This is a genomic window from Vibrio sp. 378 (assembly GCF_033339435.1).
In genome coordinates this window covers 1-57,671 of the sequence record NZ_JAWOUO010000017.1, presented here as the reverse complement: position 1 = coordinate 57,671, position 57,671 = coordinate 1, and the positions used below count along the sequence as shown (strand labels likewise).

The 57,671-nt window shown below is 46.2% G+C and carries 51 protein-coding genes (1 of these 51 running past the window's edge); 33 read left to right on the top strand and 18 right to left on the bottom strand.

Features of this window, described 5'->3' with window-relative positions; all coding sequences use genetic code 11:
• From secB to R7Q48_RS21345, 4 genes are all read left to right on the top strand, one after another.
• Positions 1 to 2: a 2-nt sliver of a protein-export chaperone SecB gene (gene secB / locus R7Q48_RS21360; RefSeq protein ID WP_005386410.1), read on the top strand. The gene continues 463 nt to the left of window position 1, outside the view; only 2 of the gene's 465 nt are visible here; its start codon lies beyond the left edge, outside the window; the stop codon is cut by the window's left edge — 2 of its three bases fall inside, at positions 1 to 2.
• Positions 3 to 197: 195 nt separating this feature from the next.
• The gene (gene gpsA, locus R7Q48_RS21355) at positions 198 to 1,235 is read left to right on the top strand and encodes an NAD(P)H-dependent glycerol-3-phosphate dehydrogenase (RefSeq protein WP_005381474.1); all 1,038 of its coding nucleotides are present in this window, start codon (positions 198 to 200) and stop codon (positions 1,233 to 1,235) included.
• Between the two features lie 78 nt (positions 1,236 to 1,313).
• Complete coding sequence (gene cysE / locus R7Q48_RS21350) at positions 1,314 to 2,135, top strand: serine O-acetyltransferase (protein WP_005381475.1); 822 nt, start codon at positions 1,314 to 1,316, stop codon at positions 2,133 to 2,135.
• A 27-nt stretch (positions 2,136 to 2,162) separates the two neighbouring features.
• Entirely contained in the window at positions 2,163 to 3,308 is a 1,146-nt protein-coding gene (locus tag R7Q48_RS21345; protein ID WP_005381476.1) for a murein hydrolase activator EnvC family protein, read from the top strand.
• Positions 3,309 to 3,379: 71 nt separating this feature from the next.
• Here the strand turns inward: R7Q48_RS21345 and R7Q48_RS21340 are convergent, their stop codons facing one another.
• The 4 genes from R7Q48_RS21340 to epmA all read right to left on the bottom strand — a co-directional run bounded on the left by R7Q48_RS21340 (position 3,380) and on the right by epmA (position 6,493).
• The gene (locus R7Q48_RS21340; protein ID WP_256903333.1) at positions 3,380 to 4,336 is read right to left on the bottom strand and encodes a DHH family phosphoesterase; all 957 of its coding nucleotides are present in this window, start codon (positions 4,334 to 4,336) and stop codon (positions 3,380 to 3,382) included.
• A 144-nt stretch (positions 4,337 to 4,480) separates the two neighbouring features.
• Positions 4,481 to 5,116: a TetR/AcrR family transcriptional regulator gene (locus tag R7Q48_RS21335; protein WP_005381480.1), complete on the bottom strand. Its 636-nt coding sequence runs from the start codon at positions 5,114 to 5,116 to the stop codon at positions 4,481 to 4,483.
• Positions 5,117 to 5,137: 21 nt separating this feature from the next.
• A complete protein-coding gene (locus tag R7Q48_RS21330; RefSeq protein WP_017635567.1) occupies positions 5,138 to 5,512 on the bottom strand; it encodes a VanZ family protein in 375 nt (124 codons plus the stop codon).
• Positions 5,513 to 5,521: 9 nt separating this feature from the next.
• Positions 5,522 to 6,493: an elongation factor P--(R)-beta-lysine ligase gene (gene epmA, locus R7Q48_RS21325; protein ID WP_256903334.1), complete on the bottom strand. Its 972-nt coding sequence runs from the start codon at positions 6,491 to 6,493 to the stop codon at positions 5,522 to 5,524.
• A gap of 435 nt (positions 6,494 to 6,928) precedes the next feature.
• On the opposite strand from epmA, the gene frdA reads away from it, so the two are divergent.
• The 4 genes from frdA to frdD are packed head-to-tail and all read left to right on the top strand — an operon-like array spanning position 6,929 to position 10,261.
• Positions 6,929 to 8,728, top strand: a complete 1,800-nt coding sequence (frdA, locus tag R7Q48_RS21320; RefSeq protein WP_054575300.1) for a fumarate reductase (quinol) flavoprotein subunit — start codon at positions 6,929 to 6,931, stop codon at positions 8,726 to 8,728.
• Complete coding sequence (locus R7Q48_RS21315) at positions 8,728 to 9,486, top strand: succinate dehydrogenase/fumarate reductase iron-sulfur subunit (RefSeq protein WP_005381489.1); 759 nt, start codon at positions 8,728 to 8,730, stop codon at positions 9,484 to 9,486. Before frdA ends, R7Q48_RS21315 begins: the two co-directional genes overlap by 1 nt.
• Positions 9,487 to 9,488: 2 nt before the next feature.
• Complete coding sequence (gene frdC / locus R7Q48_RS21310; protein WP_005381491.1) at positions 9,489 to 9,872, top strand: fumarate reductase subunit FrdC; 384 nt, start codon at positions 9,489 to 9,491, stop codon at positions 9,870 to 9,872.
• A gap of 11 nt (positions 9,873 to 9,883) precedes the next feature.
• Positions 9,884 to 10,261: a fumarate reductase subunit FrdD gene (frdD, locus tag R7Q48_RS21305; RefSeq protein ID WP_005381493.1), complete on the top strand. Its 378-nt coding sequence runs from the start codon at positions 9,884 to 9,886 to the stop codon at positions 10,259 to 10,261.
• 102 nt (positions 10,262 to 10,363) lie between these two features.
• Here frdD and R7Q48_RS21300 read toward each other — a convergent pair whose 3' ends face one another.
• The gene (locus R7Q48_RS21300) at positions 10,364 to 11,767 is read right to left on the bottom strand and encodes an SPFH domain-containing protein (RefSeq protein ID WP_005381498.1); all 1,404 of its coding nucleotides are present in this window, start codon (positions 11,765 to 11,767) and stop codon (positions 10,364 to 10,366) included.
• A gap of 266 nt (positions 11,768 to 12,033) precedes the next feature.
• Entirely contained in the window at positions 12,034 to 12,600 is a 567-nt protein-coding gene (gene efp / locus R7Q48_RS21295; RefSeq protein ID WP_005381500.1) for an elongation factor P, read from the bottom strand.
• Between the two features lie 32 nt (positions 12,601 to 12,632).
• Between efp and epmB the strand changes: the two genes are divergently transcribed.
• Both epmB and R7Q48_RS21285 read left to right on the top strand, forming a co-directional pair.
• A complete protein-coding gene (gene epmB / locus R7Q48_RS21290) occupies positions 12,633 to 13,655 on the top strand; it encodes an EF-P beta-lysylation protein EpmB (protein ID WP_064368830.1) in 1,023 nt (340 codons plus the stop codon).
• A 95-nt stretch (positions 13,656 to 13,750) separates the two neighbouring features.
• Entirely contained in the window at positions 13,751 to 14,248 is a 498-nt protein-coding gene (locus R7Q48_RS21285) for an MgtC/SapB family protein (RefSeq protein WP_005381504.1), read from the top strand.
• A 100-nt stretch (positions 14,249 to 14,348) separates the two neighbouring features.
• On the opposite strand, the gene R7Q48_RS21280 is transcribed toward R7Q48_RS21285, so the two are convergent.
• The 3 genes from R7Q48_RS21280 to R7Q48_RS21270 all read right to left on the bottom strand — a co-directional run bounded on the left by R7Q48_RS21280 (position 14,349) and on the right by R7Q48_RS21270 (position 17,240).
• A complete protein-coding gene (locus tag R7Q48_RS21280) occupies positions 14,349 to 14,912 on the bottom strand; it encodes a VC2662 family protein (RefSeq protein ID WP_005381507.1) in 564 nt (187 codons plus the stop codon).
• Between the two features lie 313 nt (positions 14,913 to 15,225).
• On the bottom strand, positions 15,226 to 16,872 hold the full coding sequence (groL, locus tag R7Q48_RS21275; protein WP_005381509.1) for a chaperonin GroEL: 1,647 nt from the start codon (positions 16,870 to 16,872) through the stop codon (positions 15,226 to 15,228).
• Positions 16,873 to 16,949: 77 nt separating this feature from the next.
• The gene (locus R7Q48_RS21270; protein ID WP_005381516.1) at positions 16,950 to 17,240 is read right to left on the bottom strand and encodes a co-chaperone GroES; all 291 of its coding nucleotides are present in this window, start codon (positions 17,238 to 17,240) and stop codon (positions 16,950 to 16,952) included.
• A 240-nt stretch (positions 17,241 to 17,480) separates the two neighbouring features.
• Here R7Q48_RS21270 and R7Q48_RS21265 point away from each other — a divergent pair, with 240 nt between their 5' ends.
• On the top strand, positions 17,481 to 18,863 hold the full coding sequence (locus R7Q48_RS21265) for an MATE family efflux transporter (RefSeq protein ID WP_017635565.1): 1,383 nt from the start codon (positions 17,481 to 17,483) through the stop codon (positions 18,861 to 18,863).
• 89 nt (positions 18,864 to 18,952) lie between these two features.
• Here R7Q48_RS21265 and pfkA read toward each other — a convergent pair whose 3' ends face one another.
• The 3 genes from pfkA to R7Q48_RS21250 form a co-directional block, all read right to left on the bottom strand.
• Positions 18,953 to 19,915 (bottom strand): 6-phosphofructokinase, encoded by a 963-nt coding sequence (pfkA, locus tag R7Q48_RS21260; protein ID WP_005381521.1) that lies wholly within the window; start codon positions 19,913 to 19,915, stop codon positions 18,953 to 18,955.
• Between the two features lie 283 nt (positions 19,916 to 20,198).
• A complete protein-coding gene (gene fieF, locus R7Q48_RS21255) occupies positions 20,199 to 21,107 on the bottom strand; it encodes a CDF family cation-efflux transporter FieF (protein WP_025768809.1) in 909 nt (302 codons plus the stop codon).
• Positions 21,108 to 21,218: 111 nt separating this feature from the next.
• Positions 21,219 to 21,731, bottom strand: coding sequence for a CpxP family protein (locus R7Q48_RS21250; protein ID WP_213970968.1), 513 nt, complete (start codon positions 21,729 to 21,731; stop codon positions 21,219 to 21,221).
• 190 nt (positions 21,732 to 21,921) lie between these two features.
• Here R7Q48_RS21250 and R7Q48_RS21245 point away from each other — a divergent pair, with 190 nt between their 5' ends.
• The 4 genes from R7Q48_RS21245 (at position 21,922) to trmL (ending at position 25,405) form a co-directional block, all read left to right on the top strand.
• Positions 21,922 to 22,611: a response regulator gene (locus tag R7Q48_RS21245; protein ID WP_005382384.1), complete on the top strand. Its 690-nt coding sequence runs from the start codon at positions 21,922 to 21,924 to the stop codon at positions 22,609 to 22,611.
• Positions 22,611 to 24,005 carry an envelope stress sensor histidine kinase CpxA gene (cpxA, locus tag R7Q48_RS21240; RefSeq protein WP_167415500.1) on the top strand — a complete coding sequence of 465 codons (1,395 nt, stop codon included), beginning with the start codon at positions 22,611 to 22,613 and terminating at the stop codon, positions 24,003 to 24,005. The genes R7Q48_RS21245 and cpxA overlap by 1 nt, the downstream gene beginning before the upstream one ends.
• A 175-nt stretch (positions 24,006 to 24,180) precedes the next feature.
• Positions 24,181 to 24,789 carry a superoxide dismutase gene (locus R7Q48_RS21235; protein ID WP_005382382.1) on the top strand — a complete coding sequence of 203 codons (609 nt, stop codon included), beginning with the start codon at positions 24,181 to 24,183 and terminating at the stop codon, positions 24,787 to 24,789.
• A gap of 136 nt (positions 24,790 to 24,925) precedes the next feature.
• A complete protein-coding gene (gene trmL / locus R7Q48_RS21230) occupies positions 24,926 to 25,405 on the top strand; it encodes a tRNA (uridine(34)/cytosine(34)/5-carboxymethylaminomethyluridine(34)-2'-O)-methyltransferase TrmL (RefSeq protein WP_005386384.1) in 480 nt (159 codons plus the stop codon).
• Positions 25,406 to 25,475: 70 nt separating this feature from the next.
• Here the strand turns inward: trmL and R7Q48_RS21225 are convergent, their stop codons facing one another.
• Positions 25,476 to 25,994: an FxsA family protein gene (locus R7Q48_RS21225; protein WP_005386383.1), complete on the bottom strand. Its 519-nt coding sequence runs from the start codon at positions 25,992 to 25,994 to the stop codon at positions 25,476 to 25,478.
• 431 nt (positions 25,995 to 26,425) lie between these two features.
• Here R7Q48_RS21225 and aspA point away from each other — a divergent pair, with 431 nt between their 5' ends.
• The 4 genes from aspA to R7Q48_RS21205 all read left to right on the top strand — a co-directional run bounded on the left by aspA (position 26,426) and on the right by R7Q48_RS21205 (position 32,179).
• Positions 26,426 to 27,877 (top strand): aspartate ammonia-lyase, encoded by a 1,452-nt coding sequence (gene aspA, locus R7Q48_RS21220; protein WP_005382379.1) that lies wholly within the window; start codon positions 26,426 to 26,428, stop codon positions 27,875 to 27,877.
• Positions 27,878 to 28,053: 176 nt separating this feature from the next.
• Entirely contained in the window at positions 28,054 to 29,361 is a 1,308-nt protein-coding gene (locus tag R7Q48_RS21215) for an anaerobic C4-dicarboxylate transporter (protein WP_005382378.1), read from the top strand.
• Between the two features lie 161 nt (positions 29,362 to 29,522).
• Positions 29,523 to 31,355 (top strand): protein-disulfide reductase DsbD, encoded by a 1,833-nt coding sequence (locus tag R7Q48_RS21210; protein WP_262640703.1) that lies wholly within the window; start codon positions 29,523 to 29,525, stop codon positions 31,353 to 31,355.
• Between the two features lie 194 nt (positions 31,356 to 31,549).
• Positions 31,550 to 32,179 (top strand): response regulator, encoded by a 630-nt coding sequence (locus R7Q48_RS21205; RefSeq protein ID WP_005382375.1) that lies wholly within the window; start codon positions 31,550 to 31,552, stop codon positions 32,177 to 32,179.
• Here the strand turns inward: R7Q48_RS21205 and R7Q48_RS21200 are convergent.
• Complete coding sequence (locus R7Q48_RS21200; RefSeq protein ID WP_005382374.1) at positions 32,176 to 33,927, bottom strand: potassium/proton antiporter; 1,752 nt, start codon at positions 33,925 to 33,927, stop codon at positions 32,176 to 32,178. The two genes, R7Q48_RS21205 and R7Q48_RS21200, sit on opposite strands and share 4 nt — an antisense overlap.
• Positions 33,928 to 34,447: 520 nt before the next feature.
• Here R7Q48_RS21200 and R7Q48_RS21195 point away from each other — a divergent pair.
• The 5 genes from R7Q48_RS21195 (at position 34,448) to R7Q48_RS21175 (ending at position 39,022) form a co-directional block, all read left to right on the top strand.
• Positions 34,448 to 34,711 (top strand): DUF4212 domain-containing protein, encoded by a 264-nt coding sequence (locus R7Q48_RS21195; RefSeq protein WP_005382373.1) that lies wholly within the window; start codon positions 34,448 to 34,450, stop codon positions 34,709 to 34,711.
• Positions 34,712 to 34,723: 12 nt separating this feature from the next.
• The gene (locus R7Q48_RS21190; RefSeq protein WP_005382372.1) at positions 34,724 to 36,451 is read left to right on the top strand and encodes a sodium:solute symporter family protein; all 1,728 of its coding nucleotides are present in this window, start codon (positions 34,724 to 34,726) and stop codon (positions 36,449 to 36,451) included.
• Between the two features lie 108 nt (positions 36,452 to 36,559).
• A complete protein-coding gene (locus tag R7Q48_RS21185; protein ID WP_005382371.1) occupies positions 36,560 to 37,042 on the top strand; it encodes a hypothetical protein in 483 nt (160 codons plus the stop codon).
• Between the two features lie 199 nt (positions 37,043 to 37,241).
• The gene (locus R7Q48_RS21180) at positions 37,242 to 37,619 is read left to right on the top strand and encodes a hypothetical protein (RefSeq protein ID WP_005382370.1); all 378 of its coding nucleotides are present in this window, start codon (positions 37,242 to 37,244) and stop codon (positions 37,617 to 37,619) included.
• Between the two features lie 17 nt (positions 37,620 to 37,636).
• Complete coding sequence (locus tag R7Q48_RS21175) at positions 37,637 to 39,022, top strand: class II fumarate hydratase (RefSeq protein ID WP_176311193.1); 1,386 nt, start codon at positions 37,637 to 37,639, stop codon at positions 39,020 to 39,022.
• A 91-nt stretch (positions 39,023 to 39,113) separates the two neighbouring features.
• Here the strand turns inward: R7Q48_RS21175 and R7Q48_RS21170 are convergent, their stop codons facing one another.
• Positions 39,114 to 42,545: a PAS-domain containing protein gene (locus tag R7Q48_RS21170; protein ID WP_318132434.1), complete on the bottom strand. Its 3,432-nt coding sequence runs from the start codon at positions 42,543 to 42,545 to the stop codon at positions 39,114 to 39,116.
• A gap of 153 nt (positions 42,546 to 42,698) precedes the next feature.
• On the bottom strand, positions 42,699 to 43,886 hold the full coding sequence (locus tag R7Q48_RS21165; RefSeq protein ID WP_054575308.1) for a 3-phenylpropionate MFS transporter: 1,188 nt from the start codon (positions 43,884 to 43,886) through the stop codon (positions 42,699 to 42,701).
• Between the two features lie 233 nt (positions 43,887 to 44,119).
• Between R7Q48_RS21165 and R7Q48_RS21160 the strand changes: the two genes are divergently transcribed.
• The 9 genes from R7Q48_RS21160 (at position 44,120) to fis (ending at position 53,914) form a co-directional block, all read left to right on the top strand.
• Positions 44,120 to 45,946 (top strand): DUF294 nucleotidyltransferase-like domain-containing protein, encoded by a 1,827-nt coding sequence (locus tag R7Q48_RS21160; RefSeq protein WP_256903337.1) that lies wholly within the window; start codon positions 44,120 to 44,122, stop codon positions 45,944 to 45,946.
• 33 nt (positions 45,947 to 45,979) lie between these two features.
• A complete protein-coding gene (locus R7Q48_RS21155) occupies positions 45,980 to 46,609 on the top strand; it encodes a 3'-5' exonuclease (RefSeq protein WP_005382363.1) in 630 nt (209 codons plus the stop codon).
• Positions 46,610 to 46,846: 237 nt separating this feature from the next.
• Entirely contained in the window at positions 46,847 to 48,799 is a 1,953-nt protein-coding gene (gene acs / locus R7Q48_RS21150) for an acetate--CoA ligase (RefSeq protein ID WP_005386359.1), read from the top strand.
• A gap of 303 nt (positions 48,800 to 49,102) precedes the next feature.
• Positions 49,103 to 49,552, top strand: a complete 450-nt coding sequence (aroQ, locus tag R7Q48_RS21145; RefSeq protein WP_005382360.1) for a type II 3-dehydroquinate dehydratase — start codon at positions 49,103 to 49,105, stop codon at positions 49,550 to 49,552.
• Between the two features lie 61 nt (positions 49,553 to 49,613).
• A complete protein-coding gene (gene accB / locus R7Q48_RS21140; RefSeq protein ID WP_005386355.1) occupies positions 49,614 to 50,075 on the top strand; it encodes an acetyl-CoA carboxylase biotin carboxyl carrier protein in 462 nt (153 codons plus the stop codon).
• Between the two features lie 14 nt (positions 50,076 to 50,089).
• Positions 50,090 to 51,433 (top strand): acetyl-CoA carboxylase biotin carboxylase subunit, encoded by a 1,344-nt coding sequence (gene accC / locus R7Q48_RS21135; RefSeq protein ID WP_005382509.1) that lies wholly within the window; start codon positions 50,090 to 50,092, stop codon positions 51,431 to 51,433.
• 165 nt (positions 51,434 to 51,598) lie between these two features.
• A complete protein-coding gene (gene prmA, locus R7Q48_RS21130) occupies positions 51,599 to 52,486 on the top strand; it encodes a 50S ribosomal protein L11 methyltransferase (protein WP_047010245.1) in 888 nt (295 codons plus the stop codon).
• A gap of 139 nt (positions 52,487 to 52,625) precedes the next feature.
• Positions 52,626 to 53,594 carry a tRNA dihydrouridine synthase DusB gene (dusB, locus tag R7Q48_RS21125; protein WP_005382505.1) on the top strand — a complete coding sequence of 323 codons (969 nt, stop codon included), beginning with the start codon at positions 52,626 to 52,628 and terminating at the stop codon, positions 53,592 to 53,594.
• Positions 53,595 to 53,617: 23 nt separating this feature from the next.
• Entirely contained in the window at positions 53,618 to 53,914 is a 297-nt protein-coding gene (gene fis, locus R7Q48_RS21120; RefSeq protein WP_000462885.1) for a DNA-binding transcriptional regulator Fis, read from the top strand.
• A gap of 74 nt (positions 53,915 to 53,988) precedes the next feature.
• Here fis and R7Q48_RS21115 read toward each other — a convergent pair whose 3' ends face one another.
• Entirely contained in the window at positions 53,989 to 55,146 is a 1,158-nt protein-coding gene (locus R7Q48_RS21115) for an MFS transporter (RefSeq protein ID WP_206958409.1), read from the bottom strand.
• Positions 55,143 to 56,714 carry an ABC-F family ATP-binding cassette domain-containing protein gene (locus R7Q48_RS21110; protein ID WP_206958411.1) on the bottom strand — a complete coding sequence of 524 codons (1,572 nt, stop codon included), beginning with the start codon at positions 56,712 to 56,714 and terminating at the stop codon, positions 55,143 to 55,145. Before R7Q48_RS21110 ends, R7Q48_RS21115 begins: the two co-directional genes overlap by 4 nt.
• Positions 56,715 to 57,671 lie beyond the last annotated feature (957 nt).

Here is a 57,671-nt window from a genome sequence, read left to right as displayed (position 1 = left end):
AATTCACGTTTTATAAGTGACGAATAGCCACAGTGCTGACGTCACCGACTCAAATAAAATGCACAGAGCGTCTACCATTCGATGCAATGTGCATTTTTTATTTCTGACAAAAGTTTCTAGTTCCTAATCGCCAGAAGGCGTAAAATTTGACGATTAGGAACTAGATTCTACTAGTAGCAAGACAATTAGGCGGTAGCATGACACAAGCAAATACAAACAATGCTTACGGTAAAGACATCGCAATGACTGTGATTGGCGCAGGCTCATACGGCACCTCTTTGGCAATCTCACTCGCTCGTAACGGCGCGAACGTTGTCCTTTGGGGACACGAGCCAGAGCACATGGCTCGCCTAGAAGCAGACCGAGCTAACCATGCCTTTTTACCAGGTGTTGATTTCCCTGAAAGCTTGATCATTGAATCGGATTTAGAAAAAGCCGTTCAAGCAAGCCGAGATTTGTTGGTTGTGGTTCCAAGCCATGTCTTTGGCATCGTGCTAAACAGCTGTAAACCATTCTTGCGCGAAGACTCTCGCATCTGTTGGGCAACCAAAGGGCTTGAACCTGAAACGGGGCGCCTGCTGAAAGACGTCGCTTATGACATTATCGGTGAAAACTACTCACTAGCAGTATTGTCTGGCCCAACGTTTGCGAAAGAGCTCGCAATGGGTATGCCGACTGCAATTTCAGTTGCGTCTCCAGATTCTGAATTTGTTGCGGATCTACAAGAAAAAATCCACTGTAGCAAAACCTTCCGCGTATATGCCAATAGTGACTTTATTGGTATGCAATTGGGCGGCGCTGTGAAAAACGTTATTGCGATTGGTGCGGGTATGTCTGATGGTATCGGTTTTGGCGCCAACGCCCGTACTGCATTAATTACTCGTGGCTTGGCTGAAATGAGTCGCCTTGGTGCTGCGCTAGGTGCACAGCCAGAAACCTTTATGGGCATGGCGGGTTTAGGCGATCTTGTCCTGACATGTACCGATAACCAATCACGTAACCGACGCTTTGGCTTGGCATTAGGCCAAGGTAAAGACGTTGATACGGCTCAAGAAGAAATTGGCCAAGTGGTTGAGGGTTACCGCAATACAAAAGAAGTCTGGCTACTTTCTCAACGTATGGGTGTTGAGATGCCGATAGTTGATCAAATTTATCAAGTATTGTATCAAGGAAAAGATGCGCGCTTAGCAGCGCAAGATTTACTTGCTCGTGACAAAAAAGCCGAAGGAAAGTAGCAATCTACCGCCCTTTGCAGCTCATCTGAGAAAAATTGAAGTTGTCGGGTCACGGAAGAACCACTCTGGATATTGAGAATGAAACACTGCGAAAAACAAAAAGTCTGGAACAAAATTGTCTCAGAAGCCCGTGAAATGTCAGAACAAGAGCCTATGCTGGCGAGCTTCTATCATGCCACCATTATCAAGCATGAAAGTTTGTGTGCCGCTCTGAGTTATATTCTGGCTAACAAATTGAACACCGCTTCCATGCCAGCGATGGCTGTGCGTGAAGTGGTTGAAGAAGCCTTTGCGGCTGATCCAACCATCACTGACGGCGCGGCTTGTGATATTTGTGCCACGGTCAATCGCGACCCTGCTGTTTCAATGTACTCAATGCCATTGCTGTACCTAAAAGGCTATCACGCACTGCAAGGCTACCGAGTAGCAAACTGGCTGTGGAAGCAAGGTCGTCACGCTCTTGCGACTTACCTACAAAATCAGATTTCGGTAGCATGTCAGGTCGATATCCACCCTGCAGCGCGCATTGGTAGTGGCATCATGCTCGACCATGCAACAGGCATCGTGATTGGTGAAACTGCCGTGGTCGAAAACGACGTGTCTATACTGCAAGATGTCACCCTTGGTGGTACTGGTAAAGAATGCGGTGATCGTCACCCGAAAATTCGCGAGGGTGTGATGATCGGAGCTGGTGCAAAGATTCTTGGCAATATCGAAGTCGGTGAAGGCGCGAAAATCGGATCTTGCTCTGTGGTATTGCAAGCCGTGCCTCCTCACACAACGGTGGCTGGCGTGCCTGCAAAAATCGTCGGACGTCCAAAAACGGACAAACCCTCTCTCGATATGGATCAAGGCTTTAACGGCAAGTCGCAAAGCTTTATCCATGGAGATGGTATTTAATCGTCAACAAACCTTTTTGACAACAACGTGGTAGGTAACTCTCAAGTGCGAAAACAAAATCACCCTGTTCTACGCTCGGCTATTTTATTAACTTGTGCTTTATCTGCCACTTATCCCATTACCTCCTCTGCTGTGAGTCAGCAAGAGCTCAAAGGCGTATCCAGTGAGATAAGCCGTCAGCGCAAATCGCTCTCTTCCCAAGAAAAGCAGCTCAATGAGTTACAGAAATCACTAAAAGATCAAGAGCTTGGTATTTCTAAGCTTGAGCGTGAAATACGACAAACCAAGTCTAACCTCGCACAAGCAGACAAAAACATAGAAAACCTGGAAGAGAAAATTGCCTTGCAAGAAGCACAGCGTCAAGAGCAAGAAGAAGAACTCAAACAGCTGCTGCAAACGTATTACGTAACCGAGCGAGCGAAGGCCAATGGTCACTTGTTAAATCAAGGTGTGGAAGAAGACCGCATGAGCCAATACTTCCAGCATTTAGCTAAAGCACGTGCTGAAGTGATTGATGCGATCACCAAAATAACCCAAGAATTAGCGCACAACAAAAACCAGCTCGAGCTAGAAAAAGAGCAAATCGAGACTCTGCTCAAGCAGCAATCCGAAAAACGTACAGCGCTAGCGAGTACACAATCCAAGCGTAAGCAAACCCTGAATAAAATTCAGAGCAGTATCAAGAATGACAAACGCTACTTAGCCGAGCTGCAACGCAACGAAACCCGTTTAAAAGCAGAGATCGCCAAAGCAGCGAAGCGTAATGCGGTGCCAATGGACGGACTCGGCAAACAGCGCGGTAAGCTGCCTTGGCCACTAAAAGGCAGTGTGTTACACAACTTTGGTACGCGACAAACCGGGCAGGTAAACTGGAAGGGCATGGTGCTGTCTGCCAACTATGGTCAACAAGTGAAAGCCGTTTATCCTGGTACTGTCGTATTTGCGGAGTATCTGCGCGGATACGGTTTAGTGGTACTGCTCGACCACGGCAAAGGTGACATGACCCTCTATGGTTACAACCAAGCCTTAACTAAAAAAGAAGGCGACCGAGTCACCGCCGGCGAAGTGATTGCTCTCGCGGGTGATACAGGTGGTCAAGACAGGCCATCGCTGTACTTTGAAATTCGTCGTAATAGTGAAGCGCAGAATCCGAAATCTTGGTTAAAACGCTGATTATCTGACTCATAGACTTATAAAAAAGGAGCCACTCGGCTCCTTTGTTGTATTCATGGTTTTGGAAAATGCTATGCGTAGTAGGTTTCTACCGCATCAATAAAAGCATTCACATCATCTTTGCTTAACGCGTTGATTCCTGCCGCCGCCTCTCGCCCCCCACCTGTCGGGAACTGACCACACACGGCCACGGCACCTTGTTTATTGTTTAACGGGGCACGGAGTGAAACCGTATAAGTACCATCTGGATTTTCAGTAAGTACCGCATGCGCAGAGTCAGGGGCTTGGTTTGCTAGCCAGTTGCCATAAACACCACTGATTCGGCGTGATGCCGCCGTGTTTGGTAACTCAAACAACTTCAGCTTACCGCTCTCATGCATGGCAGGCACTGCGAGAGCCGCCTCCATGTCTTGTTGGTAAGCCGATTGCAATTGGTAGTATGGCGAGGCCGTATCTTCAATAGCTTCAAATGGTGACATGTACTTCAGCAAAGCTCGGTACAGCTCCGCAGGATGAAAGTGTAAATCTTCGACTTTCGAGCCGTAGCCGTTGTAGTTAATTAAAGTACCCAGCTCTTTTAGCTGCTCTTTCTGTTGCTGCGACAAGCCCGCGTTATTCGCTAACTCATCGGCTTTAGCAATCATGTTATCGCCATAAGCCGCCGTAATCGCCCAGTCATGAAAACGCCCATCAAGCAACTTATCGACAATCAACGCCGTGCACATGTTGGCATCGAGATCGATGTGCGCATCCAAATTACCATGCTGAGGAATGTCACCCGCTTTGTGATGGTCGGCGTAAAAGACGTGAGCGCCTTGAGCCAAAGCTTGCTCTAGACCTGCCATGTTCTTTTCCATCGAAATGTCTAACACAGTCAGCTCATCACCCGCTTGCACGTCTACTTTTTCCACCAGCTTGATGTCGCGCTTTACACCAGTTATTAACTGGGCATCGACAGGATCAGCCAAACGTAATTGCAGAAGAGCAATGATGCCATCAGCATCACCATTAAAAATGTCGTAATTCATGGGGCGATAGTTCCTTTATCGAGAATCTTATCCCTGCAAGGGTTTTTAGCGTATGGGACTATTGTGCGTGGCATATTTGACAAGTCAACTCGAGCCACGACTCGAAAATGAGAGTGACTCTCGAAATATTAAGCAGTTTGACGTTTAACTGTGTAGATTGCTAACCGCATCTTCTAATAACAGTAGCTGCTCTAAGCCCTGTTCAGTTGCTAATGGCTTAACGACATTAAGCATCTGCAACATCCCTTGCTTCACCATTTGCTCGGTAATGTTGGTTTTTGAAGCCATCGCGGATTGATACGCCAACCAACTACACGCAATCAAGTGCAATGTACATACCAATGACTTCAACTGTTGTTGATCGACATTCAACAGCTTCATCGTTACGAACTCTTGCATAATAGCAATGAGGTTCGCTTGCAGCTTCTCTTGCACATCGATGTACTGTTCGTGTAGCTGTTCATCTCGTGACAAGATTTCTGGTAAGTTTGCGTAGAAAAAGCGGTATTTCCACATCAAGGTAAAAATAGAGTCTAGGTAGCTCTTCAGCATTGTCAGGCTCTCTTGCGAACCTTGAATAGGGGTAAATCTTTCTAAAAGTTCTGCTGAATAAAGCGCAAAGATCTCACGAACGATTTCTTGCTTATTGCGGAAGTGGTAATACAGATTACCAGGGCTAATTTCGATGTGATCGGCAATGTGATTGGTGGTGATGTTGCGCTCACCATGTTGGTTGAACAACTCCAGTGCCGCGTAGACGATTTTGTCGCGCGTTTTCATTGTTATCGTGTTCCCTCTTCATTAACGAATCGAGTATAGCGACTTCACCAACCTAGGTCGATAGAGGCTCCAAATACGGTAACATAACAGACCAGTTAAGATGCCAGTTGAGTTGGCGACAAGGTCTAACCAAGAAGTTTGTCGCCCTACATACCCTTGCAACCACTCAATAACGGCGCTGAATAGCAAAATACTAATCGCCACCGCCCAACGTTGACGCCAACGCCACACACAAAAACAACCTAAAAACGCAAAGCCGCTGTACGCCATAGCGTGCTGCATTTTGTCGAGATACGCGATATTGCCCCAGTCTTGCAGTTCACCTGAACTCAGAGATAAAAAAGCGATCAATATGGCGTAGCTAAAGATAACGAAACGTGCAGCCGTCAGGTTCATTGGACGTCCTTATGCAATTGGAAATGGAAAGGCCATCACTTGATCAATGTGGTCACAGCCTAGCGCCAGCATGATCAAACGATCGATACCCAACGCGACCCCTGCACAATCTGGCAACCCTGCTTCCAGTGCAGAGATCAGATGATAATCGATCGGCTGTGGTTTTAAACCCATTTCGATACGCTTTGCGTTATCTTGTTCAAAGCGCGCTAATTGCTCTTTCGGGTTATCCAGTTCATGAAATCCGTTCGCCAGCTCTATCCCCTTAAAGTACACTTCAAAACGATCCGCGACGCGATGATCTTGAGGATTGATTTTCGCAAGCGCCGCCTGTGATGCAGGGAAATCGAACACAAAAGCCGGCACGTCCTGACCAATTTTGTTTTCTACTCCCACGCTAAATAGTAGTTGCAGCAGCGTATCGCGATCTTCTTCTGGCTCAGCAATGTCACTCAAACCCAGCTTGCTTGCCGCCGCTTTCAGCTCAGTCATCGAGCCTTCCAGTGGACACATACCCAACACATCAATGAAGGCTTGCTGATACGTCATGCGCTGCGCTGCGCCACACTTCAATACCAGCTGCAACAGGTCATCCATTTCATCCATCAATTTATGATGGTCAAAGCCAACGCGATACCACTCCAACATCGTGAATTCAGGGTTGTGGTAGCGACCATTCTCTTCATTACGAAATGCTTTGTTGATTTGATAAATACAACCGCTGCCCGCAGCCAAAAGGCGCTTCATATGGAACTCTGGGCTGGTCATAAAAAACAGCTTACTACCATCGGCATAGCCTGGGCCAACAAACTCGGTTTGGAAAGTATGCAAATGAATGTCAGTCACGGTTGCGTGACTCATGGCTGGCGTATCGACTTCCATCACCTGTCGGTCAGCGAAGAATTGTCGAATCGACGCGATTAACGTCGCACGTTGACGAAGTTGGTCAATGGAAGCAGTAGGTTGCCAGTTGGTTTGCATAACAAGTCTCTCAAACTTTAATTCAGCGAGGAAAGTCTCATTCTACATGCTTTTTACTCTTCAAGAAGAGAGGAATATCCCTTCTTCTTTTTACTAATGTGCTCGCAAATTTGAGGCAAGCATTACTCGTGCCGCAGAACAAAAAACACTCAGTTAAAATCCTATTATCCATGCGGTTAATGTCGCGCAACACAGGTTTAACATCCTTAATGTTAATGCTTGAGGGCCAAAACCTCGATGCCGTGATAGCAGTCACATAACCTATAAATTCTATGCCCTTAAGTGCATTACCGAAGCAAAAACCCAATTACATCAATTTTTCTGCCATGTGGCTCATCTACACTAACCCTACTACTTTTGGGGAGTTCTTTTTAAAGAGCGCCTCGTAATGACAATAACAAGCGGATTTCCGCAATCACACACTGGAGGATAACTGTGCAAATTATCACCACAGATATCGCAGTCATCGGCGCAGGCGGCGCTGGTCTTCGTACTGCTATTGCAGCGGCTGAAGCAAACCCAGACTTAGAAGTCGCTCTGATTTCTAAAGTTTATCCAATGCGCTCCCACACGGTCGCTGCAGAGGGTGGCTCAGCAGCAGTTATCAAGGATGAAGATAGCTTAGACAACCACTTCAACGACACTGTTGGCGGTGGTGACTGGCTATGTGAACAGGATGTTGTTGAATACTTTGTAGAGAACGCGACTCGCGAAATGATCCAAATGGAGCAATGGGGTTGCCCATGGAGTCGTAAAGAGAACGGTGAAGTCAACGTACGCCGCTTTGGTGGTATGAAGGTTGAACGTACTTGGTTCGCTGCAGACAAAACTGGCTTCCACATGCTTCATACGCTATTCCAGACATCAATGAAGTACAGCAACATCAAACGTTTTGATGAGTACTTTGTGGTGGATCTGCTTGTTGATGAAGGCGAAGTTCAAGGTCTGATTGCTATTCACATGTCTGAAGGCGAGCTTGTTACTATCAAAGCAAAATCTGTTGTTCTAGCAACAGGTGGCGCGGGCCGTGTTTACCACTGTAACACCAACGGCGGTATCGTAACGGGCGATGGTATGGCAATGGCTTACCGTCACGGCGTTCCTCTACGTGATATGGAATTCGTTCAATACCACCCAACCGGTCTTCCTGGTACAGGTATCCTGATGACGGAAGGTTGTCGTGGTGAAGGCGGTATCATCGTTAACAAGAATGGCTACCGTTACCTACAAGATTACGGTATGGGCCCTGAAACTCCAGTTGGCCAACCGAAGAACAAATACATGGAACTGGGTCCTCGTGACAAAGTTTCTCAAGCTTTCTGGCACGAACAACAGAAAGGCAACACCATCAAACACCCACTGGGTGACGTGGTGCACCTAGACCTTCGCCACCTTGGTGAAGAGTACCTACAAGAACGTCTACCGTTCATCTGTGAGCTAGCAAAAGCTTATGTAAACGTGGACCCTGCAAAAGAGCCAATTCCAATTCGTCCAACCGTTCACTACACCATGGGTGGTATTGAAACGGACGGCGGTTGTGAAACTCGCATTAAAGGCCTATTCGCGGTAGGTGAATGTGCATCTGTTGGTCTTCACGGTGCAAACCGTCTAGGTTCTAACTCACTGGCTGAGTTCGTGGTATTTGGCCGCGTAGCGGGTGAAAATGCAGTGAAACGCGCTGCAGAATTCAAAGGTTGGAACGACGCGGCAATTGACACGCAAGTCAAAGCCGTTGAAGAGCGCATCGCGAAACTGATGAACCAAGAAGGCGACGAAAACTGGGCAGAAATACGCACAGAAATGGGCCACACCATGGAAGCGGGCTGTGGTATCTACCGCCAAGAAGATTTGATGCAAGCGACTATCGACAAAATCACTGAGTTGAAAGAACGCTACAAACGCATCAGCATCAAAGACAAAGGTAAAGTGTTCAACACAGACCTTCTATACGCAATCGAAGTGGGTTACGGCCTAGAAGTCGCAGAAGCGATGGTTCACTCTGCGATTCTACGTAAAGAATCTCGCGGTGCGCACCAACGTCTAGACGACGGTTGTACAGAACGTGATGACGTGAACTTCCTAAAACACTCACTTGCTTTCTACAAGCCAGAGTCAGCACCAAGTATCGATTACAGCAATGTGACCATCACTAAGTCACAACCAAAAGCTCGTCTATACGGTGAAGCAGCAGAAAAAGCCGCGGCTGAAGAGAAGAACGCAGAGGAGCAAGCATAATGTCAGCAAATCGCATTCAAAAAGTAGACATCCTGCGTTACGACCCAGAAAAAGATGCAGAACCATACAAGCAAACATTCGAAGTCCCATTCGATGAAACCATGTCTGTACTTGACGCACTTGGTTACATCAAAGACCACCTAGACAAAGATCTGTCTTACCGTTGGTCTTGCCGTATGGCGATCTGTGGTTCTTGCGGCATCATGGTGAACAACGTACCGAAACTTGCTTGTAAGAGCTTCCTACGTGACTACCCAGACGGCGTGACTATCGAGCCTCTAGCGAACTTCCCAATCGAGAAAGACTTGATTGTTGATATGACGCCATTCATCGAGCGCCTAGAAGCAATCAAACCATACATCATTGGTAACGATCGTAAACCAGAAGACGGTACGAACTTGCAAACGCCAGAACAGATGGCGAAATACAAGCAGTTCGCTGGCTGTATCAACTGTGGTCTGTGCTATGCCGCATGTCCTCAGTTTGGTCTTAACCCAGAGTTCATCGGTCCTGCTGCACTAACGCTAGCCCACCGCTACAACCTAGACAGCCGTGACAACGGTAAAGATGAGCGCATGAAGCTTATCAACGGTGAAAACGGTGCTTGGGGTTGTACGTTTGTTGGTTACTGTTCTGAAGTTTGTCCGAAAAACGTTGACCCAGCAGCGGCAGTAAACCAAGGCAAAGTGGAGTCTTCTATGGACTTCGTGATTGCTATGTTGAAACCTGATGGTTCACCAAAGAAAGTGGAGGCATAAGGATGAGCAATCGTAAACCTTACGTTCGTGAAGTAAAACGCACTTGGTGGAAGAACCATCCTTTCTACCGCTTCTACATGCTACGCGAAGCTACGGTGCTTCCGTTAATCCTATTCACTCTGTTCCTAACTTTCGGTTTAGGTTGCTTGGTGAAAGGTCCTGAAGCATGGCAAGGTTGGTTGGCATTCATGGCGAACCCAATCGTAGTCGCAATCAACATCGTTGCACTACTCGGTAGCCTATTCCACGCTCAAACTTTCTTCAGCATGATGCCACAAGTAATGCCAATTCGTTTGAAAGGCAAACCAGTGGACAAGAAGATCATCGTATTGACTCAGTGGGCCGCTGTTGCGTTTATCTCACTGATCGTTCTCATCGTGGTGTAAGGAGCTGAGCAATGAAACCGAATTATAGTGTAAACACATCACCAAAACGTTCTGATGAGCCAATCTGGTGGGGTCTGTTTGGCGCAGGTGGTACTTGGTTCGCGATGATCACGCCAATCACGGTATTGGTGCTGGGCATCTTGGTCCCACTAGGCGTGATTGATGCAGAAGCGATGAGCTACGAGCGTGTCTCCGCATTCGCAACCAGCATCATCGGTGCGCTATTCATCATTGGCACGCTAGCATTGCCAATGTGGCATGCAATGCACCGTGTACACCACGGCATGCACGACCTTAAGTTCCACACTGGTGTGATTGGTAAAATTGCATGCTATGCATTTGCAGGCCTCATCACTGCACTAGCAGTTATCTTTATCTTCATGATTTAAGAGACTGACCAAAAAAGAAAAAGCTGGCTAAATGCCAGCTTTTTTATTGCTTTGGGTTACCTATGATCTTTTTGCTTTTTAAGCTTTTGACCACCCATGATCTTATTGCTGTGTGACCTTCTTTGTCTGGTCCATAAGACCCAGAGCACCAAAGCCAGTAATCACATCTAGGTTTGTTTTCAAGCCCGTTTCGTCACTTCCACCAATGTAATTTTGTGGCATCTGAACTTGGAAGTTTTGCAAATTGTTGTACAGCGAGTTCGCTACGTCTCGATTCAATTCTGCCAAGTAAACTTCACGGTTTGCTCCTAACGCCGCATACTTACCTTTAAGGACTTCAGATTCTGCGCGACCTTTCGCTAATATCGCTTTCGCTTCAAACTCAGCAGAAAGTGCGTTCGCTTTTTGAATCGCTAAGTTAGCCTCTGCGATAGCTAGCTCTTTCTCCTTCTCGACTTCAGCAAGTCGTTTGGTTTTTTCCACTTCAACGATTTCACGCTCTGCAATCTGACGTGCAACTTCCACTTCTTTTTGCTGAGCAATAATTGCGAGTTCTTTACCACGCTGAGCGTCTTGCACCTCACGTGTTCGTTGAATCTCTTTGCGTAACTGCTCGGTCTCTGCCTGTGCTTTCGACGTTTCTTGTTCCTGAATCGCGCGAATACGATCCGCCACTAAACGCTTTTTATCTGCCAATAGCTGATCTAATTGCTTTTCTGGCTGCGGGTCACCAATGGTCACCTGCGTCACTTGAATACCGTATTGTTGTAACGGATTGTCTTGACGAATCGGTTGCCCGGTTTTGTCTACGACAGGTACGGTTTTCCAAACCAGTTGATTGGTGCGCTGTAATTGGTTCGGATTAGCTTGATTCGCCCCAACAGGCGCAAGATCCAACTCTTCCACTTCAACCTGACGTCGCTCTGTTAGATAAATCCCCTCTCGTAACTGATCGCCAAGTTTCGATTTGAACTGGTTCAAACCACCTTGGAAAAACTCTTCACCCGTGTATTGGGTTGCGGTAATCACCGTTACGTTACGTGCGTTCTTTACAAGCAGCGCATCGATCAAGTTACTGTTGTTGCGGAACTCTTTATGCATCTTCTTCACCGCTTCAGGGTCATTACTGAGCTTAAAGCGGAATGTTACGGGGATCTGACCAATATAGGTGTCGGCAAATCGAACCTGAATCGCATCAAGACGTTGATAAAAATCTTCGCCCTTGCTGTTACCGAATGACACGGTGATCACTTGGTCATACTTGGTGATTTTGGACAGAAATGGCATACGAAAATGAATGCCAGGTTCAGTAAACACATCCAACTCACCAGTAATATTATTCTGATGCACGTAGCTGTAACCCGCATCGGTCATCAGCACCGAGCTATTAATCGTTAAGCCTATTGCCAACAGCGGTACGCCAAATACGGCTGCTTTTAATCCTTTATGTAGTAACTGACGTCTTTCTTCCACCTTTAAACCCCTTCCTAAACCTCTGCTTTCCATTTTGTTCTCCTTTTTGGATTGTTACTGAGTTAAATCGATAAAAATCAGATTGCTATGCAACTCAGCAACAAGTACTAATGTATCAAAATGTTACATTAAGGAATAATCGACAGATTCATGGAATAAATAAGATTTTTACGAATAATACAAAATCATCAAAAATTTGCGGAGGATATCGATGTTTTACGCAGAGGGATTAAAAGAGAAGAATCACAGGCAATAAAAAAGGCCGCCGAAGCGACCTTTCTAACAATCATATAAAGTGCTTACTTCACACGACCTACGTATTCAGCAGTACGAGTATCTACGCGAATCACTTCACCAATTGAGATGAACAGAGGAACACGAACAACAGCGCCAGTTGATAGCGTCGCTGGTTTACCGCCAGTACCTTGAGTATCACCTTTCAGGCCTGGGTCTGTGTCTACAACTTCTAGCTCAACGAAGTTTGGTGGAGTAACAGTAATTGGGTTACCGTTCCAAAGAGTGATCATACAAGTGTTGTTTTCTACCAACCACTTAGCGTTTTCACCTACCGCTTTTGCATCCGCTGCGATCTGTTCAAACGTTTCACTGTTCATAAAGTGGTAGAATTCGCCGTCTGAATATAGATAATCTAGGTCGATATCCATTACGTCTGCCACTTCACAAGTGTCACCAGACTTGAATGTTTTCTCTAGCACTTTACCAGAAAGAAGTTTACGAATTTTAACACGGTTGAACGCTTGGCCTTTACCTGGTTTAACGTATTCGTTTTCCAGAATTACACAAGGCTCGTTATCAAGCATTAACTTAAGACCGCCTTTAAATTCATTGGTGCTAACTGTAGCCATTTTTTCCTCTTACATTCTTAGAGCTAAATTCAATGCCGCACATAATAACCCGAAAAGTCGAATCTGTTGAGCAAAACTGGCTCAAACAGTTGGCGAATGGGATCTCTGATCCTGCAAGATTGCTCGAAATACTGGAAATTGATCCTTCACCGTGGCAAGACGGGTTTGCCGCGCGCAAGCTGTTTGCACAGCGTGTACCGCAAAGTTTTGTCGATAGGATGGAGAAAGGCAACCCTAAAGACCCTCTTTTACGTCAGGTTTTACCACTGAGCGACGAATTTGAGGTGCATCCGGGTTACTCCAATGATCCATTGGAAGAGCAGGACAATGAAGTCCCTGGCATGCTACACAAGTATCGCAACCGCGCCCTGATGATTGTCAAAGGTGGCTGCGCGGTAAATTGCCGTTACTGCTTTCGTCGTCACTTCCCTTATCAAGAGAACAAAAGCGGGAAACAAGCATGGACCAAGTGCTTAGAGTACCTGGCACAACAACCAGAGTTGAACGAAGTCATCTTCTCAGGTGGTGATCCATTAATGGCAAAAGACGATGAACTTCATTGGCTTTTAGAGCACATTGCTCATATTCCTCACATTAAACGTCTGCGTATTCATAGCCGTTTACCTGTGGTGATTCCAGCTCGAGTCACTGATGAACTATGCCAACTGCTGCAAGCATCAAGGTTACAAATCATCCTCGTCACTCACATCAACCATGCCAACGAAATCAATGACGAATTTTCTGAACAGATGTTCAAGCTCAAAAGAGCGGGCGTTACGCTTCTAAACCAAGGCGTTCTGCTGAAAGGCGTGAATGATTCGGTAGAAGCTCAAGTGGCGTTAAGTGAGGCCTTATTTGACGCGGGCATCTTGCCTTATTACCTCCACGTTCTTGATAAGGTGCAAGGCGCAGCGCACTACTTTATTTCGGACGAAGAAGCGAAAGCTATTATGCGCGGACTCATCACGCGTGTATCGGGTTATCTGGTACCAAAACTCACACGAGAAATTGGTGGCAGGCCAAGTAAAACGCCGTTGGATTTGCATTTAGAATAAGCTCTGACGCTCAATTAAATTTGTCGTCTAGATTGATTATTTTTGTTCGCTTTGCACGGTAAGTCTATGCATACTCCGCACTTTTGGAGGTCAAGATGCATACAGCATTCGAACAAATTTTCGATCTTGGCCCATTCAGTTGGCCTGCCCTACTATGCTGCGCCATTAATGGGCTCATGATCGGTATAGAGCGCCAAACTCGTGGTAAACCGGTTGGCATTCGCACAGCAATATTAATTATTTCAGGCACCTACCTGTTTATGTCGATGGCAGTGTCGTTATCGCCAAATACACTTGATCAAGCACGAGTGCTTGGTCAGATCATTACTGGCGTCGGCTTCTTAGGCGCTGGCGTTATGATGACACTTGATGGAAAAATCCATGGCGTAACATCCGCGGCTGTAATATGGGTGCTAGCAGGTTTAGGTTTGATGATAGGTTTGGGTTATTTAACGCAGTCGGTGGTTATTACTCTCCTGACATTAACCGTGTTGTTAGGTGTGGATAAAGCAGAAAACCACATCAAAGCATTACGCCGCGGTGTTCATCAAAGAATTCAACAACGCAAAACTTCATCACGATTAATTAAATAGTTAACGCTCCGAGAAACTCGCTTCATCTCATCAGCAATTAAAGAGCCCTCGACGAACATCGAGGGCTTTCTGTATATAAAGATTCTGACTTTCTCAGGGATTACTTAGCAAAGTTGATGAGTGGGAAACACTTGAAGAAACCGTTATCCGCACAGTTCAAAAGACCAATTTGCACACCATCGATTTGATCGGTCATGTTGAAGAAACCAAACTGGAAATTAGACTTCTTAGAGATACTCGCTAAGCCCACATCCGCCATGGTGTAGCCTTCAGAATAGTTCACCGCGCTCCAGTTCAAGCCTTTTACGTTGTTCGTAATGTTAACAGCACCCAAGTTAACACCCGTCGTCTGACCTTGGTTCCAGTTAACTAAGCCTAAAGACGCGCCTTTCATTTCTTGATTTACTTTTGCTGCGCCAAAAAACAGACCGAAGTTCACACCTGTCGTACGATCCGTTTCTGACATACCAAGCAGTGAAAAGTCGACACCTTTAACCTCATTTACCTGCCCATGCAACACAGCTAAACGAACGCCACCTACTGAAGAATTAGAGGGTGCGTTTGTGTTATCGATAGTAGAGAACATCACAGGTGTACTGTCGGCAAAAGCAACAGGTGATGCGATAGCGGCTGCAACCGCCAATGACGTCATAAGCTTTTTCATTTTCATCTCCATGATGGGAAGCAACAATTTACAACATAGTGTAATGTTCAGATTTTGCTCTGTCCCCGTTCAAAAAGTGTTAGCAATAGGTCAGATTTAACCATCTGACTCAAAAGAAAAAATATTTCTCTTCGATTTTTTGCTTCTGAAATGGCGCTTTTTACGCTCAAAAATTTCATGATAAGCCACACCAGTACGTCATGTTTCTCAGGTGACACGCATAAAAAAGTCGAGGCATCTGCCTCGACTTTTAAGGGTTTGGTCGGTTATCTTTCCGCTATAAGGTTTCCCTAGAGCGATGAGATAAGCTGGCTTACATCATGCCGCCCATACCGCCCATGCCACCCATGCCGCCCATGTCAGGCATCGCTGGCGCGTCTTTTTGCGGTAGGTCAGTAACCATCGCTTCAGTTGTGATCATCAGACCTGCAACCGATGCTGCGAATTGTAGTGCAGAACGAGTAACTTTAGTTGGATCTAGGATACCCATTTCTAGCATGTCGCCGTATTCGCCTGTTGCCGCGTTGTAACCGTAGCTACCTTCACCCGCTTTCACGTTGTTCGCAACAACTGAGTCTTCCTCACCTGCGTTCTTCGTGATTTGACGGATTGGCGCTTCCATTGCACGTAGTGCAACGCGGATACCAACGTTTTGTTCTTCGTTGTCACCCGTTAGGTGAGCAATCTTAGATGCCGCGCGGATAAGTGCAACACCACCACCAGCAACAACACCTTCTTCAACCGCTGCGCGAGTTGCGGCTAGCGCATCTTCTACACGGTCTTTCTTCTCTTTCATTTCAACTTCAGTCGCAGCACCAACTTTGATTACTGCAACACCGCCAGCCAGTTTAGCAACACGCTCTTGTAGTTTCTCTTTGTCGTAGTCTGAAGTTGCGTCTTCGATTTGTTGACGAATCTGAGCAACACGGCCAGAGATCATCTCTTCTTCACCGATACCATCGATGATAGTCGTGTTTTCTTTCGTGATAGAAACACGCTTCGCTTGACCTAGATCTTCTAGTGCAACTTTTTCTAGCTCTAGACCGATCTCTTCAGAAATCACAGTACCGCCAGTTAGGATAGCGATGTCTTGTAGCATTGCTTTACGACGGTCACCGAAGCCAGGTGCTTTCACAGCTGCAACTTTTACGATGCCACGCATGTTGTTCACAACCAATGTTGCTAGCGCTTCGCCTTCTACATCTTCTGCAATGATAAGCAGTGGACGAGATGCTTTCGCGACAGCTTCTAGCGTTGGAAGAAGCTCACGAATGTTTGAGATCTTCTTGTCTACTAGAAGAATGAATGGGTTTTCTAGATCAACACTGCCTGATTCTTGGTTGTTGATGAAGTAAGGAGACAGGTAACCGCGGTCGAACTGCATACCTTCTACTACGTCTAACTCGTCTTGTAGCGCCTGACCTTCTTCAACCGTGATAACGCCATCACGACCCACACGCTCCATTGCTTCTGCAATGATATTACCTACGCTTGCGTCTGAGTTTGCAGAGATAGTACCAACCTGCGCGATCGCTTTTGTGTCGTTACATTCAACAGAAAGCTCTTTTAGTTGCTCAACTGCCGCGGCAACAGCTTTGTCGATACCACGCTTAAGATCCATTGGGTTCATGCCCGCTGCGACTGCTTTTAGACCTTCGTTAACGATAGATTGCGCTAGTACCGTTGCTGTTGTTGTACCGTCACCCGCTGCGTCGTTTGCTTTAGACGCAACTTCTTTAACCATTTGTGCGCCCATGTTCTGGAATTTATCTTCCAGCTCGATTTCACGCGCTACTGATACACCATCTTTAGTGATAGTTGGTGCACCAAAAGATTTGTCTAGAACGACATTACGTCCTTTAGGACCCAGTGTTACTTTTACTGCGTCAGCCAGAACGTTTACACCTTCCAGCATTTTAACTCGTGCGTCATTACCAAATTTAACGTCTTTAGCAGCCATCTTTGATTTCCTTTCTAAAATTCTTTGTGTGTAATTTCGTAATTGAATCTGAGCAAAAAATTACTCAATGATTGCTATTATTCAACGATCGCCATGATGTCGTTTTCAGACATGACAAGCACTTCTTTACCGTCGATTTTTTCAGTTTTTGTACCGTAACCTTCAGCGAAGATAACGGTATCACCGACTTTAACGTCTAGTGGCAGTACGGTGCCGTTTTCTAGGATGCGGCCTTTACCCACAGCTAGAACAACACCGCGAGTCGATTTTTCTGCAGCAGAACCAGTCAGAACGATGCCACCAGCAGACTTAGATTCAACTTCTTTACGTTCAACGATAACTCGGTCATGTAATGGACGAATGTTCATCGGTCGTCTCTCCTGAAAATTTCCATGTTTATTTGATAATTGTCCTTAGGGACTGTAGCCCCAGACACGTGATCCCTATATAAGGGGTCGAAGCAGCGATCCCAAGGGGGTGGCACAAAATTTTTGTGACTTAGTTAAAATAACGAACAACTAGGCAACGGTTTGCGTTAGAAATGCTCACTCGCTCGGCATCTCGCTTTCTTGTATCCTTGCAGTTTGCTCACCAGATAGTTGTCACACATGCAGGAAAATAACAAGCTGGAACCCCAAGCGACCGATAAGCATGGTTTGTTGACCGCACCCATTCCTGAAACGCTGCGGAAAATGACCGTACCCATGACCATGGGCATGATCGCAATTTTGATGTTTAACTTGGTGGACACGTTTTTTATCTCGTTGCTTGGCACTCAAGCGCTAGCAGCTATCAGCTATACCTTCCCTGTAACCTTTGCGGTTAACTGCATTACGATGGGGATTGGGATGGGACTATCGACCAATATTGGTCGCTTGCTTGGGCAAGGTCATGCACCACAAGCTGCTCGGTTCACCACCCACGGTTTGTTGTTAGCCGTGTTACTTGTGGCTATCGCGTCTTCTATTGGCTTTACCACCATTGCGCCATTGTTTCGTTTTCTTGGTGCGTCTGATGATCTCATCCCTCTTATTGAGCAATATATGCAGGTCTGGTATCTCACCATTCCTCTGCTAGTGATCCCAATGGCGGGCAACAGTGCTATCCGAGCTACTGGCGACACAAAAACACCAGCAAAAGTCATGATGTTGGCTGGTTTGATTAATGGCATGCTCGATCCATTGTTGATTTTCGGTTATGGCCCTTTTCCGGAACTTGGCATTCAAGGCGCAGCCATAGCAAGTGCCTTTAGCTGGTTAGGTGCTTTGTGTGGCTCATTCTATGTGCTAATTAAACGGGAAAAATTGCTTGCTCAACCCCAATGGGCTTTGCTGAAACAAGACTGGCAACAGACACTAAAAATTGGTACCCCTGCAGCGCTATCAAACGCGATGAATCCGTTGTCCGGTGCCATTCTGATGATGCTGTTATCCAACCACGGTACAGCGGCGGTTGCTGCTTACGGCGCAGCGCAGCGTATTGAGTCTATATTGATTTTAGTATTGATGTCGCTGACCTCTGCCCTCACACCGTTTATGGCACAAAATTTAGGAGCCAAACAACCGCAACGAGCCTTTTCCGGTTTATTTATTAGCATGCGTTTTGCAGTGGTATTCCAAGGGTTTATCTTCTTGATGATGGTGCCACTGAGCATTCCTCTGGCTGCGCTGTTTTCTCAGGAAGATGCGGTGAAAAACCTGCTTTGGCATTATTTACTGGTGGTGCCATTTAGTTATGGCTTCCAAGGCATCGTAATGATGTTAGTCAGTGGTTTGAATGCGATGCACAAGCCATTGCGTGCATTCCAGTGGAGCTTTATGCGGCTGTTCATTTTTACCTTGCCTTCGGCGTGGGTCGGGAGCCAAATCTACAGCATTGAAGGCTTGTTTATCGGTATCGCGGTTGGGAATACGTTGGGTGGGCTACTGGGCTACTTGTTTGCGCTGCGCGAGCGCAAATTAACGCTCATAGAGCAGAGCAGCGTGTCTTAACACTCGTCTATCACTAGTTTCTTTTTGTTGATTCTCAAATACAAAAAACCGCGGAAAGCCGCGGTTTTGTTTATCTATTTCAAGCTTACTTAGAACAGTTCTTCAGCAACTTTGTATAGATCGTTGCGTACTGGACGCTTCATGTTTTCGATTGCGTCGATGATATCGTGGTGAACAAGTTGCTCTTTCACGATACCTACACAACGACCACCATGACCTTCGATCAATAGGTGAACAGCGTAGTTACCCATACGAGATGCTAGTACGCGGTCAAATGCAGTTGGACGACCACCACGTTGGATGTGACCAAGTACTGTTGCACGAGTTTCACGACCTGTCGCGGCTTCGATGTCACGTGCTAGTTCATTAGCATCCATCATTAGCTCAGTAAGCGCGATGATCGCGTGTTTCTTACCTTTAGCGATACCATCTTGGATGTTGCTGATCAGCTTGTCTTTGTCTAGACCAGTTTCCGGAGTGATGATGTATTCACAACCGCCCGCAATTGCAGACATCAGAGTCAAATCACCACAGTGACGGCCCATGATTTCTACAATTGAAATGCGTTGGTGAGATGAAGAAGTATCACGTAGACGGTCGATTGCATCGATAACGGTGTTTAGTGCACTTAGGTAGCCCACAGTGTAATCCGTACCTGCGATATCGTTGTCGATTGTGCCCGGAAGACCGATACATGGGTAACCCATTTCAGTCAGTTTCTTCGCACCCATGTACGAACCATCACCACCGATTACCACTAGTGCATCGATACCATGTTTTTTCAGGTTCTCAATCGCTTTTTCACGAACTTCCACTTGTTTAAATTCAGGGAAACGTGCAGAACCTAGGAACGTACCACCTTTGTTGATCACATCTGAAACGCTAGAACGATCTAGCTTCTCGATGCGGCCTTCGTATAGGCCTAGGTAGCCGTCGTACACACCGAATACTTCCAATCCTTCGGATAGTGCTGTACGTACTACGCCGCGTATCGCAGCGTTCATACCAGGTGCGTCACCGCCACTTGTTAAAACACCGATCTTCTTAATCATGCTCACCCTCGATCTTTGGCAATCAATTATTTAATTTTCTTTTAGGCCCCTTGTTACCAAGCAACCTGCATAATCCAGAACTGTGCGTTATGTTACATTTCCTCTACAGGATTACCAATGAAAACGCACTTTTTTATGTAACTTTTCTACTTATGTAAGAGTATTACAGTTTCTCTATGAAACTTTGTTGATTCATATCAGGATCACGAATCTTAATAAGTATTGATGGAAAGATAGTCAATAAGTACCTGTTTGTCGTCGGGCACTGATGGATTTTTCAAGCCTACCAATCTTGCGCTTTCTGCTCTTTCTCTGGTCCGAAAACGACAGACAATGGATCTTGATGGATCAATACATCCGCATCAGGAAACAGAGCCAATAAATTATCTTCCACTTTATCAGCGATGTAATGCGCCTCAATTAATCGTAAGTTATCGTCTAGCTCTAAATGCAACTGTATAAAGCGCGTCGGTCCTGACATTCGCGTGCGTAACTGATGCACACCCAATACCCCTTTTACGCTCAAACAAGCTTGGTTAATTTGCTCAAGTTCTTCATCGGGCAACTTTCTATCAAGTAAGGTTTGAATCGCTTCGCTGACCATTTTGAAAGCGCTATAAAGAATGAAGACACCAATACCAATCGCAAACACAGCATCCGCTTGAGTCACTCCAAAATAACTGAGCCCCAGAGCCACCATGATCGCAGCATTCATATACAAGTCAGTCTGATAATGCAGAGAATCCGCCGCTATTGCTTGGCTCCCCGTCACGCGAACCACATGTTTTTGGAACATCACCAAGCCAAGTGTGACCACAATCGCAAACAGCGATACATACACACCTAACTCCGGTGCGTGTAAAGCATGTGGGCGGAAAAATCGGTCAATCCCGTTAAGAATCAAAAATACTGCCGAGCCCGAAATAAACATTGCTTGGGCTAGGGCCGCTAAGGACTCAGCTTTACCATGTCCAAACGTATGTTCGCGGTCTGCCGGTTGTAAGGCGTAACGAACCACCACAAGATTCACAACCGAAGCCGCGATATCTAACATGGAGTCAATCAATGACGCCAATAAGCTCACTGAGCCGGTTACCCACCACGTGATGACTTTTACTATCAGAAGAAGCGTCGCCACAATGGTTGCAGTCCAAGCGGCGGTCGTAACTAAACGTGCGTATTGCTGTTTCATAATCAAAGAGTTAACTAAAACCATACGTTGAGTATATTGAATGACCATGAAATAACCAGATCAAAAAGAGGCAACCAATGGCTGCCTCTTTATATAACATCAATTCATGACTTAATTATTGCGCGACTTTTCCATGCGCTTGTGCATTCTGTCGCCACACTCTTGCATACGTTCATTTTGTAGCTCAACAAATTTCGCTTTCTGCTCAGATGTTAATACGCTAAGCATTTGGTGCTTTCTTTCTAGCATTTGCACGCGACGTTCCGTTTGGCGCTCAACCATCTCTTTTGCTAACTCGGTAGCTTGAGCTTCATCAAAATTATCCGCCAGCAAAAGCGATTGCACTTTTGCGTGATGCGCTTGACGCTCAGCCATACGTGCTTCTTTGCCATCAGCGAATTTTGCTTTCATTTCTGCTTTGTTTGCTTCACGCATTTCTTTTAGCTGATCTTTTTGTGCATCAGTCAGGTCTAGTTGACGCATGACACCTCGGTCCATACCCATGCCGCATTCGTCACGAGGACCTTTATGATGGTTTTTACCACCGTAAGCGAATGCGCTTGCGGCGCCAAGAGTAAGAGGTAGAACAACAGCAGCTAACACAAGTTTTTTTGCAGACTTCATAATACGATTCCTTACACAGGTGAGTGGTTCTTCTGAGCTGTTCTCACAGCGCTTGAGTATAGAATACGACCCGCTAGGTAAAGCGACGTATAGGGAGCGTAAAGAATCGTAAAGAGTGATTTTTCTCCTCTTCGTTGCGCATCATTCCAATGTAATATTAGGCTATCGGTAACTTACTATAGGTGCCCCCATGGCAAACATTCTTTTAATCGATGACGATATCGAGCTAACCAGCTTATTAAAAGAAGTACTCAGTTTCGAAGGGTTTGACGTCAGCGAAGCAAATGACGGTGAAGCCGGCTTAGCCGCGATCAATGATAAGATTGATTTGATTTTGTTGGATGTCATGATGCCAAAACTCAATGGCATGGAAACGCTGAAACGCTTACGTGAAAATTGGGAAACTCCCGTCTTGATGCTGACCGCTAAAGGGGAAGAAATTGATCGCGTGATCGGCTTGGAACTGGGCGCGGATGATTATTTACCAAAACCTTTTAGTGACCGAGAGCTGTTGGCGCGTATCCGTGCGATTTTACGCCGCACTAGCAGCACACAAAAAAATACCAAAAACAGCGATTGCATTGAGTATCAAGAAATCCGCCTCTATCCCGGTAAGCAAGAAGCGTATTGTGAGCAACAGCTACTCGACCTCACGGCAACCGAGTTTGCGCTACTCACCCACTTCGTACAAAACCCAGGACAAGTGCTGACCAAAGAGACACTGAGCTTAGATGTGCTTGGTAAACGACTCGCTGCTTTTGATCGCGCTATCGATATGCATGTCTCGAACTTACGTAAAAAATTACCAGATCAAAGCAATGGCAAGCCGCGAATTAAAACCCTGCGCGGTCGTGGCTACATGCTGCTGGAGGAGGATTAATGCGCCTATCACGCATCAAACTGCCAAACATCAATAGCCTGTATGGACGCATCTTTGCCATTTTTTGGTTCACCATGTTATTAGTATTGATAGCCGTGCTATCACTGCCACATTTGGACCCACGCAAAGCTCGCGATATTCCAGAAGAACACTACAAACGTATGGTAGAAACGCGTGACTCAATCCAACAAAAATACAGCCAGCAAACTGATTTAGGCCGCATACTTTTTCGTATCGAGGGCAACCGCCACGGCAAGCACGACCCTCGCCCGAGGGTGTTTTTTTCTGACTACAGCGGCAATGTTCTTACGACAGAAAAACGCAGCAATTTTCAATTGCGTGCCATGCAAAACTTTGTCACCAGTATCGAAGATTACAATAATCCAAAGCAGAAGCTGTATGGTCGATACATGATTGCGGGCCCAATTCCTATCACTTTGGCAGGTTCCGATATCTTGATGTACGTGGGCTTCAAATGGAATGAGCCACCACCTCTACTCCTGCGTCTGTTTGATCACCCATTCCAGCTCTTGCTTGCGGTCATGCTGGTTAGTACACCATTGCTGTTATGGCTTGCTTGGGCTTTGAGTCAACCAGCACGTCGTCTTGAAGCCGCTGCTCAACGTGTGGCGAAAGGTGAATTTGTCACAGACCCAAATTTAGAAAAAGGCACGGCGGAGTTTCGTCAAGCAGGTAGCAGCTTCAACCAGATGGTTGAAGCGGTTAATCAAATGATTTCAGGACAACAACGTTTGCTATCCGATATCTCTCACGAGCTGCGCTCACCTTTAACTCGTCTGCGCATGGCAAGCGCATTAGCGACGCGTAAACAAGGCGAAAGCCCAGAACTGACTCGTATCGATACCGAAGCGCAGCGCTTGGAACAGATGATCAGCGAACTATTAGAGCTTTCTCGCATGCAGGCGAACAGTCATATGACTCGCGAAACACAGCCACTAGAAAGTTTATGGGAAGAAATCATTAAAGATGCGCAGTTTGAAGCAGAGCAAATGGGCAAACAGCTACACTATTCAGAATTACCTAAGCGCAATATTTCCGGTAACCCTAAACTGCTGATGAGTGCGGTGGAAAATATCGTTCGTAACGCCATTTACTACGGAAAAGATGAGGTACAAATCGACATCAAAGCCGATGACGATACGCTTCGTATCACGGTTGACGATAATGGAGAAGGTGTACCAGAAGAGGAACTGGCCGCGATTTTTCGCCCGTTCTATCGCGTTTCAACGGCACGCGATCGCCACTCTGGCGGCACAGGTCTCGGCCTAACCATTACCGAAAGTGCCATTCGCCAGCACAGTGGCACGATCGCAGCCAGCCGAAGTCCTTTAGGCGGATTGCGCATGAGTATCACCTTACCGATCAATGGTTAGTCTCAATTTGATGAACTAACAATAATTCGCACCATATTTCTAGAGTGAGTGATTCACAGCCCCACCCTCACTTTAGAAATTGGTGAGGTCTTCTTAGAATACCCTTACAAAGATCAAAGTTGATAATAATTATCGTTAGCATTAAAGTGAATTTTCCAATTAAGGAGGATTTACTATGTCACATACATTTCCCGCTCTGCCTTACCCGTACGATTCGCTAGAGCCGTACATCGACGCGAAAACCATGGAAGTGCATTACAGCAAACACCACAAGACGTACTTTGATAAGTTTGTAAATGCCGTTGAAGGGAGCGAGCTCGAAACTCAGTCATTAGACGAGATCTTTGACAATATCTCTAAGCTCAGTCCAGCAGTACGTAATAATGGTGGCGGCTATTACAACCACATCATTTATTGGAATTGCATGTCACCAAACGGTGGCGGAGAGCCTCAAGGCGCGCTTGCTCAAGCAATTAACGATAAATTTGGTAGCTTTGCGCAATTTAAAGAGGCGTTTGCCCAAGCAGCCATCAATACCTTTGGGTCTGGCTTTGCATGGCTGATCGTAAAAGATGGTGAGATTCACATTACGTCCACCAGTAATCAAGACAACCCTCTGATGGACGTAGTGGATGTGCGCGGTGAACCAATCCTCGCATTAGACGTATGGGAGCACGCGTATTACATCAGTTACCAAAACCGTCGCCCAGAATATATTGATGCATGGTGGAACGTCGTCAACTGGCGAGCAGTTGAAGAAAATTATGCTCACGCTCTCTTATAAAGAGCATCGATACTTACGGTATTAACATCCGCGCTAATGCCTGCTTTCATACCCAGGTCAATTTTGCTGAATCTCGCATCTCTCGGTGACTTGGGTATATACTGCCCCTCTCTTTGACCAACTCTATTTCAATACCATGTTTGATATCGCTTTATACGAACCAGAAATCGCGCCGAACACCGGCAACATCATTCGACTATGCGCCAACTGCGGTGCAAACCTTCACTTAATTGAACCTCTGGGTTTCGATCTTGAAGAGAAAAAAGTCCGCCGCGCTGGTTTGGATTACCATGATTTAGCTCGCGTAACGCGTCATAAAAACTATCAAGCGTTCTTAGAATATTTAGAGAAAGAGAGGCAAGGTAACTACCGATTGTTTGCCTGCACCACCAAAACCACAGGTCACCACGTTGATGCACAATACCAAACGGGTGATGTTTTGATGTTTGGTCCAGAAACTCGTGGTTTGCCTGCTGAAATCATCGATAGCTTGCCAATGGAGCAGCGTATTCGCATTCCAATGATGCCGGACGCACGCAGCCTAAACCTTTCGAATGCCGTTGCGATCATTGCTTTTGAAGCATGGCGTCAAATGGGCTTTGAAGGCGCATTGTAAGCGGCACGAATTCCAAATACAGAAAAGGGCGCTTGGTGCGCCCTTTTGTTTTCTTTACTGTCTAACTCAATCAGTTGAGCTTGTTGCGATCATCATCGTCTTTACGCTCGTATTCCCCTTCGAAGGTCTTGCCATTATCTGACTGGGAATCAAATGGGTCACGACGGAACGGGTCTTGCTCAAATGGCCCCTGGTTAGAGAAACCACCTTGGAAGCCACCGCCATGCATGGTTTTCACCACCATTTTGCTCATCAAGTATTTAGCTATCGCGGCGCGTGGCGCAGGAAGCAACACCAACATACCAAGGGCATCGGTCATAAAGCCCGGGGTTAACAGTAGCACGCCAGCCACCGCTAGCATTACGCCTTCAAAAATTTGCTGGGCTGGAATTTCACCTTGTTCAAGACGCCCCTGTACTGACATCAGTGTTTGTATACCTTGGCTACGAACCAACGATGCACCAACAAATGCCGTGATTAAGACTAGTGCAATGGTCGGCCATAAACCTAAAAAGCCGCCCACCTGAATAAATAAGCCGATTTCAATGATCGGAACAAAAATAAACGCTAATAATAAGATAGGAAACACACGCCCTCCTTTGTTTAATTCAGTGTAATGGTAAAAGCAGACTAAGCTCAAACGAATCGTTGTAAAAAAGCGTGTTCATACTGGTCTCCTTCTCTTTTAGGCAAAGTAGCAGGAGCACGTTTCATTCAATTGCATACCGATTTTTTCGTGCTTTTAAAGTGCTAATTTCGAACTCTAAAAACTCATGTTTGTCGAGGAAAATCGAGTACCTATAAAGGGTTATTAATAACCCGTTCATACTTTGCAAATTATTGACTCATGAAAAACGAAAAAGGTGATCTAGTTACTATTTTTATGCGCTAGGTGCAGTATCATGTGCCACATAAGTCAGGACGGATTTTCCAGCCAAAAATTCTGATGAATGGATTCTAGATTGCAGAAATGGCTAATAAATAACTTTATTATCAGAATTATCATCTAAGGATCCTGCTATGGCTACCCTATCTGATGCTCCAAAAACAGCAAACCCAGCCACTCGTATTGAAGAAGATCTATTAGGTCAACGTCATGTCCCTGCAGATGCGTACTACGGTATTCATACGCTACGTGCGATCGAGAACTTCAACATCTCTAATATGACCATCTCTGACGTACCAGAATTTGTACGCGGCATGGTAATGACCAAAAAAGCAGCAGCGTTAGCAAACAAAGAACTTGGCGCTATTCCAAAAGACGTTGCAAACTACATCATCGAAGCGTGTGATTTGATCCTAGAAACTGGCAAGTGTATGGATCAGTTCCCATCAGACGTATTCCAAGGCGGTGCAGGCACTTCAGTTAACATGAACACGAACGAAGTGATCGCAAACGTTGCGCTTGAGTTGATGGGTAAAGAGAAAGGCCAATACGAATTTGTTAACCCAAATGACCATGTAAACAAGAGCCAATCAACCAACTGTGCGTACCCAACAGGTTTCCGTATTGCGGTATACAACAGCGTACACAAGCTAATGGAAGCAATTGAGTACCTAAAAGGCGCATTCGAACTTAAAGCCGTTGAGTTTAAAGATGTACTGAAAATGGGCCGTACTCAGCTTCAAGACGCAGTACCAATGACAGTCGGTCAAGAGTTCCATGCGTGGGCGGTAACACTAAACGAAGAGATTCGTGCTCTAGATTACACATCTAAACTCCTCCTAGAAATCAACCTAGGCGCAACCGCAATCGGTACTGGTCTAAATACACCAACTGGCTACCAAGCGCTTGCAGTAAAACACCTAGCGGAAGTAACAGGCCTTGACGTTGTTGCAGCAGAAGACCTTATCGAAGCAACGTCTGACTGTGGTGCATACGTAATGACTCACGGCGCGCTAAAACGCCTAGCAGTGAAACTATCGAAGATCTGTAACGACCTTCGTCTACTTTCTTCTGGTCCTCGTGCGGGTCTAAATGAATTGAACCTACCTGAAATGCAAGCAGGCTCTTCAATCATGCCAGCTAAAGTAAACCCAGTTATCCCAGAAGTAGTAAACCAAGTTTGCTTCAAAGTTCTCGGTAACGACAACACGGTTTCTTTCGCAGCAGAAGGCGGTCAGCTACAGCTAAATGTAATGGAACCAGTTATCGCACAAAGTGTGTTTGAGTCTATCTCTCTACTACACAACGCGTGTGTGAACTTACGTGATAAATGTATCGACGGCATCACAGTGAACAAAGAAGTTTGCGAAAACTACGTTTACAACTCTATCGGTATCGTCACTTACCTAAACCCATACATCGGCCACCACGAAGGTGACATCGTAGGTAAGATTTGTGCAGAAACTGGTAAGAGTGTTCGTGAAGTCGTGCTAGAGCGCGGTCTGCTTACAGCAGAGGAGCTTGATGAAATCTTGTCAGTAGAAAACTTCATGCATCCTACTTACAAAGCAAAACGTTACGAGTAATAACGAATCCGAAGGGGGCCACTCAGGCCCCTTTTTTAGGCTCTCATACGGTTAACCACATTTTTTATATGCTTTTATTGCCGCTAAACCACTAGGTTCTCATTCTCTGAGCATTTACTCCTGTTCCTGAGTGTTCAAAAAATCAGAATCAAATAAAAAACTAAAGAGGTATCAATATGGTCATGGTCGAACTCTTCGTGGTTCTGCTCTTCATCTATTTGGGGGCAAGAATCGGTGGTATCGGCATTGGTTTTGCCGGTGGTGCTGGGGTCATTGCGTTGTCTTTGATCTTGGGCGTACCAACAAGCCAAGCTTACATTCCCGTTGACGTAATTTTGATCATCATGTCTGTAATCACCGCTATCGCAGCAATGCAAGTCGCTGGTGGTTTAGACTGGATGGTGCAAGTTGCTGAAAACTTTTTGCGCAAGCATCCTGAGCGCATCACCTTTTATGCGCCTATCGTAACTTACCTAATGACATTAATGGCGGGTACTGGCCACACGGCATTCTCTACTTTGCCAGTGATTGCAGAAGTAGCGAAAGGCCAAGGCGTGCGCCCTTCTCGTCCACTGTCTATCGCGGTCGTAGCATCGCAAATCGCTATCACCGCATCACCAATCTCAGCGGCTGTTGTAGCGTTCGCGGCAATGCTGCACCCATTTGGCGTTGACTACCTAACACTACTAGCAATCTGTATTCCAACGACGTTCATCGCGTGCATGATCGGTGCGTTCGTGGCGAATTTCATGGGCTGTGAGCTAAAAGACGATGCTGAATACCAAGAGCGTCTAGAAAAAGGCTTAATCAAGCTAAATACAGAAGCAAAACGCGAAATCCTACCAACAGCGAAGAAAGCAACCTTCATCTTCCTAGGCGCAATCGCATTTGTCGTGTGTTACGCAGCAGCAATTTCTGGCTCAGTAGGTCTTATCGAGAACCCTGCTCTAGGCCGTAACGAAGCTATCATGACGGTAATGCTAGCAGCTGCGGCAGCTATCGTAATGAGCTGTAAAATCGATGCTGGCAAAATCCCAGCCGCAGCAACATTCCGCTCTGGTATGACAGCGTGTGTGTGTGTTCTTGGTGTGGCATGGCTAGGTTCTACGTTCGTTAACGCGCACGTTGACGGCATCAAAGAAGTTGCGGGTGCGCTACTAGCAGACTACCCATGGATGCTAGCACTCGTTCTATTCTTCGCTTCAATGCTGCTTTACTCACAAGGTGCAACCACGGTTGCGCTGATGCCAGCAGCACTTGCTATCGGTGTCGCACCACTTACCGCAGTTGCATCTTTCGCAGCAGTAAGTGCGCTATTCGTGCTGCCAACTTACCCAACGCTTCTAGCAGCGGTTGAGATGGACGACACGGGTTCAACTCGTATCGGTAAGTACGTATTCAACCACCCATTCTTTGTACCTGGTGTGGTAACCATCGCTTCTGCGGTAGCACTTGGCTTCGCATTCGGTGGTCTACTGATCTAGTAGAAACAGAGTCTTACTCGGGGAGCTTCGGCTCCCTTTTTTATTGCCTGTTGTCTTGATTTATGCTCAATAAATCTTCATTTTCATGAAACTTATTGACTCGCCTCCGGGTCTGATTGAGTTACACTAACGGCAATTATCTAAGATGAATTGACTCTTTTATGCGCGCATTACTTTCCGTTTTACTCTTAGGGCTCATTACCTTTTCCACTCCGTCTTTAGCTTTATTTGGCAAAGACCAGTTTAACAGTAGCCAGAACAACAGTTTTGGTAGCAGCAGCGACAGCTTTGTTCCGGTTGATCAGGCGTTTCCATTTAACTTCTACCAGCAAGATGACAAATTGATGCTCGATTGGCAGGTACGTGACGGGTACTACCTATATCAAGAGCGCTTGTCTGTAGCTGGTGAGAAAGTATCGCTAGGCGAACTGCAAATGGAAGACGGCACACCGCATAAAGATGAATTCTTTGGTGACGTGCATATCTATACTCAACCTCTCTTCGTTAATGTACCAATGCATGATTGGCAAGACGGTGCGCGCGTGGTGGTGCAATACCAAGGTTGTGCGAAAGCAGGCTTCTGTTACCCGCCAGAAACTCGCGTGATTCCTATCAGCGCGTTTACTTCGTCGAACTCAGATTCAACAACGGCGACAACTGCATCAAAAGCAGAACAGGCACCAACAGCAACGCCACCAGCGGCGCAATCATCTACGTCTGGTGACACATCATCGGCGCCAGTAACACAGCAAGATAGCCTTGCAGCCAACCTTGCTGATAACTGGTGGACACCACTTCTGTTCTTAGCGCTTGGTGTGGGCTTGGCGTTTACACCTTGTGTGCTGCCGATGTACCCAATTCTGACCAGCATAGTGCTTGGCAGTGGCAAACTAAGCCAACGCCGTGCGCTAGGCTTGTCATTCGTCTACGTGCAAGGCATGGCGCTGACTTACACCCTACTCGGCCTTGTGGTGGCATCTGCAGGTATGCAGTTCCAAGCGGCAATGCAACACCCTTATGTGCTGATTGGCTTGAGCGTACTGTTCATTGCACTCGCTTTGTCTATGTTTGGTCTGTACTCATTACAGCTACCAAGCAGCGTTCAAACATGGTTGAATAACTTAAGTAATAAGCAACAGGGTGGCAGCAGTGCAGGCGTATTCGCCATGGGGGCGATTTCTGGACTGGTTTGTTCTCCTTGTACCACGGCACCTCTGTCTGGTGCGCTACTTTACGTGGCACAAAGCGGCGATTTGCTGACGGGTGGTATCGCGTTATACGCGCTGGCGATGGGCATGGGTATTCCGCTTATTCTTGTTGCAGTCTTCGGCAACAAACTGCTACCAAAAGCAGGTGGTTGGATGGACCGTGTGAAAACACTCTTCGGCTTTATTCTGCTTGCCGCGCCTATCTTCTTACTAGAACGCATCATGCCAGAAATGTGGTCAACGATTCTGTGGTCAGCACTGGGTATTGCTGCTTTTGGTTGGCTATACCACATCAAAAACAGTCTAGAGTTTGGTGGCTGGAAACAAAGTGCCGTGGGCATAATCGCCGTCTTAGGTTTGCTAGCCTCAGCACAACCTATCTTAAATTACTGGTTTGGCAACAGCACAACACAAACTCAGCAAGCCACTGTTAGCTTTACTCGCATTGCTAACGTGGCGGAGCTTGAAGAACAACTGGCACTTGCGAAAGCGGCAGGTAAACCCGTCATGCTCGATTTCTACGCCGATTGGTGTGTAGCATGTAAAGAGTTTGAAAAGTACACCTTCCATGCCCCAAGCGTCGAAGCCAAACTGCAAGACTTCGTTCTTCTGCAAGCGGACGTGACCAAAAATCAAGTGCAAGACATCGAACTACTGAAGCACATGAATGTACTTGGTTTACCAACAATTGAGTTTTGGGATGCCAGTGGCGAACACGTTTCAAACGCTCGTTTGACGGGCTTTATGCAAGCCGAGCCTTTCTTAGAGCATATCAAGCAGTTCTGATAACCAGATATTCAAACGCCGGTGATGTCCACTGGCGTTTTTTATTGCTCAGATTTGAATAAGAACATTGCGTTTATATGCAATTTTCCTAATAAAAGTCGATTTGGTTCAGACTTTTAGCGAATAAATATTGTCCACTCTCTCAAAGCTGGACAATAATAAATTTAACGAAATAGTCAAAAGTGTTTAACGTCATGGATTCGACCTACACCATCATTATTGCAGATGATCACCCACTCTTCCGGAATGCCTTGTTTCAATCTATCCACATGGCTATTAGTGGTGCAAATTTGCTGGAAGCGGACTCACTCGACGCACTTCTGGCTTTGTTGGAGCGAGAGGAAGAGCCAGATTTAGTGCTATTGGATCTCAAAATGCCAGGAGCAAATGGTATGTCTGGCTTGATTCATTTGCGAGCAGAGCATCCAGATTTACCTATCGTCGTCGTTTCAGCGAGTGAAGAGCCGGCGATCGTGACGCAAGTGAAAAGCCATGGTGCGTTTGGTTTTATTCCCAAGTCCAGCGACATGCGCGAATTAGTGAACGCACTCAATCAAGTGCTGAATGGCGACCCATATTTCCCTGAAGGGCTGATCACCAATAACGCGGCATGTAATGACTTAGCGGAAAAGATTGCTGCGCTAACACCACAGCAATATAAAGTGTTGGGAATGTTGTCCGATGGCTTGCTGAACAAGCAAATCGCTTACGAATTGAATGTTTCAGAAGCCACCATAAAAGCGCACATGACAGCTATTTTCCGTAAGCTCGGTGTAAAGAACCGCACGCAAGCCGTGATTATGCTGACGGAAATGAGCGACTAGATTGACGTCTTATCGTCAGACTTACTTTTTTCGTTTGGCAATCGGATACCGACTTTAGTGACCTGCTGATCAACAACATCAGCGACGATCCAATGCAAACCTTGCCACTCGAAATGGTCTCCCAATACTGGCGTGCTACCTAATTGCTCTTCGACAAGGTTTCTCAAACTTTTATCCAGCGGTTCATCCCCCAGATTCAAACCATACATCACGGCAATATCGGCAAGCTTCACTTCAATATCGAGGAAGAAGTCACCGAAGAATCGCGCTAGCGACGCTTTCTCTGGGGCTTCACTAAACAGTAAGCTCAGTGCATCTAAATCCTTTTCTTGTGCTAATACACACAAGGTATCATCTTCCTCAAGACGCGTACTGCCGGATGGGTGCAATAGCTCTTTACTGCGAAATACAGCGGCGATACGCGTTCCTTCCGGCATCGAAAGACTACGTAATGGCTCACCAATGCACCATTTATCTGCTTTAAGTCTATAGATAAACAGCTCCCACTCACTGGTCGGGTAAATCTCTACACCCGTACGCGAAATTGGCTCAGGCTTAGAAGGTAGCTCGACCTTTGCAAGAGACATCGCCTTAGTCAACGTGCCCCCTTGTACTATCAAAGACACCATTACTACAAAGAATGCCAAATTGAAGTACAGTTGAGCATCTGGCAACCCTGCCATCATCGGAAATACCGCGAGGATGATAGGTACAGCACCACGCAGTCCTACCCAAGAGACAAACCACTTTTCACGTGGCGTGAAACTCTTGAATGGCAGTAAACCAATCCAAACTGAGATTGGTCGGGCAAACAAAATCATCCCGAAGGCAAGCGCAAGACCTGGCAACGCAATAGAGAGTAAATTAGATGGTGTAACCAACAAGCCAAGCACCAAGAACATACCAATTTGAGCTAGCCACGTCATACCATCTAAAACATGAAGAATAGAGTGTCGGCTGCGTGTTGGACGGTTACCTAATAAAAGACCAACGAGGTAAATCGACAAAATACCACTGCCACCCAAAGTGTTAGATAAAGCAAAAATAAGCAAGCCACCACTGACCGTTAAAATAGAATACAGCCCATCTGGTAATTGATTGCGATTGATAACTTTCCATAAGATCCAGCCACCAGCGAAGCCAAGTAACGCGCCGATACCAAACTGCTTAAGAAAACTGAACGCCAAAAAGCCCGCACTTAAGTCAGCGCCAGGGTTCGCTAAAATAGCAATCAGAGTTACGGTCAGAAACACCGCCATTGGGTCATTGGTGCCGGATTCAATTTCCAGCGTTGAACCAACACGTTCGTTCAGGCTACGACCTTTGAGTAGAGAGAAGACCGCGGCAGCATCGGTGGAACCAACAATCGCACCAACCAATATGCCTTGCAATAAATCTAAGTCGAATAACCACGTTGCCATCAGCCCGGTCAAAATGGTGGTGATCGCAACGCCAAATGTCGCCAAAGAGACCGAGGGCCATAACGCAACCCTAAAGCTGGCGACCCGCGTTCTCATCCCACCATCAAGCAAAATGATGGCTAATGCGAGGTTACTAACCAAATAAGCGATGGAAAAGTTATCGAATAAAATGCCGCCTAAGCCGTCTTCCCCCGCCAGCATTCCAACGGCTAAAAATACCAAAAGAATTGGGATCCCCAACTTAGAAGACACTGGGCTTAAAAGAACGCTAAGTGCGATTAACAACGCACCTATTAGAAAAAAACTGTTAATGGTGTCTGCGTCCATTCTCACCCTCCCTTAATGAAAAACGATAATAATTGTGATGAGCAAGGCTACTTCGTTAATGAGGTAATGCCCTAATCTGCCTCCCCTTTACACCGTCTCAAAATGCGAGGTTGTACGAGAATGACTCAGTTATATTACTTTATTGTGCGTTAAAACGGTGATTTGATGCGAAAACTTTATGTAAATAAATTACTTGAGAGCTTTCTTATCTACGCCTTCTCTCTTTAAGAGCCACAAGATCACCACCAATATTTACACAGCATCTCCAAGTTCAATGAAGAAAAGATTAATGGCCAGTCTTAATCATGCTTGTTTATCCAATCAACCTTTAGACCTTTGGCTAACTTAACAGTTTATTAACATAACATTTTGCCCCTTTGTTCGCTGCAAAAGCCCATAGCATGGGGATTCTTCATTTTTAACACCCCGACTAAAGTTGAAAAGAGTTATTGCCAACACCTTGCTAATGTACACATTGAAACATTTCATTAACAACAATACCAATCGTAAGGAGACGGCAATGGCATTTGAAAGCGAAGAAAGAGCCAAAGCCTATTGGGACAAAAACGTGAAGCTCATGATCGGCCTAATGGTCATCTGGTTCGTCGTGTCTTTCGGCTGCGGCATCTTATTTGTCGACGTACTAAATCAATTTCAACTAGGCGGTTACAAACTCGGTTTCTGGTTTGCTCAACAAGGCTCCATCTATGCCTTCCTAGGAATTATTTTCTATTACGCATGGAAGATGCGCCAAATTGACCGTGAATTCGGCGTGGACGAATAAGGAGTCACTCAGATGGATTTGAAAACTATTACCTACCTGGTCGTTGGCGCCACGTTCATCCTGTACATCGGGATTGCTATTTGGGCTCGCGCCGGCTCAACCAAAGAGTTTTATGTCGCTGGTGGCGGTGTAAACCCGATTGCAAACGGTATGGCAACCGCAGCCGATTGGATGTCCGCAGCGTCGTTTATCTCAATGGCAGGCTTAATTGCCTTCATGGGCTATGGCGGCTCAGTATTTCTAATGGGTTGGACTGGTGGTTACGTTCTGCTTGCGCTGTTGCTAGCACCTTACCTACGCAAATTTGGGAAGTTTACGGTGCCAGAGTTTGTTGGTGAACGCTTTTACTCCAATACCGCACGTATCGTAGCGGTTGTTTGTCTTATCATCGCATCAGTGACTTATGTTATCGGTCAGATGAAAGGCGTAGGTGTTGCGTTTGGTCGCTTCTTAGAAGTGGATTACTCCACCGGCCTATTAATTGGTATGTGTATCGTTTTCATGTACGCGGTTCTTGGCGGCATGAAAGGCATCACTTACACGCAGATTGCTCAATATTGCGTACTCATTCTTGCTTACACTATCCCTGCAATCTTTATCTCTCTGCAACTCACTGGTAACCCAATCCCACAAATTGGTCTGGGGAGTACCATGGCTGGTACCGATGTCTATCTACTCGATCGGCTTGACCAAGTGGTGACCGAACTCGGATTCAGTGAATACACGACCCAAGTACGTGGCGACACACTTAATATGTTTGTCTACACCATGTCACTGATGATTGGTACTGCCGGTCTACCACACGTAATTATCCGTTTCTTTACCGTGCCGAAGGTTCGCGACGCACGTACATCAGCAGGCTGGGCTCTGATCTTCATCGCAATCCTTTACACTACTGCACCAGCGGTATCAGCGATGGCTCGCCTCAACCTAATGAATACGGTAAATCCAGCTCCGGGTCAACACCTAGCGTATGACGAGCGTCCTGCGTGGTTCAAAAACTGGGAAACAACTGGACTACTCGGTTTTGACGATAAAAATGGCGATGGCAATATCCAATACACTTCAGATGCGTCCACCAACGAACTGCGCGTTGATAACGACATCATGGTATTGGCTAACCCAGAGATCGCTAAACTACCAAACTGGGTGATTGCACTTGTGGCAGCAGGTGGTCTTGCAGCTGCACTATCTACCGCAGCAGGTTTACTACTCGCCATTTCTTCAGCTATTTCCCATGACTTAATCAAAGGGGTTATCAATCCGAACATATCCGAGAAAAAAGAGCTACTTGCTAGTCGAATATCAATGGCAGTAGCGATAGCAGCCGCAGGCTATCTCGGTTTAAATCCGCCTGGATTTGCCGCAGGTACGGTAGCACTCGCCTTTGGTCTTGCCGCTTCATCCATCTTCCCTGCATTGATGATGGGCATCTTCAGCAAGAGCATCAACAAAGAAGGCGCAATCGCCGGTATGATTGCGGGTATCAGTATTACGCTGTTCTACGTATTCCAACACAAAGGCATCCTTTTCGTTGCTGATTGGAAATATCTAGAAAGCTGGGGAACAAACTGGTTCCTGGGTATTGAGCCAAACGCGTTTGGTGCTATTGGCGCACTATTTAACTTCATCGTCGCATTCGCTGTATCCAAAGTAACAGCAGAAACGCCACAAGAAGTAAAAGACCTAGTCGAACACGTTCGCGTGCCAGTAGGTGCTGGTAGTGCAGTGGATCACTAAAAACTAATCAAAACCACAAAAGCCCCGTTTGGAACCAGCCGTCCGGGGCTTTTTTATTCTCACTTTTCAGTTACCATATTCGCAGTATGTCGTTGCAAGGAAGCCAAGATGTTCAAAAACAAGCACTTTATTCTCGCTCTACTGATTGCGCCAGTTCTCTCTTTGATCGCTTACTTCGGTACCGATATGGCCCTCAGCGAGAAGCCCCACGCGGCGCAAGAAGGGGAAACTTACAAACTCGCGAGTAAGTCTAATTGTCGTTACACCAGCGGTCTGTGTGATATGGAAAATGGCGATTTTAAAGTGAAATTTCGCTCGGAAAAACTCACTAAAAATAACTTAGAATTGTCACTCAACGCCGCTTACCCACTCGAAGGGGTTAAAGTTTCTATTGTGAGTGACAAAGAGAAAAACGCTCAACCGATTGATATGAAGCCCGCCGATCAAGCAGGCCAAAGCTGGTACATCACCTTACCAAAGCCTGCATCTGCAGAAAGCTGGTTAAGAGTCGTCATTCAATCAGGCGGCACACTGTATTATGGTGAAACGCAAACCGCATTTGTGAAGTACGAAACCTTATTTACTGAATAACGCTGACAAGCTAATTCACCGGTCTTCAAACGACAGTGACTTAGTTTCACTCAGCATAAATGAATTCCTACTCAGCCGACGCCTTTGCGTCGGCTTTTGTTTCCGTAAGTCTTTCTTCAACAACCTCTTACTCTAAAAAGGGTTGCCAACCCACAAGTTAATTGATAATAATTATCATTACATTCAATGAGAGGTGGTTATGGACAACAAACGGGACATCTTTAACGCATTTTTTAAAGCCCAAGATAGATTCCTTCTCGCCGCACCACATGGCTTTGAGCCAGACGTGATTCATGACTATATTCATTGGGGAATGGTGTTGTCTTCCTGTTATGAACACGATGCCGATGAAGAAAATCTATTGTTGTGTGAGCTGTTTTTACGTCAGGTTTATTTCCATTTACTAGACGCAATTCAAGACTCAACTCGCAGTCGTATCTTCCGTCGTGTCTGTCTCGATTCTATCCATACGCCATTATTTTGCCTCAAACGCTATTACTACCAGTTTGAACAAGGCGACGTGAAATTTCTCGCACTACAACAACAATTACGCCTGATTCAAATCTCACTCGATTAACCAAAAGGATCCCTACCATGAGCACCGAATTCCGCATAGAAACTGACAGTATGGGCGAAGTAACGGTCCCTGCAGATGCTCTCTACCAAGCCCAGACTCAACGCGCCGTCGATAACTTCTCATTCAGTCAACATAAAATGCCATCTGGTTTTATCAAAGCGTTAGCACACATCAAGCAGACTGCGGCACTCACCAACGCACAGCTAGGGCTGCTTGAGGGAGATATTGCCAACGCGATTGCTGACGCAGCTCAAGCAATTATCGAAGGCAATCATATTGAGCAATTCCCAATTGACGTGTTCCAAACGGGATCTGGCACTAGCTCAAATATGAATGCGAATGAAGTAATTGCAACACTGGCCTCCCAGCATCTAGGCGGCACTGTCAGCCCTAATGATCACGTCAACATGGGGCAAAGCAGCAACGATGTGGTACCAACGGCCATTCAAGTTAGCGCAGCATTAGCCATCGAAAAACAGCTCTTCCCGGCCCTGTCACACCTCAGCCAAACACTAGAGTCTAAACAGCAAGCATTGAAAGATGTTGTAAAAACCGGTCGCACCCACTTAATGGACGCGATGCCAATTACCTTTGCTCAAGAACTTGGCGGTTGGCAGTTCCAAATCGAGCATGCAAAACAAGCGATTGAACAAGCTCTTCCTGCTGTAAAAGCCTTAGCCCAAGGTGGTACGGCGGTTGGAACGGGGATCAATGCCGATCCACGCTTTGCAGACTTATTCGCTAGCAACCTAACCCAGTCAACTCGTATTCAGTTCACGGCCAGTGATAACTTCTTTTTCAATTTAAGCAGTCAAGATGCGATCGTCGCTCTGTCGGGACAGCTCAAAACAGCAGCAGTTGCGATCATGAAGATCGCAAACGATCTTCGTTGGATGAATTCAGGCCCATTGGCTGGTTTAGGTGAGATTGAATTACAAGGCTTGCAACCGGGTTCTTCCATCATGCCTGGCAAAGTAAATCCTGTGATCCCAGAAGCCGCAGCTATGGCATCAGCGCAAGTCATTGGTAATGACACCACCATTACCGTCGCAGGCCAAGCGGGCAACTTCCAGCTTAACGTCATGCTGCCAGTTATTGCTCATAACGTATTGGAGAGCGTCGAGTTACTCTCTAACAGCGCAACCGCTTTAGCTGACAAAGCCATTGCGACGTTTGAAGTTCGCCAAGATAACTTGGATGTAGCACTCGCCAAAAACCCTATTTTGGTCACGGCTCTCAACCCGGTCATTGGTTACCTAAAAGCGGCAGAAGTCGCGAAAAAAGCCTACAAACAGGGACGCGCGATTATTGATGTCGCGGAAGAAGAAACTGATTTGGATAGAGCCACACTAGAGCGATTACTTAATCCAGCCAAACTGACTCAAGGCGGCGTCGCAGAATAAGCGGCAAACTCAGCCTATCAACTAAGATTACAAACATCGAGACCTCCATTCGGAGGTCTCTTTTTATAGCGATTTTTCAAACACTCCAATCCTAAGCGACTCGATTGAGCACCGAACGCAGCTTAAGCGGCTTAACTGGCTTAGCAATAAAGCTGAACCCATTTGCTTTGATGCCATCAAGCATATCATCGGTACGATCTGCACTGATGATGACGCCTTCAAAGCTGTGGCCTAATCTCAGGCGGCATTGCTGTAGCACTTCTAAACCAGTACGACCATCATCAAGTCGGTAATCGGAGAAAATTACATCCGGAATCCAACCATCCTCAAGCGCTTGTAGACTTTCAACTAAATCAATCGCAACTCGTGTATCGCAGCCCCATCGGGAAAGTAAGTTTTCCATGCCGACTAGAATGTCAGGCTCATTATCGACACATAGGATTCTCAGATGACCAAGTTCAGATTGCTTACTCATTGCCACGTGAACTGGATGAGGCTGAACATGATCAGCTTTATCTAGGGTGATGGAAAAAACACTGCCTTTTCCAACCCAAGAGCGCATCGAAATTTCATGCCCAAGTACCTGAGCAATTCCTTTCGAAATCGCCAAACCAAGTCCGAGACCTTGGTCGGAACGAACTTGAGTTCCGCGATTAAACTCTTCAAAAATCTCTTGCTGCTTCTCTTCTTCAATCCCCACTCCATTATCCCATACATCAATACGCACTCGCCCTTTCACGCGGCGAACACCGAGTGCGACTTTGCCATTCGGGTTATAACGAAACGCATTGGTCAGGAAGTTTTGCACCACACGGCGCAGCAGTTTGGGATCCGACTTAACCATGAGTGAGGACGGAATCATGGTGAACTCTATACCTTGCGGTTTGGCTAACGCACTAAACTCAGCATTCAAATTCGATAACACATCATTTAACGCAAAGCCATGCACGTTGACTTCCAACTTGCCCGATTCCAAACGCGAGATATCCAGCAAATCTCCAATTAAGTCTTCGGCAGCCTCTAAAGCACTTTCAATGTGTGCTGACAGCTTTTTGGCTTCGCTGTCTTTGGCGACTTCCGATAGTGAAGAAGCGAATAGACGCGCCGCGTTGAGCGGTTGCATCAAGTCATGGCTTACTGCCGCCAAGAACCGTGATTTGGATTTCGATTCCAAATCCGAGCGCTGCGTCGCTTCCACCAGCTGCTTGTTAAGTTGTTCTAATTCTCGAGTCCGCAGACGTACCCTTTCTTCCAATGTCTCGTTGGCGTCTTTCAGTGCTTGCTCTGCATCACGGAATACGGTGATGTCGGTAAAGCTCATCACAAAGCCACCACCTGGCATTGGGTTACCTTGCACCTCTATCACGCGACCATCGGGACGAACCCGAGAAGAGGTGTGCCGAGTCCCTTGCTCAAGGTGATAAACACGGCGACGAACGTGGTCATCAGGGTCACCAGGGCCACACAACCCCTGCTCTGCATTGTGCCGAATCACATCCGCAATCGGTCGACCTACTTGAATCAGGCCTGGCGGAAATTCAAAGAGTTCTAAATAGCGTTGGTTCCACGCTACCAAGCGTAGTTGCTTATCGACGACCGCAATACCTTGTCCAATATGCTCAATCGCGCCTTGGAGTAAACCCCGACTAAAATCGTACAGTTCAGAGGCTTCATCGACGATAGTCGCCACCTCTTCAAGCTGCATGTTTCTTCCTTGCAGAGCGGAAGTAAGTACTAACTTAGCAGAAGATGCACCAAATACCCCTGCTAGCACACGCTCCGTATGCCGAATCAGAGAAGATGGCGCTTGCTGATTCGGCATTAACTCTTCTCGTTGCTGGCTCCAGTAGGCTTGAAACGCCGCTTTAACTCGCGTTCGTCCGACAAATCTGGACGCTAGCATTTCCAGTTCCGCAACCGTAACGCGGCTCTGGTACAGGCTCATATTTTCGCTTTCAGGCAGCGGTGTACCAACGAATGATGCCGATTGTAAGCGCTCACTTAGGCTTGGTCGGGTAGCCATAGAAACCACAACAAAACACACTGCATTAGCGACCACACTGAGGATCATCCCCCAATCTGAAATCGCGATATCAAAACTAGCCAATACCTCTGGTGGCGTAATCAACCAGATCAGGAAGTTATTACTGGCGTCTCCGGCAAGCATGTCTGTTTGGCTCATTAACGTAATCAACCAGGTAGCAAAACCCACCGCGAGGCCAACATACACACCTTTCTTATTCCCTTGACGCCAATACATACCGCCAACCAGCGCAGGAGCAAATTGCGTGATAGCCGCGAACGAGAGAAAGCCGATAGCAGAAAGTGAATGAATGGTGTCCAACGCTTGATAGAAACACCACGCGCCAATCAACAAAACTAAAATCAAACCACGGCGGATCCGCAGTAATAATTCAGAAAAATGGTGGTGGTTACGCTGCGTCAGTCGCATGCGACGCAATAGCAATGGCATAACCAAGTCATTCGAGACCATGATCGCTAAGGCAATCGTCGATACGATAACCATGCCGCTTGCCGCTGAAGTACCGCCTAGAAACGCAAGCAAGGCGATTTCACTCGCCCCGACCGACATCGGCACACTGATGACATAAGTATCAGGCGAAGCGCCACTCAAGAGGCCTTGCCCTACCCACGCAATAGGTAAAACAAAAATCCCCATTAAGATCAGATAAATGGGGAACAACCAACGAGCCACGTGCAAATCTTGAGCACGTTCATTTTCCACCACCATCGTATGGAATTGTCGCGGAAGGCAAACGATCGCCAGCATGGTCAGTACAGTATGAATCAATATAGTCGGGATATTTGGTGACTGATACGTCTGCGCGGCAACATCAAGTAAGCTCAAACTCTCGGTGTTCATCGCCAACCAAACAATGAAGACACCGACCACTAAAAAAGCCAGCAGTTTGATAATGGATTCGAAGGCAATTGCCATCATCATCCCACGATGGTGTTCCGTGTTATCAATGTGGCGGGTACCGAATAGCATCGTAAAAATCGCCAATGCGACCACAACAAACCACGACACGCTATCGTTTTGATAACCAAAATCAGTAGCCAGCTCCGGAGCAATAATTTCAAGCCCCATAGTGATACCACGCAGCTGTAAAGCGATGTACGGCAAAATTCCCGCAACCGCTATGAGCGTAACAACCACGGCCAAACCTTGGGATTTACCGTAGCGTGCTCCGATAAAGTCAGCAATCGACGTGATGTGTTCCCGTTTAGCAATCAAAATAAGCCGAGCTAAAACGCGCCATCCGATGGTAAACACTAAAATGGGAGCAATATAGATGGGCAAGAAAGACCAAGGATTACTGCTGGCCTGCCCGACCGTGCCGTAGAAGGTCCATGATGTACAGTACACCGCAATGGAAAGGCTATAAATCCAAGGCCGCCAGCGTGCTAGCCACCTTTTCTGAATGTCGCCGTACCACGCGATGATAAATAAAGCTCCCAAATACGCTAAAGAAACGGGAACCACCAGCCATCCTTGCATCCGATATCCTTTCTTGCCTTTCTTGCCTTTCTTGCCTTTCTTGCTACTTTTAAAGCAAGAGAATAAAAAAACCTCTCCATGAGGGAGAGGTTTCATTTAACACTGCTTTGATAACGGAGACAAAGCTTAGTTTTTAACCTTTGTTACATAAGTCTAATTCTGTGTTTCAAGTGGCTTGTCTGATACATCAACCACCTGATGTGGGTCTTGCGAATCAAGCTTGATGAACAGAGCCAATAACCCCATCGCGGCCATGCCCCAGAACACAAGCGGTCCCCAGTGCTCATAACCCCAGCCACTCAATACGGTCATTAACGCGATAAATGCGCCCAACGGAATCGCGTTATACAACGCTTGCAACGCTACGATCTTATTTTCTTCGGAGTTTTGGATATATTGGATCGCGGCAATGTGTGCGGTAGCGAAAGTCACACCATGCAATAGTTGAACAATCACCAAAGCAATAATTGATGTTGTCGACGCCGTAATACCCCAACGCATCATTACACCAACGGCAGCAGCAATAAACAGCGCGCGTATTGACCAACCTACGAATAAACGCTTACTCAGTGCAAACACTGCCACTTCTGCGGCCACCCCCAAGCTCCATAAGTAGCCAATGACATCTTCCGAGTGACCAGCGGCCTTCCAGTGAATCGCACTAAAGCCGTAGTAAGCCGCATGACTGCCCTGAATTAGTGACACCAACACTAAGAATTTTAGTATCGGCTTGTCGGTCAAAAGAGCGGTCAGCTTTGGACGTTCTGCGCTTTGCCCACCGTGCGTTACAGGCATTGGGTTAGTCGGTCGCATAGCAAACAGCAACGAGATAAACACGCCGAACATCGCAGTGTACAAGATCATATCGGAGCCAAATTCAGCCACCAGGTAGCCCACTACCGTCGAGCCTGCGATAAAGGCGATCGAACCCCATAGCCGCGTGCGGCCATAATCGAGCATTTTCAGGCGAGCGTAGTAATTTGCCATCGCGTCCGACAACGGAATAATCGGTCCACAACAAAGATTGAACAACACTGTCGCTAGTGCCATTAACCAAAAGCTACCACCCGTAAAAAAGTGAAATCCAACAAAAAGGAGGGCAGCGAAACTCAACCAACGTAAAGCAGGCATAAGATGTTCGACTTTGTGTACTCGTGGGGTGATCACGATATTGGCAACACAACGTGTCGCAAGGCCTAACCCGACCAGCAAACCGATATCTGTCGAAGATACGCCCTGATCCTTAAACCAAAGTGACCAAAATGGCAGATACACGCCATACGCAAAGAAGAATCCGAGAAAGTACTGGGAAATCCAGCCATACGGAGAAGGTTTCAACATTACTAATATCCTAAAACGGGAACACCAACGTTCGAGCCGGGAATTATGGATCGCCATGCGTATTATAAAAAGGGAAGAATAAGAAACTTATCGTTTCCTCGATGGAATACTAACTTTGCGACATTTGGCATCTTCAAACGAAAACATCGTAATTTAGACCAAAGTCGTCTGGCTTCCGGTAAGAAATTTGTCAGACTTAGAGAGTGTTCCTTCCATCATTATTGGGTGTTCTCATGCCTGACAAATTTAACATGCAATCTCCACCGTTCGATCGCTTAACTGAAGCACAACAAACGCGACTGCGATCGTCTCTGGACGTCGCCTACTATCGAGCTCGAGATGTTATTTTATCCTGCGGACAGAAGAACCCCCACTTACATATTCTGATCAAAGGCGCGGTAGAAGAGCGCTCCAACGATCAACAGGAAGTGTTCGCACATTATGCCAACGACGATATGTTCGATGTACGCTCGTTACTTGAAGACAAGGTACGTCATCACTACATCGCGCTTGAGGACACGCTCTCTTACCTACTGCCGAAAGAAATTTTCCTTGCCCTTTACAACGAAAATGGCCAGTTTGCAGCCTATTTCGATAACAATTTATCGAAACGGCAAGAGCTCATCGAAGCGGCCCATCAACAGCAAAACTTAGCGGAGTTTATTCTCACTAAAGTTGACCGCAGCATTTATCACCCACCGATGATCCTCGAACCAAATACACCAATTAACGAGGTAACACGTTCCTTAAAAGAAAATGGGATTGACGCTGCATTGGTTCAACTCCATGGCGATGATCCACGATTGGAAAAATGGCCATCAGCCCACCCGTACGCAATAGTGACTCGTACTAATATGCTGCATTCTGTGATGTTGGATGGTTGCGCGCTCGACACACCAGTGGGTGAGATCGCGAGCTTTCCTGTTTATCACGTTGATGATGGTGACTTTCTATTCAACGCCATGATCACAATGACCAGAAACAGAATGAAACGCCTCATGGTATGTGAAGGCAACAGAGCCGTCGGCATGCTGGATATGACCCAAATTCTTAGCGCGTTCTCAACCCACTCTCACGTGTTAACGCTCAGTATTGCTCGAGCAAGCAGCGTGGAAGAGCTCGCTTTGGCCTCAAACCGCCAACGTCAATTGGTCGAGAGCTTATTGAAAAACGGCATCCGCACTCGCTTCATCATGGAGCTGATCTCAGCCGTAAACGAGCAAATTATCGAGAAAGCGTTCGAGTTAGTAATACCACCAGCCTTGCACGACCATTGTTGCTTGATCGTACTCGGCTCTGAAGGCCGAGGAGAGCAAATTCTCAAAACCGATCAAGACAATGCCCTGATTATTCAAGATGGTCTGGAATGGCCTCATTGCGAACAAGTGATGCAATCCTTCACACACACCCTACAACAGCTCGGTTATCCACTTTGCCCTGGTAAAGTGATGGTTAACAACCCGAAATGGGTCAAAACACAGCAAGAATGGATAAGCACCCTAAACCACTGGATAGCTAAAGCCGAACCACAACAAATCATGGACTTAGCCATTTTCAGTGACGCCCATGCTGTTGCTGGGAATTGCGAGCTGCTGGCTCCAATTGCGGTGCATCTTCGTGACACAATGAAAGATCGCATGTTGATATTGTCTGACTTTACTCGCCCTGCCTTGCAGTTTTCGGTGCCCCTAACTCTATTTGGCAACGTAAAAAGTGCTAAAGACGGATTGGACATTAAACGCGGCGGTATTTTCCCAATTGTACACGGCATTCGCACCTTGTCTTTGGAATATGCCATTGAGGAGAAGAACACGTTTGAGCGCATTGAAGCTCTGAGAAATAAGCGCATCTTAGAACCCGAAACAGCAGATAATCTCAACGAAGCACTAAAATTGTTCTTTAAACTTCGCCTTAACCAGCAACTCAAAAAGCAAGAAGCGTTGAATAACATTGATATTAAACAACTGGATAGAACTGAGCGTGATTTGCTTCGCCACAGCTTACATGTGGTGAAGAAATTTAAGCAATTTTTAGGCTTCCATTATCAAATTCGTGATTAACCCTGATTTTCATAAATCACAGAGGCGTAGGCAATGAACTGGTTACAACGCAAATACTGGCACTACAAACTGAAAGGTTCGCCTTATCAGTCGCTGTTTTGCACGCCAGATAAAACAGAATACGTCTCTCTTGACTGCGAAACCACCAGCCTTGACCCAAATCGCGCCGAGCTGGTGACTATTGCAGCCACCAAGATCATCGACAACCGCATCATCACCAGTCAACCATTTGAAGTCCGCTTACGCGCGCCGCAATCGCTCGACTCAGGCTCGGTCAAGATCCATCGAATTCGCCACCAAGACTTAGTCGATGGCATCAGTGAAAAAGAGGCGCTGCTCGAGCTGCTCGACTTTATCGGCAACCGACCACTTGTGGGCTATCACATTCGTTACGATAAAAAGATCTTAGACCTTGCTTGTCTGCGGCAACTTGGCTTCCCACTTCCTAACCCACTGATCGAAGTCAGTCAGATTTACCACGATAAGTTGGAACGACATTTGCCGAATGCCTATTTCGACTTAAGTCTGGATGCCATTTGTAAACACCTCGAACTTCCTATCCAAGACAAACACGACGCCTTGCAAGACGCGATTTCTGCCGCTTTGGTCTTTGTCCGCTTAACGAAAGGCGATTTACCCAACCTAACCGCGCCGTATACATAAAAATCAGTTGACCTAGCTCCCAGAAATGCTTTTGTTTCAGCGATTTCCCGGCGCTTCCATCACTCTCATCCTAAAGTCTAATTGTGGAAATACGCGCGGTGACTGACAGTTATAAGCACAACGTCGTCATTACCACGACCAAGTTATTTAGAACCAAAAAACAGCCCTACAAAAATATATTCAAAATCTTATCTAGATTGGTGTAAGGCCGAGAAATAAGGCACAAGGAGAGAAGCCATGAGCGAAGCCCACGTTTATCCGGTAAAAGAAAATATTAAAACTCATACACACGCGGATAATGATACTTACTTAGCCATGTATCAGCAGTCGGTAACCGATCCAGAGGGCTTCTGGAACGAACACGGCAAAATCGTTGATTGGATCAAACCTTTCACCAAAGTAAAAAGCACTTCTTTCGACACTGGCCATGTTGATATTCGCTGGTTTGAAGATGGCACACTGAACGTCTCGGCTAACTGTATTGACCGTCATCTCGCAGAACACGGGGACGACGTCGCCATCATTTGGGAAGGCGATGATCCAGCCGACGACAAAACACTCACTTTCAACGAACTGCACAAAGAAGTGTGTAAATTCTCCAACGCATTGAAAGAGCAAGGCGTACGCAAGGGCGACGTGGTGTGTCTATACATGCCAATGGTGCCAGAAGCTGCAGTGGCTATGCTCGCTTGTACCCGTATTGGTGCGGTTCACACCGTAGTATTTGGCGGTTTCTCACCAGAAGCGCTATCCGGCCGTATCATCGACTCTGACGCTAAAGTCGTGATCACCGCAGACGAAGGCGTACGTGGCGGACGCGCTGTTCCACTGAAAAAGAACGTGGATGAAGCACTAACCAACCCAGACGTAAAAACCATCAATAAAGTCGTCGTGCTTAAACGTACAGGTGGTGATGTTGAATGGCATGAACACCGTGATGTTTGGTGGCACGAAGCAACAGCCAACGTTTCTGACGTTTGCCCACCAGAAGAGATGAAAGCCGAAGACCCGCTGTTCATCCTCTACACATCTGGCTCGACAGGTAAACCTAAAGGCGTACTACATACTACAGGCGGTTACCTCGTCTACGCGGCAATGACCTTTAAATATGTCTTCGATTATCAACCAGGTGAAACCTTCTGGTGTACCGCGGATGTGGGCTGGATTACAGGCCATACTTACCTAATTTATGGTCCACTAGCGAACGGGGCCAAAACCATTCTGTTTGAAGGTGTTCCAAACTACCCAAGCACGGCTCGTATGAGTGAAGTGGTTGATAAGCACCAAGTGAACATTCTCTACACTGCGCCAACCGCTATTCGTGCACTAATGGCAAAAGGTAACGAAGCGGTAGCAGGGACATCTCGTTCAAGCTTACGTGTGATGGGTTCAGTAGGTGAGCCTATCAACCCTGAAGCGTGGGAGTGGTACTACAAAACGATTGGTAACGAGAGCTCGCCTATCGTTGATACTTGGTGGCAAACAGAGACCGGCGGTATCTTAATTGCACCACTACCAGGCGCAACAGACTTAAAACCAGGCTCAGCAACTCGACCATTCTTCGGAGTCCAACCTGCACTGGTTGATAACATGGGCAACATCATTGAAGAAACCGCAGCAGAAGGTAACTTGGTGATCCTTGATTCATGGCCAGGTCAGATGCGTACTGTTTATGGCGACCACGAGCGCTTTGAACAGACCTACTTCTCAACCTTCAAGGGAATGTACTTTACTAGTGATGGAGCTCGTCGTGACGAAGACGGTTACTACTGGATCACGGGCCGTGTTGATGACGTACTAAACGTGTCGGGTCACCGCATGGGTACCGCTGAAATAGAATCGGCTCTTGTCGCACATCATAAAATTGCTGAGGCCGCTATTGTGGGCATTCCGCATGATATCAAAGGCCAAGCTATCTACGCTTACATTACCTTGAACGATGGTGAATTCCCGTCAGCAGAGCTACACAAAGAAGTGAAAGATTGGGTGCGTAAAGAAATTGGTCCAATTGCAACACCAGATGTACTGCACTGGACGGATTCCTTACCGAAGACTCGTTCTGGTAAGATCATGCGTCGAATCCTGCGTAAAATTGCAACGGGTGATACTAGCAACCTCGGAGACACATCAACGCTTGCCGATCCGAGCGTTGTAGATAAACTTATCGCAGAGAAAGCAGAATTGGCATAAATTCAACCAACTGTTTTAAAAGCACTTTAAAAACCGCCATCACTCATGGCGGTTTTTTGCTTTAGTGCACAAATTGGCCACACAAAAAATATGGCAATTATGTTGTTTTTGTTAACTTGGTTACAGAAACGAGAGTGGCTATTAGGAGATTAGACCAGTAAATTGCTGCTAATTGCTATGAATTAGCTATAATCTTGGTCGATTTTTTAAAATTTGCTCGGTTTTAACAAAAAAATCGTGCTGAACTATCGTATATTTGGGAATATAAACGTTCCACTCACGATAAGGGAAGATAGCAACACAATGTCTGCAAAGTCACGGATTCTTGTTCTAAACGGACCAAATCTTAATCTATTGGGTCTGCGCGAACCGACACACTATGGTCACAGTACCTTAGCTCAAGTTGTGGATACTCTTACAGAGCAAGCCCATAATGCTGGGGTAGAACTGGAACACCTACAATCAAATCGTGAGTACGAACTGATTGAAGCCATTCACGCTGCCTATGGCAAGATTGACTTCATCATCATCAATCCAGCGGCTTTCACTCATACTAGTGTGGCGCTGCGAGATGCATTACTTGGCGTCGCCATCCCATTTATTGAGGTGCACTTATCAAATGTGCACGCACGTGAACCATTCCGTCATCACTCTTACCTGTCAGATAAAGCAGAGGGTGTGATTTGCGGTTTAGGCGCACAAGGTTATGAATTTGCTCTGTCTGCAGCGATCAATAAGCTACAGGCAAAGTAACCCTAACACTCTGCAACCCTACGAGGGTTGTCTTAATCACAAGATAAAAGAGAAAGAAAAGATGGATATTCGTAAAATCAAGAAGCTAATTGAGTTAGTTGAAGAGTCTGGCATTGCTGAGCTAGAGATCTCTGAAGGTGAAGAGTCAGTGCGCATCAGCCGTCATGGCACTGCAGCCCCTCAAGCACCAATTCACTACGCAGCAGCTCCAGCGGCGGCACCTGCTCCAGTAGCAGCGGCACCAGTAGCGGAAGCGCCAGCAGCAGAAGCTCCAGCAGCAACACCTGCAGGTCACCAAGTTCTTTCTCCAATGGTTGGTACTTTCTACCGCTCTCCAAGCCCAGACTCTAAAGCATTCGTAGAAGTGGGTCAGAAAGTAAATGCTGGCGATACTCTATGTATTGTTGAAGCAATGAAAATGATGAACCAAATCGAAGCGGACAAATCTGGCGTTGTTACAGCAATCCTAGCTGAAGACGGCCAACCAGTTGAATTCGACCAACCTCTTGTTGTAATCGAATAAGCGGGGCTTGCCTTATGCTAGACAAAGTAGTCATCGCGAACCGAGGTGAAATTGCACTTCGTATTCTTCGCGCTTGTAAAGAATTAGGTATTAAGACCGTCGCTGTTCACTCGACAGCTGACCGCGATCTTAAGCACGTACTACTCGCAGACGAAACCGTATGTATCGGCCCTGCTCGTGGTATCGACAGCTACCTAAACATTCCACGCATCATTTCTGCAGCTGAAGTGACTGGCGCTGTGGCTATCCACCCAGGTTACGGCTTCCTGTCTGAGAACGCAGACTTCGCAGAGCAAGTTGAGCGCAGTGGTTTCATCTTCGTTGGTCCAAAGGCAGACACTATCCGCCTAATGGGCGATAAAGTATCTGCTATCAATGCAATGAAGAAAGCAGGCGTTCCTTGTGTACCGGGTTCTGACGGCCCTCTAGACAATGACGAAGAGAAAAACAAAGCATTTGCTAAGCGCATTGGTTACCCAGTAATCATCAAAGCATCTGGCGGCGGCGGCGGTCGTGGTATGCGTGTTGTTCGCGCAGAGAAAGACCTTATCCAAGCCATTGCAATGACACGTGCTGAAGCAAAAGCGGCGTTCAACAATGACATGGTTTACATGGAGAAATTCCTAGAAAACCCTCGTCACGTTGAAGTTCAGGTTATTGCTGACGGTCAAGGCGGCGCAATCCACCTTGGTGAGCGTGACTGTTCAATGCAACGTCGTCACCAAAAAGTAGTGGAAGAAGCTCCAGCACCTGGTATCACCGAAGAAATGCGTAAGTACATCGGTGAACGCTGTACTCGTGCATGTATCGAGATCGGTTACCGCGGCGCAGGTACGTTTGAATTCCTATACGAGAACGGTGAGTTCTACTTCATCGAAATGAACACTCGTATTCAGGTAGAGCACCCAGTAACAGAGATGGTTACTGGCATCGACCTAATCAAAGAACAGCTTCGCGTTGCAGCGGGTCAGCCTCTGTCATTCACTCAAGATGATATTAAGATCCGTGGTCATGCGATTGAGTGTCGTATCAACGCAGAAGACCCTGAGCGCTTCCTACCATCTCCGGGTAAGATCGAGCGTTTCCACGCTCCTGGCGGTATGGGTGTACGTTGGGAATCTCATATCTACACAGGCTACACAGTTCCACCTCATTACGATTCAATGATTGGTAAACTGATCACTTACGGTGAGAACCGTGATGTAGCGATTGCACGTATGAAAAACGCACTGGGTGAGATGATCATCGAAGGCATCAAAACTAACGTGCCACTGCAGTTCTCCATTATGAATGACGAAAACTTCCAACACGGTGGTGCAAACATCCACTACCTAGAGAAGAAGCTTGGCTTACAATAAGCCTAAGCAAACGTCTTAAAAAATGCCCACTCCCGTGGGCATTTTTGTTTTATATGTACGCGAACGGCTCAACATATAAGTCGGCTTATTTGGGTATATACTCAAACAAATCGTAGAGTTCTGGTAAACTCTGCGCCACTTCATTCACTTTAAGAGCAAAAACCAATGCCTTGGATTCAAATCAAACTCAACGCGACCAATGAAAACGCTGAGCAAATCGGCGATATGCTAATGGAAGAGACTGGCGCGCTGTCTGTTACATTCTTAGACGCGCAGGATACACCTGTATTCGAACCTCTACCTGGCGAAACTCGCTTATGGGGCGATACTGATATTCTGGCACTGTATGATGCAGAAGCAGACACTAACTTCATCATCGACCAAGTTAAAGCGAGCAACATGCTGGCTGACAATTTTGCTTACAAAGTAGAACAGCTTGAAGATAAAGACTGGGAACGCGAATGGATGGAAAACTTCCACCCAATGAAATTTGGTGAACGCCTATGGATTTGTCCAAGCTGGCGCGACATTCCAGATCCTGACGCTGTTAATGTTATGTTGGATCCAGGCCTTGCATTCGGTACGGGTACTCACCCTACAACAGCACTTTGTCTTGAGTGGCTAGAAAGCATGGACTTAAGCGGTAAGACCGTTATCGACTTCGGTTGTGGCTCAGGTATTCTTGCGATCGCAGCGATCAAACTGGGCGCTGAAAAAGTGATAGGGATCGACATTGATCCTCAAGCCCTGCTTGCTTCAAAAGACAATGCTGAGCGTAATGGCGTTGCAGACAAACTAGAAGTTTACTTACCGCAAAATCAACCTGAAGGTCTCGTCGCTGACGTCGTTGTGGCCAACATCCTTGCAGGACCTTTACGTGAACTTGCACCTATCATCAAAGGACTAGTTAAGCCAAATGGCGACCTCGCTATGTCCGGCGTATTAGACACTCAAGCTGAAGATGTTGCGAACTATTACCGTGACGAGCTTCACATTGACCCAATTGTTGAGCAAAGTGAATGGTGTCGCATCTCTGGTCGTAAGCAAGGCTAGACAAGGTTTTCAGAGCTAATTGTTTGAAATTTATACAATTTACAAAAACAATTTGTAAATGCTCAAATATTAGTCTTTTCACGCAGTGAAAAAATGCGTAAAATGCGCGCCCTTGCTGGTACAGAACTGTGATGACGTTTTGAAAATCGGAAACTATCAACTTAAGAACAATCTAATCGTAGCCCCTATGGCTGGTGTAACGGATAGACCGTTTCGCGAGTTGTGTCTTCGCTATGGTGCGGGAATGGCCGTCAGTGAAATGATGTCTGCTAACCCAAAACTATGGGGAACGTCAAAGTCGAAACAGCGCATGGTACACGAGGGCGAATCGGGCATTCGCTCTGTACAGATTGCGGGTTCCGATCCACAGCTTATGGCGGACGCAGCTCAATTCAGTGTTGAGAACGGTGCACAAATCATCGACATCAACATGGGCTGCCCGGCAAAAAAAGTGAATAAGAAGCTAGCGGGCTCTGCTCTGCTTCAATACCCAAACATTATCGAAGAGATTTTGAAAGCGGTCGTGAATGCAGTGGACGTTCCTGTAACGTTAAAGACTCGAACTGGCTGGGATACAGACAACAAGAACTGTGTCCAGATCGCTAAATTAGCCGAAAACTGCGGCATACAAGCTCTTGCTCTGCATGGCAGAACGAAAGCATGTATGTACAAAGGTGAGGCCGAATATGACAGCATTAAAGCGGTAAAAGAGGCGATTTCAATTCCGGTTATCGCGAACGGTGATATCGATAGCCCGGAGAAAGCCAAATTTGTACTGGAGTACACCGGTGCAGACGCTTTAATGATTGGACGCCCTGCCCAGGGTCGTCCTTGGATTTTCCAGGAAATCCATCACTATTTGGAAAACGGCACCACAATGGAGGAACTTCCAACTGAGGAAGTGAAAACCATTATGCTTGGTCATGTAAATGCTCTGCATGAGTTTTATGGGGAGTTCTTAGGTCCACGTATCGCGCGCAAGCACGTTGGGTGGTACCTGAAAGAGCATGAACAGGCAAGTGAGTTTCGCCGTACCTTCAACGCTATCGACGCAGCTCCGCTGCAAATTGAGGCGTTAGAAGGTTATTTTGATAACGTTGCATCATAATTAAGAGAAGAGCTAGACCGAATATGTTCGAACAAAATCTGACTTCAGAAGCATTAACAGTAACTACAGTAACGTCACAAGACCAGATTACTCAGAAGCCTTTACGTGACTCTGTTAAAGCGTCTCTTAAAAACTACCTTGCTCAACTAAACGGCCAGGAAGTAACAGAACTATACGAATTAGTTCTAGCTGAAGTTGAACAGCCACTACTAGATACTATCATGCAGTACACTCGCGGTAACCAAACTCGCGCAGCAACTATGATGGGTATCAACCGCGGTACTCTTCGCAAGAAACTTAAGAAATACGGCATGAACTAAGACCGTTTTTCAAAAAGTATTTGGAACAAGCCGTTACCTTTTTAGGTAACGGCTTTTCTTTATCTACTAAAACACTACGAATAACGCTCACTTTGTTCAGTATTACCAACTGGCTTTAAGATAACTACTGCTGAGCCAAACAATAGCAAAGCCACGAAAGCGACCCATTCATTGCCTATAGAATACGCGAAGCCCGCCAAGGCAGACCAAATCGCGACACCAAAGTGCATCATACTCATTCCAAAAGACATTAACACACCTCGATATTCATCAGATAAGCTTGCGATATGTGCTTGTAATGCCGGAGAACCAACCCCTCCAGCGAGAGACCAGAGCACTAGAGCTGGAAGATAAGCGGTCACCGTACTCATCTCATTTGAGAACACCCATGCACTGCAAGGTATGCACACCATTAAGGCCACTCGCATAACGGCTCGAGAGCTACCAAGCCAGCGATAAGCTCTCGCCACGCACATATTTCCAACCACACTCACGATCCCTAGAGCTGCATAAATAGCGCCCACCCAACCGAGCGCCAAATCGCTGGTATCTCGAATATGAAGGCCTATCAGGTTAAATACACCAATACCTCCCCCTAGGCCTAAACACATCGCTAGAATCGCTCTCAACGCGCCTGGAAGATGAATGACGTCTGCGATAGGTGGCAGAGTATCTGACTTCTTGGACTCATTATGCTTGTTGTTCATGAACACTACGATCATGGCACTGACAAGAAGAGCCGCAACGCCCAAAATAATAAAAGCGGCACGCCATGATAAAAGCTGGGTCAACAATGCTCCGATCGCCGGGCTGGTTATCATACCTAGCGTTAATCCCGCCTGAACCATCACAATTTGACGCATCGCTCTATTACCCTTCGCGTCTCCCGCTAACGCGAATGCAATTGGCAACATGCCTGCACTTGCAATACCAGTGATCACTCGAGTTGCAATAGCAAGTTCAAAATCATGAACTATGCCCGTCGTAATAGACGCAACCCCAAATACAAAGCAAGCAGGCACCATGATTCGAATACGCCCAACTCGGTCTGATAAACGGCCCAAGTAAGGAGCGAAAATTGCTATGGCTAAACTATATGCCGTAATAAATAAGGTCACCTGACTCGGTTGAACACTTAAATCATTTCCGATAGGTTCAAGAATAGATCCAAGCATCAACTCATCAGCACCAACAAGAAAAGCAACGAGAAATAGGATCATGGACTGCATCATAGCTCCACCTCCTGTTCTGTTTTCGATTCAGCACAAGTGAGCAACGAAATATCTAAAACTCTATCAGGCCAAGATTGCAAAAATGCCTTCTCATGAGATACCACAATCACGCTACCGGAAAAGCGCTGGAGAGCCTCTTTAAGCGCATTTTTGCTGCTGCTATCCAAATGTGTTGTTGGTTCGTCCAACAGCAAAACATTGCATTTCTGAACCGATAAACAACACAGTTTCACCCGAGTTTGCTCACCACCGCTCAATGTATCTAAGTGGCGCTGCGTCTTATCCCCCGTGATCCCAAAGCGAGCTAATAGCTTGCGTGACTCTTTGCTTGAGATTGTTGGCGCACAAGAGCACAGCTCCTGTTCAGGCGTGTTCTGAGGATGGCGCCAAGACAAATCTTGAGAAAAATAACCAATCATTGCACCTTTTGCCAATACCACCTCACCAGAGAGTGGCTCGATCTCCCCCATCAGGGTTTTAAGTAAGGTCGACTTACCTACGCCGTTAAAGCCAGCAACAACCAACTTTTCCCCGCGCGCTAACGTGATATCAAATACTGGAAGCAGAGGCTGCTGATAACCGATCATCAACGCTTTTGCGTCAATCACATTCGGTTGCCCAATGGGCTGGTAAGCAAAGTCAAACATCGATACTTTCTCTACATTATTCAGTTGAATACGTTCGATTTTATCCAGTTTTTTCTTACGCCCTTTAGCAAGACTCGCGTTAACTCCAGCGCCATTTTTGGCAATAAATTGCTCTAACTTTCGAATTTCATTTTGCTGAGCCTTATATTGCTTTTCTAACAAAGCACCGTCGTGATGCTTTTGCTGCATTGCTTTGACATAAGTGCCGCTGTATTTTCGGACCGTTTGATAATCAATATCACAAATACTGGTCGCTACTTGATTAAGGAAGTCAATGTCATGAGAAACCAGTAAAACAGTGCCAGTGTAATCATTGAGAAACGCGACTAGCCATTCAATGTGCGGAGCATCAAGATAGTTTGTCGGCTCATCAAGAATTAACACATCGGGGTTGCGAAGTAACAACCTGCCTAAAAGGACTTTGTGTCTTTGACCGCCACTTAGCGAGACAAGCGGTGTATCTAAGCCAAATTGATAAATACCAAGACCTACAGCAACTCGTTCAATTTTGGTATTAATTGCATAGAAGTCTTCATCTTCTAAATATGCCTGTAGCCGAGCGACTTGGCTTAAAAGAGATGTAGAGTGAGACTCGGTCATCGCATGATACAAAGTCCAAAGCTTTTGCTCTGCAGCGTATAAACTCTCAAAAGAGCCCTTTAAATACTCATGAACTGTCAGCACATTATCGATCTTAAAATGTTGTTCTAAATACCCCACCTCAAGGTTTGGTAACCATTCAATGCAGCCCTTATCTGCAGATAATTCACCGAAAAGCAGTTTCAATAAGGTGCTTTTTCCAACACCATTCGCTCCGGTGATACCTATTTTCTCTCCCACGTTAATACGAAAGGTCACGTTGTTGTATAACGTCTTATCAGCTATCTGATAAGACAAATTTTTAACTTGTAAAATACTCATGTTTTCAACCAAATAAAAAAGGGCCGGTGATCAATACCGGCCCTTATTTCAATACTGGGTAATGCTTTGTAGCTGCTTAACAGATACAAAAAGGCCGATGATGAAATATCACCGGCCATCTCTTCTCTTTTATCAGGTGTACAAGCTCCTGCGTATAACTTCAGCGAAGCTACCCACACATAAAACACCTGATGAAGATTAATTTAAGACTCCGAGCAACACTTCATCGCGTTTTTTGCATGGAGTTCAGCCTTCTTACAAAGCTTTTAAACAAGAGATATAACATGATTTACTGTTGAAAAAATATTCGATGTGAAGCGTACACCTTTAGAATAAAAAGTACCAGATAATTATTAAAACTATCGTGACTTACACGAAGGTCCACAGAAAGAAGACTTTTCCTCAGTCAATGTACCAGGTGAACTGCTTACTCAGCAAACACAGCTATGAAAGCACCTATACCGCTCACGTTATACGTACGTAGTGGTGGCTTTGAAGGTTGGAGAGGGTTAGAGGGAAGAAGTAGCGAATATACTTTAAGACACTGGCTTAAATAGGTCGACAAAACAAAATCCATGTTTGGAAAGTTTTAAATGCGCTGAGTTTATATTAATAAGCGCCTATGGCTAAATCAAAACATCTAAAGCAGAGAAATCTCCCCCGAAAATAACATAACCTATTGAATAAATTTTCCAGGTAATAATAAAGGAAGCTTTGGTAAGTTAAGCACAGGGGCTCAAAACTAGCGCTCGAGACTGCAGGAACCACACAAAACTGCGTTCCACTTCACTCATGACAGGGCTTAGAAAGCATAACCAGAGGGAAGCCTACCTCTCGATGCAAGGTTTCAATATGAAAGTGGGTTTAAGGTAAGTCGGTTAACCAAAACGAAAAAAGCCTCAGTCTTTCGACTGAGGCTTAATATAAGTGGCGGAGTGGACGGGACTCGAACCCGCG

What these genes read in the sequence shown, in the direction of transcription:
- gpsA (WP_005381474.1), top strand. Translation starts at nt 198, where the DNA reads ATGACACAAGCAAATACAAACAATGCTTACGGTAAAGACATCGCAATG.
- cysE (WP_005381475.1), top strand. Translation starts at nt 1,314, where the DNA reads ATGAAACACTGCGAAAAACAAAAAGTCTGGAACAAAATTGTCTCAGAA.
- R7Q48_RS21340 (WP_256903333.1), bottom strand. Translation starts at nt 4,336, where the DNA reads ATGAATTACGACATTTTTAATGGTGATGCTGATGGCATCATTGCTCTT.
- R7Q48_RS21335 (WP_005381480.1), bottom strand. Translation starts at nt 5,116, where the DNA reads ATGAAAACGCGCGACAAAATCGTCTACGCGGCACTGGAGTTGTTCAAC.
- R7Q48_RS21330 (WP_017635567.1), bottom strand. Translation starts at nt 5,512, where the DNA reads ATGAACCTGACGGCTGCACGTTTCGTTATCTTTAGCTACGCCATATTG.
- epmA (WP_256903334.1), bottom strand. Translation starts at nt 6,493, where the DNA reads ATGCAAACCAACTGGCAACCTACTGCTTCCATTGACCAACTTCGTCAA.
- R7Q48_RS21315 (WP_005381489.1), top strand. Translation starts at nt 8,728, where the DNA reads ATGTCAGCAAATCGCATTCAAAAAGTAGACATCCTGCGTTACGACCCA.
- frdC (WP_005381491.1), top strand. Translation starts at nt 9,489, where the DNA reads ATGAGCAATCGTAAACCTTACGTTCGTGAAGTAAAACGCACTTGGTGG.
- frdD (WP_005381493.1), top strand. Translation starts at nt 9,884, where the DNA reads ATGAAACCGAATTATAGTGTAAACACATCACCAAAACGTTCTGATGAG.
- R7Q48_RS21300 (WP_005381498.1), bottom strand. Translation starts at nt 11,767, where the DNA reads ATGGAAAGCAGAGGTTTAGGAAGGGGTTTAAAGGTGGAAGAAAGACGT.
- efp (WP_005381500.1), bottom strand. Translation starts at nt 12,600, where the DNA reads ATGGCTACAGTTAGCACCAATGAATTTAAAGGCGGTCTTAAGTTAATG.
- epmB (WP_064368830.1), top strand. Translation starts at nt 12,633, where the DNA reads ATGCCGCACATAATAACCCGAAAAGTCGAATCTGTTGAGCAAAACTGG.
- R7Q48_RS21285 (WP_005381504.1), top strand. Translation starts at nt 13,751, where the DNA reads ATGCATACAGCATTCGAACAAATTTTCGATCTTGGCCCATTCAGTTGG.
- R7Q48_RS21280 (WP_005381507.1), bottom strand. Translation starts at nt 14,912, where the DNA reads ATGAAAAAGCTTATGACGTCATTGGCGGTTGCAGCCGCTATCGCATCA.
- groL (WP_005381509.1), bottom strand. Translation starts at nt 16,872, where the DNA reads ATGGCTGCTAAAGACGTTAAATTTGGTAATGACGCACGAGTTAAAATG.
- R7Q48_RS21270 (WP_005381516.1), bottom strand. Translation starts at nt 17,240, where the DNA reads ATGAACATTCGTCCATTACATGACCGAGTTATCGTTGAACGTAAAGAA.
- R7Q48_RS21265 (WP_017635565.1), top strand. Translation starts at nt 17,481, where the DNA reads ATGCAGGAAAATAACAAGCTGGAACCCCAAGCGACCGATAAGCATGGT.
- pfkA (WP_005381521.1), bottom strand. Translation starts at nt 19,915, where the DNA reads ATGATTAAGAAGATCGGTGTTTTAACAAGTGGCGGTGACGCACCTGGT.
- fieF (WP_025768809.1), bottom strand. Translation starts at nt 21,107, where the DNA reads ATGAAACAGCAATACGCACGTTTAGTTACGACCGCCGCTTGGACTGCA.
- R7Q48_RS21250 (WP_213970968.1), bottom strand. Translation starts at nt 21,731, where the DNA reads ATGAAGTCTGCAAAAAAACTTGTGTTAGCTGCTGTTGTTCTACCTCTT.
- R7Q48_RS21245 (WP_005382384.1), top strand. Translation starts at nt 21,922, where the DNA reads ATGGCAAACATTCTTTTAATCGATGACGATATCGAGCTAACCAGCTTA.
- cpxA (WP_167415500.1), top strand. Translation starts at nt 22,611, where the DNA reads ATGCGCCTATCACGCATCAAACTGCCAAACATCAATAGCCTGTATGGA.
- R7Q48_RS21235 (WP_005382382.1), top strand. Translation starts at nt 24,181, where the DNA reads ATGTCACATACATTTCCCGCTCTGCCTTACCCGTACGATTCGCTAGAG.
- trmL (WP_005386384.1), top strand. Translation starts at nt 24,926, where the DNA reads ATGTTTGATATCGCTTTATACGAACCAGAAATCGCGCCGAACACCGGC.
- aspA (WP_005382379.1), top strand. Translation starts at nt 26,426, where the DNA reads ATGGCTACCCTATCTGATGCTCCAAAAACAGCAAACCCAGCCACTCGT.
- R7Q48_RS21215 (WP_005382378.1), top strand. Translation starts at nt 28,054, where the DNA reads ATGGTCATGGTCGAACTCTTCGTGGTTCTGCTCTTCATCTATTTGGGG.
- R7Q48_RS21210 (WP_262640703.1), top strand. Translation starts at nt 29,523, where the DNA reads ATGCGCGCATTACTTTCCGTTTTACTCTTAGGGCTCATTACCTTTTCC.
- R7Q48_RS21205 (WP_005382375.1), top strand. Translation starts at nt 31,550, where the DNA reads ATGGATTCGACCTACACCATCATTATTGCAGATGATCACCCACTCTTC.
- R7Q48_RS21200 (WP_005382374.1), bottom strand. Translation starts at nt 33,927, where the DNA reads ATGGACGCAGACACCATTAACAGTTTTTTTCTAATAGGTGCGTTGTTA.
- R7Q48_RS21195 (WP_005382373.1), top strand. Translation starts at nt 34,448, where the DNA reads ATGGCATTTGAAAGCGAAGAAAGAGCCAAAGCCTATTGGGACAAAAAC.
- R7Q48_RS21190 (WP_005382372.1), top strand. Translation starts at nt 34,724, where the DNA reads ATGGATTTGAAAACTATTACCTACCTGGTCGTTGGCGCCACGTTCATC.
- R7Q48_RS21185 (WP_005382371.1), top strand. Translation starts at nt 36,560, where the DNA reads ATGTTCAAAAACAAGCACTTTATTCTCGCTCTACTGATTGCGCCAGTT.
- R7Q48_RS21180 (WP_005382370.1), top strand. Translation starts at nt 37,242, where the DNA reads ATGGACAACAAACGGGACATCTTTAACGCATTTTTTAAAGCCCAAGAT.
- R7Q48_RS21175 (WP_176311193.1), top strand. Translation starts at nt 37,637, where the DNA reads ATGAGCACCGAATTCCGCATAGAAACTGACAGTATGGGCGAAGTAACG.
- R7Q48_RS21170 (WP_318132434.1), bottom strand. Translation starts at nt 42,545, where the DNA reads ATGCAAGGATGGCTGGTGGTTCCCGTTTCTTTAGCGTATTTGGGAGCT.
- R7Q48_RS21165 (WP_054575308.1), bottom strand. Translation starts at nt 43,886, where the DNA reads ATGTTGAAACCTTCTCCGTATGGCTGGATTTCCCAGTACTTTCTCGGA.
- R7Q48_RS21160 (WP_256903337.1), top strand. Translation starts at nt 44,120, where the DNA reads ATGCCTGACAAATTTAACATGCAATCTCCACCGTTCGATCGCTTAACT.
- R7Q48_RS21155 (WP_005382363.1), top strand. Translation starts at nt 45,980, where the DNA reads ATGAACTGGTTACAACGCAAATACTGGCACTACAAACTGAAAGGTTCG.
- acs (WP_005386359.1), top strand. Translation starts at nt 46,847, where the DNA reads ATGAGCGAAGCCCACGTTTATCCGGTAAAAGAAAATATTAAAACTCAT.
- aroQ (WP_005382360.1), top strand. Translation starts at nt 49,103, where the DNA reads ATGTCTGCAAAGTCACGGATTCTTGTTCTAAACGGACCAAATCTTAAT.
- accB (WP_005386355.1), top strand. Translation starts at nt 49,614, where the DNA reads ATGGATATTCGTAAAATCAAGAAGCTAATTGAGTTAGTTGAAGAGTCT.
- accC (WP_005382509.1), top strand. Translation starts at nt 50,090, where the DNA reads ATGCTAGACAAAGTAGTCATCGCGAACCGAGGTGAAATTGCACTTCGT.
- prmA (WP_047010245.1), top strand. Translation starts at nt 51,599, where the DNA reads ATGCCTTGGATTCAAATCAAACTCAACGCGACCAATGAAAACGCTGAG.
- fis (WP_000462885.1), top strand. Translation starts at nt 53,618, where the DNA reads ATGTTCGAACAAAATCTGACTTCAGAAGCATTAACAGTAACTACAGTA.
- R7Q48_RS21115 (WP_206958409.1), bottom strand. Translation starts at nt 55,146, where the DNA reads ATGATGCAGTCCATGATCCTATTTCTCGTTGCTTTTCTTGTTGGTGCT.
- R7Q48_RS21110 (WP_206958411.1), bottom strand. Translation starts at nt 56,714, where the DNA reads ATGAGTATTTTACAAGTTAAAAATTTGTCTTATCAGATAGCTGATAAG.